General features: G+C 68.7%; 39 protein-coding genes and 1 riboswitch (1 of these 40 running past the window's edge). Of the genes, 17 read left to right on the top strand and 22 right to left on the bottom strand.

Going from position 1 to position 57,671, the window contains the following annotated elements; translation table 11 throughout:
• Nucleotides 1–86: 86 nt before the first annotated feature.
• Complete coding sequence (locus ACAG26_RS07280; protein WP_370480765.1) at nucleotides 87–1,283, bottom strand: cysteine desulfurase-like protein; 1,197 nt, start codon at nucleotides 1,281–1,283, stop codon at nucleotides 87–89.
• Nucleotides 1,284–1,393: 110 nt separating this feature from the next.
• On the opposite strand from ACAG26_RS07280, the gene ACAG26_RS07285 reads away from it, so the two are divergent.
• From ACAG26_RS07285 to ACAG26_RS07305, 5 genes are read left to right on the top strand one after another with little or no spacing between them, the layout of a single operon-like run.
• The gene (locus ACAG26_RS07285) at nucleotides 1,394–3,388 is read left to right on the top strand and encodes a DUF6541 family protein (protein ID WP_370480767.1); all 1,995 of its coding nucleotides are present in this window, start codon (nucleotides 1,394–1,396) and stop codon (nucleotides 3,386–3,388) included.
• Nucleotides 3,389–3,401: 13 nt separating this feature from the next.
• Nucleotides 3,402–3,917, top strand: a complete 516-nt coding sequence (locus ACAG26_RS07290; RefSeq protein ID WP_370480768.1) for a bacterial proteasome activator family protein — start codon at nucleotides 3,402–3,404, stop codon at nucleotides 3,915–3,917.
• Nucleotides 3,918–3,925: 8 nt separating this feature from the next.
• A complete protein-coding gene (locus tag ACAG26_RS07295) occupies nucleotides 3,926–4,735 on the top strand; it encodes an ABC transporter ATP-binding protein (protein ID WP_370480770.1) in 810 nt (269 codons plus the stop codon).
• Nucleotides 4,732–5,643, top strand: a complete 912-nt coding sequence (locus tag ACAG26_RS07300) for a glycosyltransferase (protein WP_370480771.1) — start codon at nucleotides 4,732–4,734, stop codon at nucleotides 5,641–5,643. Before ACAG26_RS07295 ends, ACAG26_RS07300 begins: the two co-directional genes overlap by 4 nt.
• Nucleotides 5,640–6,470, top strand: a complete 831-nt coding sequence (locus tag ACAG26_RS07305; RefSeq protein ID WP_370480772.1) for an ABC transporter permease — start codon at nucleotides 5,640–5,642, stop codon at nucleotides 6,468–6,470. Before ACAG26_RS07300 ends, ACAG26_RS07305 begins: the two co-directional genes overlap by 4 nt.
• A gap of 90 nt (nucleotides 6,471–6,560) precedes the next feature.
• On the opposite strand, the gene ACAG26_RS07310 is transcribed toward ACAG26_RS07305, so the two are convergent.
• Entirely contained in the window at nucleotides 6,561–7,970 is a 1,410-nt protein-coding gene (locus ACAG26_RS07310) for a neutral zinc metallopeptidase (protein WP_370480774.1), read from the bottom strand.
• A gap of 14 nt (nucleotides 7,971–7,984) precedes the next feature.
• The gene (locus ACAG26_RS07315) at nucleotides 7,985–9,403 is read right to left on the bottom strand and encodes a neutral zinc metallopeptidase (RefSeq protein WP_370480776.1); all 1,419 of its coding nucleotides are present in this window, start codon (nucleotides 9,401–9,403) and stop codon (nucleotides 7,985–7,987) included.
• 99 nt (nucleotides 9,404–9,502) lie between these two features.
• On the opposite strand from ACAG26_RS07315, the gene ACAG26_RS07320 reads away from it, so the two are divergent.
• Nucleotides 9,503–11,149, top strand: a complete 1,647-nt coding sequence (locus tag ACAG26_RS07320; RefSeq protein ID WP_370480778.1) for a DUF2207 domain-containing protein — start codon at nucleotides 9,503–9,505, stop codon at nucleotides 11,147–11,149.
• Between the two features lie 12 nt (nucleotides 11,150–11,161).
• On the opposite strand, the gene ACAG26_RS07325 is transcribed toward ACAG26_RS07320, so the two are convergent.
• The gene (locus tag ACAG26_RS07325; protein WP_370480780.1) at nucleotides 11,162–12,898 is read right to left on the bottom strand and encodes an NRAMP family divalent metal transporter; all 1,737 of its coding nucleotides are present in this window, start codon (nucleotides 12,896–12,898) and stop codon (nucleotides 11,162–11,164) included.
• Nucleotides 12,899–12,904: 6 nt separating this feature from the next.
• Nucleotides 12,905–13,096, bottom strand: a complete 192-nt coding sequence (locus ACAG26_RS07330) for a hypothetical protein (RefSeq protein ID WP_071029220.1) — start codon at nucleotides 13,094–13,096, stop codon at nucleotides 12,905–12,907.
• Between the two features lie 299 nt (nucleotides 13,097–13,395).
• Nucleotides 13,396–13,570, bottom strand: a riboswitch (M-box (ykoK) riboswitch).
• Between the two features lie 112 nt (nucleotides 13,571–13,682).
• On the opposite strand from ACAG26_RS07330, the gene ACAG26_RS07335 reads away from it, so the two are divergent.
• The 7 genes from ACAG26_RS07335 (at nucleotide 13,683) to ACAG26_RS07365 (ending at nucleotide 28,079) form a co-directional block, all read left to right on the top strand.
• The gene (locus ACAG26_RS07335; protein WP_370481193.1) at nucleotides 13,683–14,066 is read left to right on the top strand and encodes a GtrA family protein; all 384 of its coding nucleotides are present in this window, start codon (nucleotides 13,683–13,685) and stop codon (nucleotides 14,064–14,066) included.
• Between the two features lie 32 nt (nucleotides 14,067–14,098).
• Nucleotides 14,099–15,511: an FAD-binding protein gene (locus ACAG26_RS07340; RefSeq protein WP_370480781.1), complete on the top strand. Its 1,413-nt coding sequence runs from the start codon at nucleotides 14,099–14,101 to the stop codon at nucleotides 15,509–15,511.
• Between the two features lie 16 nt (nucleotides 15,512–15,527).
• On the top strand, nucleotides 15,528–16,289 hold the full coding sequence (locus tag ACAG26_RS07345) for a decaprenylphospho-beta-D-erythro-pentofuranosid-2-ulose 2-reductase (protein ID WP_370480782.1): 762 nt from the start codon (nucleotides 15,528–15,530) through the stop codon (nucleotides 16,287–16,289).
• 2 nt (nucleotides 16,290–16,291) lie between these two features.
• On the top strand, nucleotides 16,292–18,247 hold the full coding sequence (locus tag ACAG26_RS07350) for an arabinofuranosyltransferase (RefSeq protein ID WP_370480783.1): 1,956 nt from the start codon (nucleotides 16,292–16,294) through the stop codon (nucleotides 18,245–18,247).
• On the top strand, nucleotides 18,247–21,480 hold the full coding sequence (locus ACAG26_RS07355) for an arabinosyltransferase domain-containing protein (RefSeq protein ID WP_370480785.1): 3,234 nt from the start codon (nucleotides 18,247–18,249) through the stop codon (nucleotides 21,478–21,480). The genes ACAG26_RS07350 and ACAG26_RS07355 overlap by 1 nt, the downstream gene beginning before the upstream one ends.
• 46 nt (nucleotides 21,481–21,526) lie before the next feature.
• Entirely contained in the window at nucleotides 21,527–24,814 is a 3,288-nt protein-coding gene (locus tag ACAG26_RS07360; RefSeq protein ID WP_370480786.1) for an arabinosyltransferase domain-containing protein, read from the top strand.
• A 61-nt stretch (nucleotides 24,815–24,875) separates the two neighbouring features.
• On the top strand, nucleotides 24,876–28,079 hold the full coding sequence (locus ACAG26_RS07365; RefSeq protein ID WP_370480789.1) for an arabinosyltransferase domain-containing protein: 3,204 nt from the start codon (nucleotides 24,876–24,878) through the stop codon (nucleotides 28,077–28,079).
• 76 nt (nucleotides 28,080–28,155) lie between these two features.
• Here ACAG26_RS07365 and ACAG26_RS07370 read toward each other — a convergent pair whose 3' ends face one another.
• From ACAG26_RS07370 to glf, 12 genes are all read right to left on the bottom strand, one after another.
• Nucleotides 28,156–29,565 carry an MFS transporter gene (locus ACAG26_RS07370; RefSeq protein ID WP_370480790.1) on the bottom strand — a complete coding sequence of 470 codons (1,410 nt, stop codon included), beginning with the start codon at nucleotides 29,563–29,565 and terminating at the stop codon, nucleotides 28,156–28,158.
• A gap of 325 nt (nucleotides 29,566–29,890) precedes the next feature.
• Nucleotides 29,891–31,444, bottom strand: a complete 1,554-nt coding sequence (locus ACAG26_RS07375) for an acyl-CoA carboxylase subunit beta (RefSeq protein ID WP_370480792.1) — start codon at nucleotides 31,442–31,444, stop codon at nucleotides 29,891–29,893.
• Nucleotides 31,441–36,780 carry a polyketide synthase Pks13 gene (gene pks13 / locus ACAG26_RS07380; RefSeq protein ID WP_370480794.1) on the bottom strand — a complete coding sequence of 1,780 codons (5,340 nt, stop codon included), beginning with the start codon at nucleotides 36,778–36,780 and terminating at the stop codon, nucleotides 31,441–31,443. The genes ACAG26_RS07375 and pks13 overlap by 4 nt, the downstream gene beginning before the upstream one ends.
• A 26-nt stretch (nucleotides 36,781–36,806) precedes the next feature.
• Nucleotides 36,807–38,714 (bottom strand): long-chain-fatty-acid--AMP ligase FadD32, encoded by a 1,908-nt coding sequence (fadD32, locus tag ACAG26_RS07385; RefSeq protein ID WP_370481194.1) that lies wholly within the window; start codon nucleotides 38,712–38,714, stop codon nucleotides 36,807–36,809.
• A gap of 250 nt (nucleotides 38,715–38,964) precedes the next feature.
• A complete protein-coding gene (locus ACAG26_RS07390) occupies nucleotides 38,965–39,972 on the bottom strand; it encodes a cutinase family protein (RefSeq protein WP_370480796.1) in 1,008 nt (335 codons plus the stop codon).
• A 154-nt stretch (nucleotides 39,973–40,126) separates the two neighbouring features.
• Nucleotides 40,127–41,008 carry an alpha/beta hydrolase-fold protein gene (locus tag ACAG26_RS07395; protein ID WP_370480798.1) on the bottom strand — a complete coding sequence of 294 codons (882 nt, stop codon included), beginning with the start codon at nucleotides 41,006–41,008 and terminating at the stop codon, nucleotides 40,127–40,129.
• Between the two features lie 156 nt (nucleotides 41,009–41,164).
• Nucleotides 41,165–42,154 (bottom strand): esterase family protein, encoded by a 990-nt coding sequence (locus tag ACAG26_RS07400; protein WP_370481195.1) that lies wholly within the window; start codon nucleotides 42,152–42,154, stop codon nucleotides 41,165–41,167.
• 405 nt (nucleotides 42,155–42,559) lie between these two features.
• Nucleotides 42,560–44,614 carry a flagellar motor control protein ZomB gene (gene zomB / locus ACAG26_RS07405; protein ID WP_370480799.1) on the bottom strand — a complete coding sequence of 685 codons (2,055 nt, stop codon included), beginning with the start codon at nucleotides 44,612–44,614 and terminating at the stop codon, nucleotides 42,560–42,562.
• A complete protein-coding gene (locus ACAG26_RS07410) occupies nucleotides 44,544–45,458 on the bottom strand; it encodes a decaprenyl-phosphate phosphoribosyltransferase (protein ID WP_370480801.1) in 915 nt (304 codons plus the stop codon). The genes zomB and ACAG26_RS07410 overlap by 71 nt, the downstream gene beginning before the upstream one ends.
• Nucleotides 45,451–45,981, bottom strand: a complete 531-nt coding sequence (locus tag ACAG26_RS07415) for a phosphatase PAP2 family protein (RefSeq protein ID WP_370480804.1) — start codon at nucleotides 45,979–45,981, stop codon at nucleotides 45,451–45,453. Before ACAG26_RS07415 ends, ACAG26_RS07410 begins: the two co-directional genes overlap by 8 nt.
• Nucleotides 45,974–47,872 (bottom strand): glycosyltransferase, encoded by a 1,899-nt coding sequence (locus tag ACAG26_RS07420; RefSeq protein WP_370481197.1) that lies wholly within the window; start codon nucleotides 47,870–47,872, stop codon nucleotides 45,974–45,976. Before ACAG26_RS07420 ends, ACAG26_RS07415 begins: the two co-directional genes overlap by 8 nt.
• Nucleotides 47,873–47,919: 47 nt before the next feature.
• Complete coding sequence (glf, locus tag ACAG26_RS07425; RefSeq protein WP_370480806.1) at nucleotides 47,920–49,128, bottom strand: UDP-galactopyranose mutase; 1,209 nt, start codon at nucleotides 49,126–49,128, stop codon at nucleotides 47,920–47,922.
• A 207-nt stretch (nucleotides 49,129–49,335) separates the two neighbouring features.
• Here glf and ACAG26_RS07430 point away from each other — a divergent pair, with 207 nt between their 5' ends.
• Together ACAG26_RS07430 and ACAG26_RS07435 are read left to right on the top strand one after the other, a co-directional pair.
• On the top strand, nucleotides 49,336–50,304 hold the full coding sequence (locus ACAG26_RS07430) for a hypothetical protein (RefSeq protein WP_370480808.1): 969 nt from the start codon (nucleotides 49,336–49,338) through the stop codon (nucleotides 50,302–50,304).
• A 162-nt stretch (nucleotides 50,305–50,466) separates the two neighbouring features.
• A complete protein-coding gene (locus ACAG26_RS07435; protein WP_370480810.1) occupies nucleotides 50,467–52,077 on the top strand; it encodes an N-acetylmuramoyl-L-alanine amidase in 1,611 nt (536 codons plus the stop codon).
• Between the two features lie 88 nt (nucleotides 52,078–52,165).
• Here the strand turns inward: ACAG26_RS07435 and ACAG26_RS07440 are convergent, their stop codons facing one another.
• The 4 genes from ACAG26_RS07440 to ACAG26_RS07455 are packed head-to-tail and all read right to left on the bottom strand — an operon-like array spanning nucleotide 52,166 to nucleotide 55,312.
• Nucleotides 52,166–52,981 (bottom strand): HAD family hydrolase, encoded by an 816-nt coding sequence (locus ACAG26_RS07440; RefSeq protein ID WP_370480812.1) that lies wholly within the window; start codon nucleotides 52,979–52,981, stop codon nucleotides 52,166–52,168.
• The gene (locus tag ACAG26_RS07445) at nucleotides 52,978–53,775 is read right to left on the bottom strand and encodes a lysophospholipid acyltransferase family protein (protein WP_370480814.1); all 798 of its coding nucleotides are present in this window, start codon (nucleotides 53,773–53,775) and stop codon (nucleotides 52,978–52,980) included. The genes ACAG26_RS07440 and ACAG26_RS07445 overlap by 4 nt, the downstream gene beginning before the upstream one ends.
• Nucleotides 53,776–53,779: 4 nt before the next feature.
• Nucleotides 53,780–54,529, bottom strand: coding sequence for a lysophospholipid acyltransferase family protein (locus ACAG26_RS07450; RefSeq protein WP_370480816.1), 750 nt, complete (start codon nucleotides 54,527–54,529; stop codon nucleotides 53,780–53,782).
• Between the two features lie 6 nt (nucleotides 54,530–54,535).
• Nucleotides 54,536–55,312, bottom strand: coding sequence for a lysophospholipid acyltransferase family protein (locus tag ACAG26_RS07455; protein ID WP_370480819.1), 777 nt, complete (start codon nucleotides 55,310–55,312; stop codon nucleotides 54,536–54,538).
• Between the two features lie 205 nt (nucleotides 55,313–55,517).
• On the opposite strand from ACAG26_RS07455, the gene ACAG26_RS07460 reads away from it, so the two are divergent.
• Entirely contained in the window at nucleotides 55,518–57,068 is a 1,551-nt protein-coding gene (locus ACAG26_RS07460; protein WP_370480822.1) for a Rieske 2Fe-2S domain-containing protein, read from the top strand.
• Nucleotides 57,065–57,394 (top strand): hypothetical protein, encoded by a 330-nt coding sequence (locus ACAG26_RS07465; protein WP_370480823.1) that lies wholly within the window; start codon nucleotides 57,065–57,067, stop codon nucleotides 57,392–57,394. Before ACAG26_RS07460 ends, ACAG26_RS07465 begins: the two co-directional genes overlap by 4 nt.
• Before the next feature lie 73 nt (nucleotides 57,395–57,467).
• On the opposite strand, the gene ACAG26_RS07470 is transcribed toward ACAG26_RS07465, so the two are convergent.
• Nucleotides 57,468–57,671: the 3' end of a phytoene desaturase family protein gene (locus ACAG26_RS07470; protein WP_370480827.1), read on the bottom strand. The gene runs 1,353 nt beyond the window's last position; the window shows 204 of its 1,557 coding nt (coding positions 1,354–1,557); the start codon falls outside the window, past its right edge — the gene reads right to left on this strand; it ends in the stop codon at nucleotides 57,468–57,470.

Consider the following 57,671-nt stretch of genomic DNA (forward strand, 5'->3'; position numbering starts at 1 on the left):
GAGGACGTCGCCATCTCCTAGAAAAACGCCACTTTCTTCGCCAACACGCGTCATAACTCTCTTACTACGCACGCTCGCGTGAGGGGTTACCCCAGCGAGGCGAGGGCGCGCACCAGCTGGTCGACCTCGGCCGTCGTCGAATAGTGACCCAGCCCGACGGTGACCGCGCCGCCGACGTCGTTGACCCCGATCACGTCGAGCACCCGGGAGGTGGCGTTGGAAATCGCCAGGATGCCGTTGTCCGCCAGCCGCTGCACCACCCGCTCGGCGGGCACCTCGTGCACGGCGAAACTCACCACCGGAATCCGCACCTCCGGCCGACCGATCACCATCACCAGCGGCAGGGACCGCAGCGAGGTCATCAGGTAGTCGAACACCCGGCTCATGTGCGAGGCGGCCGACTGCATCGACACGGACAGCCGTTCCCGGCGGGTGCCGCGGGCGGACTCGTCGAGGGCGGCCAGGTACTCGATGCTGGCCACCACCCCGGCGAGCAGCCCGAACTGGTGCAGCCCCACCTCCAGCCGCGCCGGCCCGACGGCCTGCGGATCGGTCGACACCGACGTGAACGAGTCGATCAACGCCGGATCGCGGAACACCAGGGCCCCGATCGGCGGACCACCCCAGCTGACGGCGTTCACGGCGACCACGTCGGCGTCGACTTCCTCGATGTCGATCAGCCGGTACGGCGCCGCCGCGGAATGGTCGACGATCGCCAACCCGCCGACCTCGTGGATCAACTTGGTCACCGCCCGCAGATCGGTGACCGTCCCCAACGTTCCCGACGCGGAGGTGATTGCCACCAGGCGGCTGGGTTTGGTGATCAGGGTCTCCCACTGCCAGGTGGGCAGCTCGCCGGTCTCGATGTCGACCTCGGCCCACTTGATCTTGGCGCCGTAGCGGTTCGCCGCGCGCAGCCACGGGGCGATATTCGCCTCGTCGTCGAGCCGGGTGACGACGATCTCGTAGCCCAGTCCCGCCCGCGACGACGACGCGTCGGCCAGTGAGGACAGCAAAACCGCCCGGTCGGCGCCCAGCACCACGCCGCGCGGGTCGGCGTTGACCAGGTCGGCCACCGCGTGCCGGGCCGCGTCCAACACCGCGGCGCTGCGCCGCGCCGACGGGTGTGGACCGACGCTGGTCGGGGTCGACCGCCGGAACGCAGTCGACACCGTGGTCGCGACAGAGTCGGGAATCAGCATCCCGGAGGGCGCATCGAAATGCACCCACCCGTCGCCAAGCGTCGGGTGCAGACCACGCACCCGGGCGACGTCGTAGACCATGGCAGCCACCTTAGAGCTTCCGCATGTTACGCAAACCGTGACGGTAGCGGGGCGCCCGGATACGTCCCCGCCACCGGAAGCCAGGTCACCCGGGCAGACATACTAGACCAGTGGGACTGGGCTTCGGAGTGGTAATCGCTTTGCTGTTGCAGATCGCGCCAGGGGCGGTCGTGGCGCGGATCGCGCGGCTAACGTGGCCGGTGGCGATCGCTGTTGGCCCGGCGCTTACCTACGGGGTCGTGGCGGTGACCATCGTTCCGCTCGGCGCGATCGGAATCCCTTGGAACGCTTGGACAGCGCTGGCCGCGCTGGTGGTGATCGCCGCCCTGGCGGCGGGGTTGCGGGCGTTGCTGGCCCGCTACCGGGACACCCAGGCCGAGGTGCTGGGGCCCGGCCGGGGCCCGGCGGTCGTGGTGGCGGCGGGTGTGCTGCTCGGTGCGGTGTTGATCGGCTACGCCGCGCTGGGCGGCATGCCGCACTGGCAAACGATCCCCAGCACCTGGGACGCGGTGTGGCACGCCAACACCGTGCAGTTCATCCTGGACACCGGACAAGCGTCGCCGACCCACATGGGTGAGCTACGTAACGTCGAAACCCACGCCCTGCTGTACTACCCGTCCACCTTCCACGCGCTGACCGCCGTGTTCTGCCAACTGACCGGCGCGGCGTCGACCACCGGCTACACCCTGAACTCGCTGGCCGCCGCGACCTGGCTGTTTCCGCTCAGCGCCGCGATCCTGACCTGGCGACTGCTGCGCGGCCGGGCCGCGTCTACCGAGGCCACCTGGCGGGTCGCCGGCGCGGCGGCCACCGCGGCGGTGCTGGCGGCGTCGTTCACCGCGGTGCCCTACGTCGAGTTCGGCACCGCCGCGATGCCCAACTTGGTCGCCTACGGGCTCGCGGTGCCGGTGTTCGCGCTGATTACCTCCACGCCCGGCCACCGGGACCGCATCCCGGTCGCGGTGTTGGCGCTGGTCGGGGTGTTCTCGGTGCACATCAGCGGCGGGGTCATCGTGGTCTTGTTGGTGCTGGCCTGGTGGCTGCTCGACGCGCTGTGGCATCCGGTGCGCGGCCGGTTCGGCGACCTGGTGGCGCTGGCCAGCGTCGCGGTGGTCACCGGGCTGGTGCTGTTGCCGCAGTTCCTCCGCGTCAAACAGCAGGAGGACATCATCGCCGGGCATTCCTTCCTGACCTATCTCAGCAAGAAGCGCGGGTTGTTCGATGCGGTGTTCCAGCACTCCCGCCACCTCAACGACTTCCCGGTGCAGTACGCCCTGACCGGGCTGGCGGCTGTCGGCGGGTTCGCCTTGCTGGTCAAGAAAATCTGGTGGCCGCTGGCCGTGTGGGCGGCGTTGATCGTGGTCAATGTGAATGCCGGAACGCCGTTAGGCGGTCCGGTCGGCGCGGCGGCCGGCGGCGTGGGCGAACTCTTCTACAACGATCCGCGCCGGATCGCGGCGGTGACCACGTTGCTGTTGGCGCCGATGGCCGGGATCGGATTGTTCACCCTGGTCGGGTTGGCGGTGATGGCCGCCCGGCGGCTGACCGACCGGTGGGCGACGCCGCCGGCGCCGGCCTGGGCGGCGGCCACCGGGGTGCTGCTGGTCGTGGCCACCGTCGGCCTGGCCTGGCATTACCTGCCGCGGCATCGGTTCCTGCTGGGCGACAAGTACGACTCGGTGATGATCGACCAGAAGGACCTGGACGCGTTCGCCTACCTGGCCACCCTGCCCGGCGCCAAGGACACCCTGATCGGCAACGCCAACACCGACGGCACCGCCTGGATGTACGCGGTGGCCGACCTGCACCCGTTGTGGACGCATTACGACTACCCGATGCAGCAGGGACCGGGGTATTACCGCTTCATCTTTTGGGTACACGCCGATGACGCGGATACGGACCCGCAAGTGGCCGAGGCGGTGCGCGCGCTGAATATCCGCTACGTCTTGGTCAGCAGCCCGGTGGTCCGGGGGTTCGCGCTGCCCGACGGGCTAGTGTCACTAGACACGTCCAAGTCGTGGGCCAAGATCTACGACAATGGCGGGGCCCGCATCTACGAATGGCGCGGGCACGACACCGCCGCGAACAGCGGGAACACGCGATAGAGAGGGTGAGTCCATGAGCACCGACGACGATGGCATCGAGATCATCGGCGGCGCTGACCCGCGGATGCTGGCGGCGGCCCAAGCGGACGACGACTCCGAGGACCGGTCGCTGACCGACCTGGTGGAACAGCCCGCCAAGGTGATGCGGATCGGCACCATGATCAAGCAACTGCTCGAGGAGGTGCGCGCGGCACCGCTCGACGAGGCCAGCCGCAACCGGCTGCGTGAGGTGCACGCCACCAGCATCCGGGAACTCGAGGATGGGCTGGCGCCCGAGCTGCGCGAAGAACTGGACCGGCTCACGCTGCCGTTCAGCGAGGACACCGCGCCCTCGGACGCCGAGCTGCGGATCGCCCAGGCGCAGCTGGTCGGCTGGCTGGAGGGGCTGTTCCACGGCATCCAGACCGCGCTGTTCGCCCAGCAGATGGCGGCCCGCGCCCAGCTGGAGCAGATGCGCCAGGGCGCGCTGCCGCCCGGGGTGAAAGTGCCCGGACAGCCCGGCCACTCCGGCACCGGCCAATACCTGTAAGAGGAACGGTGGCTACGCCCCACAGACCCCACATCGAGACGCGCAACGCCTGGGTGGAGTTCCCCATCTTCGACGCCAAGTCGCGATCGCTGAAGAAGGCCTTCCTCGGCAAGGCCGGCGGCCAGATCGGCCGCAACACCTCCAACGTCGTGGTGATCGAGGCGCTGCGCGACATCACCCTGTCGCTCAAGCACGGCGACCGGGTCGGCCTGGTCGGGCACAACGGCGCCGGCAAGTCGACGCTGCTGCGGCTGCTGTCGGGGATCTACGAGCCGACGCGCGGTTCGGCGAGCATCACCGGCCGGGTCGCGCCGGTATTCGACCTCGGGGTGGGGATGGACCCGGAGATCTCCGGCTACGAGAACATCATCATCCGGGGCCTGTTCCTCGGGCAGACCCGTAAACAGATGCAGGCCAAGGTCGATGAGATCGCCGAGTTCACCGAGCTCGGCGACTACCTGTCGATGCCGCTGCGCACCTACTCCACCGGGATGCGGGTCCGCCTGGCGATGGGCGTGGTCACCAGCATCGACCCGGAGATCCTGCTGCTCGACGAGGGCATCGGCGCGGTGGACGCCGACTTTTTGAAGAAGGCCCAAACCCGGCTGCAGGGCCTGGTGGAGCGGTCCGGGATCCTGGTGTTCGCCAGCCATTCCAACGAGTTCCTGGCCCGGCTGTGCAAGACCGCGATGTGGATCGACCACGGCACCGTGAAGATGACCGGCGGCATCGAAGAGGTGGTGGGCGCCTACGAGGGGGAGGACGCCGCCCGGCATGTGCGCGAAGTCCTCGCCGAAACCGTCGGTGACACACCGTGAGTGAGCTGGTGTATGCCGTCGTGGTCACCCACCGGCGGCCCGATCAGCTGGCCAAGTCGCTGGGCGTCTTGACCACGCAAAGCCGGTTGCCGGACCATCTCATCGTCGTCGACAACGACGCCGATGAGCGGGTCCGCGATCTGGTGGCCGGCCAGCCGATCCCCACCACCTATCTGGGGTCACGCCGAAACCTCGGCGGTGCAGGGGGTTTTGCGCTCGGGATGTTGCACGCCCTGGCGGCCGGTGCGGACTGGGTGTGGCTGGCCGACGACGACGGGCAGCCCGCCGATTCGGGTGTGCTGGCGCGGCTGCTGGCCTGCGCCGAAAAACATCGGCTGGTCGAGGTATCCCCGATGGTGTGCAACCTGGACGATCCGGCGCGGCTGGCGTTTCCGTTGCGGCGCGGCCTGGTCTGGCGCCGGTACGCCAGCGAGTTGCGGACGGACGGACCGGATCAGGATCTGCTGCCCGGCATCGCGTCGCTGTTCAACGGGGCGCTGTTCGCGGCCGGGGCGCTGGAGGCGGTGGGGGTGCCCGACCTGCGGCTGTTCGTCCGCGGCGACGAGGTGGAGTTGCACCGCCGCCTGGCGCGGTCGGGTCTGCCGTTCGGCACCTGCCTGGACGCGGTGTATCTGCATCCGTGCGGATCGGCCGAGTTCAAACCGATCCTGGCCGGCAAGATGCACGCCCAATATCCCGACGATTACACCAAGCGGTTCTTCACCTACCGCAACCGCGGCTACCTGATGGCCCAGCCCGGGTTGCGCAAGCTGCTGGTGCAGGAATGGCTGCGGTTCGGCTGGTATTTCCTGGTGTCACGCCGCGACCCGGCAGGGCTCATCGAGTGGTTTCGGTTGCGGCGGTTGGGGCGTCGCGAGAGGTTCGGCCGGCCCAAGGAGAGTTCATGACCGTCGTCGAGGCCGCCGCCCAGTCCCGGACGCTCAGCCGGGCCACCCGCGATCTGCTTGAGGGCTTCCAGCGCCGCGAACTGTGGCTGCATCTGGGGTGGCAGGACATCAAGCAGCGGTACCGCCGCAGCGTGCTGGGGCCGTTTTGGATCACCATCGCCACCGGCACCACCGCGGTCGCCATGGGCGGGCTGTACTCCAAGCTGTTTCATCTGCAGCTGGCCGAGCACCTCCCCTACGTCACGCTCGGGCTGATCATCTGGAACCTGATCAACGCCGCCATCCTGGAGGGCGCCGACGTGTTCGTCGCCAACGAGGGGCTGATCAAACAGCTGCCCACACCGCTGTCGGTGCATGTCTATCGGCTGGTGTGGCGCCAGATCATCTTGTTCGCCCACAACATCGTCATCTACCTGGTGATCGCGGCGATTTATCCCAAGCCGTGGTCGTGGGCGGATCTGTTGGTGGTTCCGGCGCTGGCGTTGATTGTGCTCAACTGTGTCTGGGTGGCCCTGTGTTTCGGCATCCTGGCCACCCGCTACCGCGACATCGGCCCGCTGCTGGGCAGTGTGGTGCAGTTGCTGTTCTTCATGACGCCGATCATCTGGAACGACGCGACGCTGCACCAGCAGAATGCGCAACGTTGGGCGAAGATCGTCGAACTCAATCCGCTGCTGCATTACCTGGACATTGTGCGGGCGCCGCTGTTGGGCGCCCACCAGGAGTTGCGGCACTGGCTGGTGGTGTTGGCGCTGACCGTGATCGGCTGGGTGTTCGCCGCGTTCGCGATGCGCCAGTACCGCGCCCGCGTCCCGTATTGGGTGTAGGGGCCGTGCAGCGGCCAGGCGGCGTTGAGATTGCGTGTAAGGTCGTGCTTTTCGGAAAAGCACGACCACAGGCGCAATCTCAACCCGCGGCTAGGAGACGTCCGAGGATGACGCCGACCAGGTGTTGCACATGGCTACCTTGTCGTTATCGGCGCCTTGTTGCCACCAAGACCCGTTGTGTTGAAGCGAGCCGTGGTCCCGAGGCTGGCCGGCCTGCCAGTCGCCGCGATGCTGCTGGTCGTTTAGGACGATCTGGTAGTCGTCCGCGGTAAACATGCCGCCGGTGTCAATGATTGAGCTATCAAACATACCGGAGAAGCAAGTGGCCTGGAGTTCAAGTCGCCGCGAGACCTCAAGGCCAGCATCGGAATTCTCACCAACCGCCAAGCCCTGTTCATGACCAGCACGCAGTGTCCCGGTGAGGTGCTGAACATGGTGGCCGAATTCGTGCGCGAACATGGTGATGTAGAGGATCGCGTGGTTCCCGATGCGCTCGGGTGGCATCCCCGCTATTGGCATGTAGAGCGTCTCATTGCTGGAGCAGTAGAAGGCCGGATTGCGCCCAGGCCCGACGTTGACGGTGCCACATGGGCTGGTGACGACGGTGCCAGCGGGCACGAGCATCTGCGGGCTACGGTAGGGCAGACCAGTGGTCGCAGTGATCAGCGGTCGCCAGGACTGCTCGAGGCACGGTAAGACGCCGGCGAAGAAGGCCTGCCCGGTTTCGGCGTTGGTCGGCAGACCGTCAGCGTTGCAGGCTTGGCGGGCCAGGCCGGCCGTCGGGTCTGAGTACAGCGGGTTGTTTTGCAGGGCGGCGGTGCCGGTCGGAGTGGGTTTGGTCGTGGGGGTGCTGGTGGTGGTTCGCCGGGTTGTCGAGGCCGGGTAGCTGGTGCTGGTCGCAGTCGTGGTGACCGTGGTCGAAGCGCTGGCGGTGGTCATCGGCCCGCTGGCGGTCGAGGTCATGCCTTTCTTGGCAACCACCACGACCGCGCCGGCGACGACGATGAGTGCGACGACGATGGCGGCCGCGCCCAGCACGATCGGGGTGGCTGAGCGTTTCTGATGCACGGTGGCCGGCGCAGCGGTCGCCGCGGGACTCAGCGGGGAGCCGAACGGGTCGACGGATTGGTAGACCCCCCACTGTGTTTGGGGCACCGCGCGGGGCGGTGCGGCCGGTGCGACCGGGGCTGCGGGGGCGGCATAGCCCGAAACCGCTGCGCCGTAGCCGGGCGCTTGCGGATAACCCTGTTGGTATCCGGTGCCGTAGACCGGTCCGGTGGCTGGACGCCGCAACCCGGAAAGCACCTTGTAGCGGCCGGTATCGCCGCGGGCTGGGGCGGGGGCCGCGTGTGCGGCGGCCGGGACCTGGTAGGGCTGCGGGGCCGCACCCCACGGGTCCGGGACCTTGCTCGCACCGTACGGGCTGCGGCCGCCGCCGAACGCGTCACCGTCCCACGGTTTTTGCGACCCACCACCGAACGGATCCCACGGTCGGCTCACCAAACCTCCACCTGCTACTCCACATCCGATGCCGGAGCCAGCCAGGTGTTGCACTGACCAATCTGGTCGGTGTCGCCGCCCAGTTTCCACCAGCCCTGCTCGTGTGCGCTGGTGCCGTGGTCGCGAGGCTCACCCGCACGGTCGCCGCGCCGTTGGTCGTCGTAGTTGGTCTGGTAGTCGGCCTGGGTGAACATGCCGCCGGTGTCGGTGATGGAACCGACAAACATCCCCGAGAAGCATTGCGCCTCCAGCTCGGTCCGCCGCGACGCCTCAAGTCCCGCATCGGATCTTGGCCCGGCGTTGTGTTCCAGGTCCAATTCGGCGGCAAGGATCCCGGTGACATTTTGAATGTGGTGGCCAAACTCGTGCGCGAACACGCTGATGTAGATGATCGGTTGATCGCCATAGCGGCCGGGCTGGAGCCCGGGTATAGGCATGTACAGCGTTTGATTGCTGCCGCAGTAGAACGCAGCAACGTTATTGGAATTCAGATCCTCCGTGCCGCACGGACTGCTGATGACGGTGCCGGTCGGGACGAGTACCGCCGGCGCACGGTAGGCGAGCCCCGTCGAGGCAACAAGCGGCTTCCACGCTGTGTCGAGGCACGGGGCGAGGCTGTCGAAGAACGCCTTTCCCGCCGCCGCGTCGCTGGGCCAGCCGACAGGATTGCAGACCTGGCGCTGCAGCCCCGCACCGAAGTTCGCGAACAGCGGGTTGTCTTGCAACGCGGCGGTGCCGGTCGGGGTGGTTTTGGTGGTGGAGGTGCTGGTGGTTCGCCGGGTTGTCGAGGTCGGGTAGCTGGTGGTGGTCACAGGCGTGGTGACCGTGGCCGAAGCGCTGGCGGTCGTGATCGGCCCGCTGGCGGTCGAGGTTGTCCCTTTCTTGGCGACCACCACCACCGCGCCCGCGACCACGATGAGCGCGACGACGATGGCGGCCGCGCCCAGCACGATCGGGGTGACGGGGCGGGTCTTTGGCGGGGCGGCCGGCGCGGCGGCCGCGGGGCTGAGTGGTGACCCGAACGGGTCGACCGCTTGGTACACCCCCCACCGTGTTTGGGGTACGGCCCGGGGTGGGGCGGCCGGGGTGACCGGGGCCGCGGGGGCGGCATAACCCGAAAACGGGGCGGAATATCCGCTCGCCTGCGGATAACCCTGCTGGTAGCCGGCGCTGTACACCGGCGCGGCGGTCGGGCGGCGCAACCCGGAGAGCACCCGGTAGCGGCCGGTGTCACCGCGGGCCGGGGCCGGGGCGGCGCTGGCGGCGGCGGGGACCTGGTAGGGCTGCGGTGCTGCGCCCCAGGGATCCGGCGCCGCGGCCCACGGGTCCTGCGTCGGCCGGGCCGCGCCGTAGGGGCTGCGGCCGCCGCCGAACGCGTCACCGTTCCAGGGTTTTTGCGACCCACCACCAAACGGGTCCCACGGTCGGCTCACGAAACCTCCCCCCACAGAACCGGTGCGTCACGACATCGAGCCGCGCGTTCACGAATCCGTGGACCGGCGGGCACGTCAACGTAGGTTACTCTGCGGATCATGTGGCGAGGGACACTTGTTGGCCGCCTGCCGGCGCGCCTCGGTCGCGTCAGCGTGGTCATCGGCCTGATCGCTGTGCTGGGGTTTGCTATCGGGGCTCCGCCCGCTAGCGCCGACGAGCCGGGCGTGAAACTCGACGTGCAGATGAACCTCAAAACCGACGGATCGCTGGCGGTCACCTCCACGATCACCGTCCCGCCGCGCGCATCGGTCACCGATCGTCTGCCGCTGCAGGTTCCCGTCGAAGCCAACCGGATCCAGCACTTCGAGGTCTCCGACCTGACGACGACGGGCGGGGCGTCGGCTCAGGTGGACAGCGGCCACCTCGTCATGTCCGTCCCCGCCGGTTCCTCCACGGTGACCTACACCGTGCGCGGCACCGTCGCGGACAGCCCCGACCTACAACAGTTCACCTGGCTGCTGGCCGCGGGATGGTCCGCGCCGATCGAGGCGCTCACCGGCACCTTCATTTCCCCTACCGCGTCCCCCGATTCCCCGATCTGCGCCTACGGGCAACTCGGTGAACGGCGGCTGTGCTCGCTGACCCAGACCGAAGTCGCGGGTACGGTCACCTTCCAGCAGAACGGCCTCAAGTCGGGCAGCGTCGCGGTGTTTTCGGTGCTGCTGCCGTCGGGGACCGTCACCTCCACCGCCCAGTTCACCCCACTCGCCGGGGCCGGCACTGCCCAGGTGCACGACCCGGCCGGCATCATCGCGGTCGCGGTGGCCACCCTGCTGGCGCTGCTGCTCGCCGGGTTCGGGTGGCTGCGCCGCCGCGCCGACGAGGCCGTCGCCCACACCGCGGGCGCGACCGCGCAACTGCTGGTCCCCCAGGACGGCGGGTTGGCGTTCGCATCCCCGGACGGGGTGCTGCCGGGCCAGGTCGGGACGCTGACCACCGGCCGGGCCCGCCCCGCCGACATCGGTGCGACGATCCTCGACCTGGCCGTGCGTAACTACCTGTGGATCGCCGAACTGCCCGGGCAGGGTGGTGCGCTGGACTTCCAGATCTCGCGGCGCGCGCCGCTCGACGGGGCGGTCACCGACTTCGAGCGCGCCGTCGTCGACGCCATCCTTCCGGGCGGGCGGGAAAACGTGGCGGCCTCCGAACTCACCCACCGCCCGGTCAACCTGGTGGCGACGCGCACGAAGGTCGCCGCGAGCGTGGCCGACAGCGGCTGGCTGCGCCGGAACGCACGCCGGCTGGAGTTAGCGGGGTTCGCGTTGCTCGGTATCGGGGCCGTGGCAGCGGCCGGCCTCGCGGTGCTCGGAACCGGGGCGCTCTGGGGCGTCGCGGTGGCGGTGCTGGGCGGCGGCGTGGCGGCGGCGGGCCGCTTACTGCCGCCGCGGACCCAGAACGGCAGCCGGTTGGCCGCCGCGATCTCGGGCATGCGGCAATACCTGACCGAGGTGAACCTGGCCGACGTCGAGGAGGCGGCCCGCCCGGTGTTGTTCCAGCGCGCCATCCCGTACGCGCATTCGCTCGGCGAGTTGCGCGGCTGGCTGGCCCGGTGGGGTCCCAGCCAGCCGGCGCGGGCCGAGTGGTACCGACCGGCCGGGGACCGCTCGGTGCTCGCCGGGTTGCCGACGCTGGCCGCGGTGCTCGACGGTGTCGCCGCGCAAAGCGAAGCCATCGAGGAACGGTAACGGCCAGGCGGCTCAGGCGATCCCGAGTTCGACGAGTTTGACCACCACCAACGCCACCGCGACCACCAGGTAGACCCGCAGCACCACCAACCCGGCCCGCCGTGCCGGGGACAGCACCGGCCGATCCAGCGTCGCGAGGGCCGGGGTGTGCCAGGTGGCGCGGTAGTCAGCGCGGACCTGCTTGCGTTCGGCACGGCTCAACGTCGGCATCGCCTCGAGTTCCTCGCGGGTGGGGTCGACCCTGTCGCGCCGCGCGGTGGCCCGCCGACCGGCGACGGTCGCCCCGACCCCCAGCACCGCGCCGACCCCGGTGCCGACCCCGAGACCGGTCAGGACCGCGGTGGTCGACAACCCCGGGAACAACGTCACCGTCGTCAACGCCAGCGACAGCAGCACCAGCGACCACACGATGATCCAGGCGACGACGTTTTGCCGCACGGTGTTGACCCACGGCCCCAGCACCGCGCGGTCGTTGCATAACAGCACCAAAAACACCGTCGCCGAGGGCAGCAGCACCCCGGCGAGGGCCTGCACCCCCTGGGTGATCAGACCCAGCACGTGGTCGGGGCTGAACGCGACCGCCGCCGACACCGCCAGCAGCACGGCATAGGCGCCGTAGAACAGCGGTGCCTCGGTGGGCTTCCAGTGCAGCGAGTGGCGTTGGCCCATCGCGTCGCCCAACGCGTACGTGGTGGCCAGGCCCACCGCGTTGGCGCCGATCAGCGAGGCGTCCAACAGCACGACCGCAAACAGCACCCCCACTGCGCGCCCGGTGTGCTGCGACAGGCTGGCCGCCACCGCACCCGCGTCGGTGAACTGGCCGGCGTCGGTGGAACCCCCCAGGCCGAACGCGGTGACCGCGATCAGCGCGGTAGCGCCGACCATTACCACCACAATGCCCAGCACCAGATCGGCCCGCGCGTAGGGGATCCAGCGCGGGGTGATCCGCTTGTCGACCACGTTGGACTGTTGGAAGAACAGTTGCCAGGGCGCGACCGTGGTCCCGACGATGGCGATCAGCAACAGCAGCAGCGTGGAGTCCAGCCCGCCCGGAAGCTGCGGGACCAGGCCGGCCACCGTGCCGGCCACGGTGGGATGCACCAGCAGCGTCATGGGGATGACGACCACGTTGACCGCGATGAGCAGAAACATCAGCGCTTCCCAGCGCCGGAAGGAGCCGCCGGCGACCACCGCGAACAACAGCACCGCCGCGGCCGGGATCGCGATTGCCTTGGGGCAACCCAGAAATCCGAGTGCCAAGGACACCCCGATGAACTCGGTGACGATCGTCAACCCGTTGAGGATCAACAGGTCACCCACGCTGAACGCGCCCCAGAATTTGCCGAACCGCGCGAAGATCAGCCGCGCGTGACCCACCCCGGTCACCGCGCCCAACCGCAGCACCATCTCCTGGTTGACGTAGAGCACCGGGATCAGCAGCACCAGTGTCCACAGCAGCTTCATGCCGTAGTTCTGGCCGGCCTGGGCGTAGGTCGCGACACCGCCGGCGTCGTTGTCGCCAACCATGACAATCAGCCCGGGACCACTGATGACCAGCAGAGTGCGCAGCCGCTGCCAGCGGTTACGGCGTGCCCCCACATCGGCGTGCTGGATTCGCCCGAACGCGCCGACGATATCCCCGACGTGCGCCGAATCGGCCGCCGCGGGGCGGGCCGATCCGGCGACCGTGTCGGGCTCGTGGATGAGCACGTCGAGCGTTGTCGACCGCTCACTTTCCTGCATGGTCATCGGTGCTTAGCCCCGCCGGTGCGTCGGGTGGCCGCCCAGTGAAGCGGTGATCACCGCGACCGGCATCCGTGACACGTAGGCGGCGGCCCGCTGCTGCGGGGTGCGCCGCGCCCACAACCGGCTCGCCGCAGTGCGGCCGGCGTGCAGCAGCGTGGACCGCCGGGCGGTCGGGATCGGGTGTGCGAGAACAAAAGCCATGATGGTCTCCTGTCGGGAGGCCCGACCGGTGACCGCGGTTCGTTGGCCGCTACCAGCACGGATTCGGCCACACCGTCGACCCGCGGTGAGCGGGCAGGGCGAAACAGCGGCCGAAAGCGTCGGGTTCAGGCAGCGGAAGAAGCGCCGGGACCGGATCGGGACGAAACAAAGGTCGAATACGCATACGGACTATCGCTGGGACTCATCTCGCCCTCACCTCCTCACGGCCAGGACACACGGGGGTGTCACCAAAAACGCACGCACAGAAGGGGAAACAGTGCCCGCCCGAAATCGGCGGACACGCACCCCTCTCGTCAGAGCTTCGGCACTACCCGGCGTATCCGGAAAAACCATCCGGAAGCCACTTGGGCTCAACCCTTAATCCGGGAAGAGCTGTCCTGACCCGGGGCGTCTCTCGACGTTCAGGGTCAGTGGCCTATATCCGTGCAGACGCCTCACCTAGCGAGGTGCTCGCGACGTCCATGGTCGCACGGCGGTCCGGAGGCGTCAAACGGATTCGAGGTGGCCGAGCCGTAAACTTCCCGCGATGGCCGAAATCGCCCCACCGCGCGCGCCCCTGAGTCTGATGACGCAGGTGTGGCGGTTTGTCGTCACCGGTGGCCTGTCGGCGATCGTCGACTATGGCCTCTACCAGTTACTGGATGTGGTGGCGCACGTGCAGATCGATGCGGCCAAAGCCACCAGTTTTGTCGCGGGCACCATCACCGCCTACCTGATCAACCGGCGGTGGACCTTCCAGGCTGCGCCCAGCACCGCCCGTTTTGTCGCGGTCATGGTGCTCTACGCGATCACCTTCACCGCCCAGGTTGGCATCAACCACGTGTGCCTGGATCTGTTCCACTACCACGAGCGGCCGTGGGCCAAGCCGGTGGCTTTCGTCATCGCCCAGGGCACCGCCACGGTGATCAATTTCATCGTGCAGCGGGCGGTGATCTTCCGGATGCGCTGAGCCCCGGGCCCGTCGCGGTACCCTTGCCAGCGATGTCTACCCAGCCAGCGGCTGTTCCGGCCCTCACACCGCGTGCCCTCACCGGGTTCGGCCACACCGCGCCGACGGTCGCCCAAGTCCTGTCCACCCCGGACGTCGAGCGGATCGCCACCGTCGTCAAGCAGGTCGCCGACGCCAACTCCGACAGCCCGTCACATCTGCGCCGGGGCGTCCTGGCGCGGGGCCTGGGACGATCCTACGGGGATCAGGCGCAAAACGGCGGCGGCGTCGTCGTCGACATGACCCCGATCAACAAGATCCACTCGCTCAGCGCCGACACCGCGATCGCCGACGTCGACGCCGGGGTGAGCCTGGATCAGCTGATGAAGGCGGCGCTGCCGTTCGGCCTGTGGGTACCGGTGCTGCCCGGCACCCGGCAGGTCACCGTCGGCGGGGCGATCGCCTCGGACATCCACGGCAAGAACCACCACAGCGCCGGCAGTTTCGGTAATCATGTGCTGTCGATCGATTTGCTGATGGCCGACGGTGAGGTGCGCACCATCACCCCGGACGGCCCGGACTCCGAGCTGTTTTGGATCACCATCGGCGGCAACGGTCTCACCGGCATCGTGTTGCGGGCCCGCATCGCGATGACCCGCACCGAGACCGCCTACTTCATCGCCGACGGCATCGCCACCAAGGACCTCGACGAAACCGTCGCCGTGCACCTCGACGGCAGCGAAGACAAATACACCTACTCCGCCGCCTGGTTCGACCTGATCAGCCCGCCGCCCAAGCTGGGCCGGGCGACGGTGAGCCGCGGCAGCCTGGCCACACTCGATCAGCTGCCGAAGAAGCTGGCCAAAAACCCGCTGCAATTCACTGCGCCACAGTTGCCCGCGGTGCCCAACGTTTTCCCGATCAGCGCGGTGAACAAGCTGTCGGGTATGGCGATCGGCGAGGTCTACTACCGGATGGGCGGCACCTACACCGGCAAGATCCTGAACTTGACACAGTTCTATCACATGCTCGACCTGACAACCGGATGGCAATACGCTTATGGCCCTGCGGGTTTCGCCCAGCATCAGTTCCTGGTGCCGCCAAATGCGATGGCGGAGTTCAAGGGCATCATTCGCTGGATTCAAACCCAGGGCCACTACTCGTTCCTCAACGTGTTCAAGCTGTTCGGTCCCGGCAACCAAGCGCCGCTGAGCTTCCCGATGGCCGGCTGGAACGTCGCGATGGATTTCCCGAACAAGCCCGGGGCCAACGCGTTCCTCAACGAACTCGACGACCGGGTGATGGAGTTCGGCGGTCGGGTCTACACGGCCAAGGATTCCCGGGTCAGTGCAGAGCGCTTCCACAAGATGTATCCCCGGATCGACGAATGGATCGCGGCGCGGCGCAAGGCCGATCCCCACGGCGTATTCGCCTCCGACATGGCCCGACGCCTGGAACTGCTGTAAGGAAGGCCCACCGAACATGATCGACGCCACCGGAAACCCCCAGACGATGCTGCTGCTCGGCGGCACCTCCGAGATCGGGCTGGCGATCTGCGAACGCTATCTGCAGAACGCGCACGCGCGGGTGATCTTGGCCTGCCTGCCCGACGACCCCGGCCGCGACGCCGCCGTCAAGCAGCTGGAGACCGCCGGCGCCAAGTCGGTGGAGCTCATCGACTTCGACGCGTTGGACACCGACAGCCACCCGAAGGTGATCGAGCAGGCCTTCTCTTCGGGCGACGTCGACGTGGCGATCGTCGCGTTCGGCCTGGACGCCGATGCCGAGGAACTGTGGCAAAACCAGCGCAAAGCCGTGCAGGTCGCGGAGATCAACTACACCGCAGCGGTTTCGGTGGGGGTGCTGCTCGCCGAAAAATTGCGCACCCAGGGCTTCGGCCAGATCATCGCGATGAGCTCGGTCGCCGGGGAGCGGGTGCGCCGATCCAACTTCGTCTACGGCTCCACCAAAGCCGGCCTGGACGGCTTCTACCTGGGTCTCGGTGAGGCGCTGCGCCCGCACGGGGTCCGGGTGCTGGTGATTCGGCCCGGTCAGGTACGCACCCGCTTTAGCGCGCACGTCAAGGAAGCGCCGCTGACCGTCGACAAGGACTACGTCGCCAACCTCGCGGTCACCGCCGCGGCGAAGGGCAAGGACTTGGTCTGGGCGCCCGGAGCATTCCGCTACGTGATGATGGTGTTGCGGCACGTCCCGCGGGCGATCTTCCGTAAGCTGCCCATCTGATCATGCGGAACGCACTGGCCAGCGTGGGCCAGATGATCCTCGCGGCCGCGATTGCCCTTGTGGTCGCGGTGATGTCGCTGATCGCCATCGCCCGGGTCGAATGGCCCGCCTATCCGTCGTCGAACCAACTGCACGCGCTGACCACCGTCGGCCAGGTCGGCTGCCTCGCGGGGCTGATCGCCGCCGGTTGGCTGTGGCGGCGGGGCAGGCGGCGGTTGGCGCAGTTGGGCGCGGTGGTGTTCGTGTCGGCGTTCTCGGTGGTCACCCTGGCGATGCCGTTGGGCGCGACCAAGCTGTACCTGTTCGGCATCTCCGTCGACCAGCAGTTCCGCACCGAGTACCTGACGCGGCTCACCGACAGCCCCGCGCTGCGCGATATGACCTACCTCGGCCTGCCGCCGTTCTACCCGCCGGGCTGGTTTTGGTTGGGTGGGCGCGCTGCCGCATGGACCGGCACCCCGGGCTGGGAGATGTACAAGCCGTGGGCGATCACCTCGATCACCATCGCGGTGGCGCTGGCGTTGGTGCTGTGGACCCGGCTGATCCGCTTCGAGCTCGCGGTGACCGTCACGGCCGCCACCGCGGCGGTGACGCTGGCCTACAGCTCGCCGGAGCCGTACGCCGCGATGATCACCGTGCTGCTGCCGCCGGTGCTGGTGCTGACCTGGTCGGGCCTGCGCGCCGCCGGACGCTCCCCCGCTTCCGCCGAGTGGGAATCTGACGACCGACACGCCGACGAGCCCGTCGCCGGATTCCCACTCGCGGCCGGCGGCGGCGCCAATGGCTGGGGCGCAATCGTCGGCGCCGGCGTCTTCCTGGGCTTCACGGCCACCTTTTACAACCTGCTGGCCGGCTTCAGCGCGTTCACCGTGACCCTCATGGGCCTCGGCCTGGCCGCAACGCGGGCCCGCAGCAACGGACTCAAGGCCGCGCTGGACCCGCTGATCAGGCTCGCCGTCGCCGGGGTCATCGCGGTCGCAGTGGCCGCCACCACCTGGTCGCCGTTCGTGCTGCGCGCCGCTAAGGAAGGGATTCCGCACACCGGCAGCGCCTTCCACTATCTGCCGCCCGCTGGCGCCGAGCTGACCTTCCCGATGCTGCAGTTCACCCTGCTGGGCGCGCTGTGTCTGCTGGGCACGCTGTGGCTGGTGGTCCGGGCCCGCGGCTCGGTGCGCGCGGGCGCCTTGGCGCTCGGCGTCAGCGCCGTCTACGCGTGGTCGCTGCTGTCCATGCTGACCACCCTGGCCCGCACCACGTTGCTGAGCTTTCGGCTGCAACCCACCCTGACCGTGCTGTTGACCGCCGCCGGGGTATTCGGCTTCATCGAGGTCACCCAGGCGCTGAAGTCCAGAGGCCGCGGCGTGGTCCCGGTGGCCGCCGCGATCGGGCTGGCCGGCGCGCTGGCGTTCAGCCAGGACATCCCCGATGTGCTGCGACCCGACCTGACCGTCGCCTACACCGACACCGACGGCTACGGGCAACGCGGCGACCGCCGGCCGCCCAGCGCCGAGAAGTACTACCGCGAGATCGACGCCGCCATCACCGCGGCCACCGGGCAACCCCGGGACGAGACCGTCGTGCTCACCGCCGACTACAGCTTCCTGTCCTACTACCCCTACTGGGGCTTTCAAGGGCTGACATCGCACTACGCCAACCCGCTGGCCCAGTTCGACCAGCGGGCCGCCGCCATCAAGAGCTGGTCGAAGCTGAAGACCGCCGGTGCGTTCCGCCACGCGCTGGACACCCTGCCCTGGCAGCCGCCGACGGTGTTCCTGATGCGTCGCGGCGCCAACGACAGCTACACGCTGCGGCTGGCCGAGGACGTCTACCCCAACCACCCCAACGTGCGCCGTTACACCGTGGACTTCGATGCCGCCCTCTTCAAAGACCCGCACTTCACCGTCACCGGCATCGGTCCGTTCGTGCTCGCGGTCCGCACGCCTGAGCCGAGGCACTGATGGCCACCAAGGACGAAGTTGTCGGCCAATTACCATCTACGTCCGTGACTGACGAACGGGCAAACCACCGGGTTGTCCGCATCGTTGCTGTCGTCGCGGGTCTGCTCGGCGTCCTGCTGGCGGTGCTCACCCCGCTGTTGCCGGTCAAGCAGACCACCGCCGAACTGAACTGGCCCGAAAACGGGGTGCTGAGCAGCGTCGAGGCGCCGCTGATCGGCTACGTGGCCACCGACCTGGAGATCAGCGTCCCGTGCCAGACCGCCGCCGGGCTGACCAAAACCAAATCGGTGCTGTTGTCCACCGTGCCCAAGCAGGCGCCGAAAGCCGTGGACCGCGGGTTGTTGATCGAGCGCGTCAACGACGACCTGCTGGTCATCGTCCGTAACACACCCGTGGTGGTCGCCCCGCTGAGCCAGGTGCTGAGCCCGGCCTGCCAGAAGCTGGTGTTCACCGCGCACGCCGACAAGGTCACCGGCCAATTCGTCGGGCTCACCAAGGGCCCCAACAGCGACCACGCGGGCGATCCGCTGCGCGGCGAGCGGGGCGGCTACGACTTCCGGCCGCAGATCGTCGGCGTCTTCACCGACCTGGACGGCCCGGCGCCGACCGGGCTGGCGTTCTCGGCGACCGTCGACACCCGCTACAGCAGTTCCCCGACGCCGCTGAAGCTGGCCGCGATGATCCTCGGGGTGGCGGCGACCGTGATCGCGTTGGTCGCGCTGCATCTCCTCGACACCGCCGACGGCACCCGGCATCGCCGCTTCCTGCCGTCGCGCTGGTGGTCGATGTCGCCGCTGGACGCGCTGGTCACCGCGGTGCTGGTGTGGTGGCATTTCGTCGGCGCCAACACCGCCGACGACGGCTACATCCTGACCATGGCCCGGGTGTCCGAGCACGCCGGCTATATGGCGAACTACTACCGCTGGTTCGGCACCCCCGAGGCGCCGTTCGGTTGGTACTACGACCTGTTGGCGCTGTGGGCGCACGTCACCACCGCCAGCATCTGGATGCGGCTGCCCACCCTGCTGATGGCGCTGGCCTGTTGGTGGGTGATCAGCCGGGAAGTCATCCCCCGGCTGGGTCACGCCGTCAAGAGCAGCCGAGCCGCGGCATGGACGGCGGCCGGGATGTTCCTGGCGTTCTGGCTGCCGCTGAACAACGGGCTGCGCCCGGAGCCGATCATCGCGCTGGGCATCCTGCTGACTTGGTGTTCGGTGGAGCGGGCAGTGGCCACCAGCCGGCTGCTGCCGGTGGCGGTCGCCTGCATCCTCGGCGCGCTCACCCTGTTTTCCGGACCGACCGGGATCGCGTCCATCGGTGCGCTGATGGTGGCGGTCGGGCCGCTGCGCACCATCTTGCACCGCCGCTCCAAGCGGTTCGGCCTGCTGCCGCTGGCCGCGCCGGTGGCCGCCGCGGTGACCGTCACCATCATCCTGATCTTCCGGGACCAGACCCTGGCCGGGGAGGTGCAGGCCAGCGCGTTCAAGTCCGCGGTCGGGCCCAGCCTGGCCTGGTTCGACGAGTACATGCGCTACGAGCGGCTGCTGATGCACACCCCGGACGGGTCGGTGGCGCGGCGCTTCGCGGTGCTGGCGCTGGTCGTGGCGTTGGCGGTGTCGGTGGCGATGACGTTGCGCAAGGGCCGGATTCCGGGAACCGCCGCCGGGCCCAGCCGCCGGATCATCGGCATCACCATCATCTCGTTCATCGCGATGATGTTCACGCCAACCAAATGGACGCACCACTTCGGGGTGTTCGCCGGGCTGGCCGGTTCGCTGGGGGCGTTGGCCGCGGTGGCGGTGAGCGCGGCGGCGATGCGGTCCCGGCGCAACCGCAGCCTGTTCGCTGCGCTGGTGCTGTTCATCGTGGCGCTGTCGTTCGCCAGCGTGAACGGCTGGTGGTACGTGTCGAATTTCGGGGTGCCGTGGTCGAATGCGTTCCCGGAGTGGCGGTTCGCCTTCGCCACCATGCTGATCGGGTTGACCGTGCTGATCCTGCTGGTCGCGGCGTGGTTCCACTTCGCCGGCGACGACGCCACCGGACCCGCCTGGCTTTCGCGTCTGCGGTCGCGGCTGGCCGGGGTGATGCGGTCGCCGTTGGCGGCCGCGGCCTGGCTGCTGATCTTATTCGAGGTGCTGTCGCTGACCCTGGCGATGACCGACCAATATCCGGCGTGGTCGGTCGGCCGATCCAATTTGCAAGCGCTGACCGGCAAGACCTGCGGGTTGGCCACCGATGTACTCGTCGAACAGCATCCCAACGAGGGCATGCTGACGCCGGTCGGCGCGCCCGCCGGGCAGGCGCTGGGGGCGGTGCGCGGTGACGGCTTCACCCCCAACGGCATCCCCACCGACGTGTCCGCCGACCCGGTGATGGCGCCACCCAGCGGCGGCTTCGACGACGACGGGCTGGTCACCAGCAGTGAAGCCGGCACCGAGGGGGGCACCACGGCCCCGGGCGTGAACGGCTCCCGCGCCCGGCTGCCCTACGACCTCGACGCGGCGCGCACACCGGTGCTGGGCAGCTGGCGTTCCGGCGTGCAGATCCCCGCCGTGCTGCGGTCGGCGTGGTACCGGCTGCCGCCGGCGGGCGAGTCCGGGCCGCTGCTGGTGGTGACGGCCGCCGGCCGGTTCGACCCGGGCGAGGTGACCGTGCAGTGGGCCGGCGAGGATGGAAAACCGGGCGGAACCATCGAATTCGGTGACGTCGGGGCGGCACCGGCCTGGCGCAACCTGCGCGCGCCGCTCTCCGCCATCCCGCGTGGGGCCACCCAGATCCGGCTGGTCGCCACCGACGACGACCTGGCACCGCAGCACTGGATTGCGGTCACCCCGCCGCGGATCCCCAAGCTGCACACCCTGCAGGAGGTGGTCGGCTCGTCGGATCCGGTGCTGCTGGACTGGCTGGTCGGGCTGGCATTCCCCTGTCAGCGCCCGTTCGGTCACCAAAACGGTGTCATCGAGGCCCCGAAGTGGCGCATCCTGCCGGACCGATTCGGCGCCGAAGCCAACTCCCCGGTGATGGACAACATCGGCGGTGGCCCGTTGGGCATCACCGAGCTGCTGGTCAAGGCGAGCACCGTGCCGACGTACCTCAAAGACGACTGGTTCCGGGACTGGGGCGCATTGCAGCGGTTGACGCCCTACTACCCGGACGCGGTGCCAGCCCGGCTGGATCTGGGGTCGGCGACCCGCAGCGGCCTGTGGAGCCCCGCGCCGATGCGCAAGACGTAGCGCCGGGTCCCATCGTCGCGCACGCCGTCGCATAACATCGAGCCTCGTGCCCACCGATGACAACCAGCGATCCCGCTATCGGATCGCCCGGCTGATCGCCGTCGTCGCGGGCATCGCCGGTGCGCTGCTGTGCGGCGTGGTCCCGCTGCTGCCGGTCAAGCAGACCACCGCCACCATCCTGTGGCCGCAAGGCACCAAGGACGGTCACGTCACCGATGTCACCGCCCCGCTGGTGGCGGGCGCGCCGCAGGCCCTGGACGTGTCCATCCCCTGCTCGGCGATCGCCACCCTGCCCGCGGACGGCGGACTGGTGTTCTCCACGGTGCCGCTCGGCGGGGTGGACGCCACCAAGAGCGGACTGTTCGTGCGGGCCAATAAGGACACCGTCGTGGTCGCGTTCCGCGACTCGGTGGCCACCGTGGCGAAGCGCGAAGCGGTGGCGGCCGGCGGCTGCAGTGTGCTGCACATCTGGGCGGGCGTCGGCGGGGTGGGCGCCGACTTCGTTGGGATCCCGGGCGCCACCGGCACCCTGCCGGTGGAAAAGAAACCGCAGGTTGGCGGCGTGTTCACCGAGATGAAGGTGGACGCCCAGCCCGGCCTGAGCGCCCGCATCGACATCGACACCCGGTTCATCACCGTGCCGACCACGCTCAAGCGGGCGGCCATGGTCCTGGGTGTGCTGTGCGTGCTGGCCGCGATCGGCGCGTTGGCGGCGCTGGACCGTCGGTCGGGACGACGGGTGCCGCGCAACTGGGGCCGGTGGTGGAAGGTCGGGGCCGCGACCTGGCTGGCCGACCTCGGTGTCATCGGCACCCTGCTGCTCTGGCACGTCATCGGCGCCACCTCCTCGGACGACGGCTACAACCTGACCATCGCCCGGGTCGCCGGCAAAGCCGGCTACGTGGCCAACTACTACCGGTTCTTCGGCACCACCGACGCGCCGTTCGACTGGTATCCGGCCGTGCTGGCCCAGCTGGCCTCGATCAGCACCGCCGGGGTGTGGATGCGGCTGCCGGCCACCGCGGCCGGCATCGTGTGCTGGCTGGTGATCAGCCGGTACGTGCTGCGCCGGCTGGGTCCCGCGAAAGGCGGCCTGGCGGGCAACCGGGTTGCGGTGTGGACGGCGGCGGCGGTGTACGTGGCGGCCTGGTTGCCGTTCAACAACGGCCTGCGCCCCGAACCGCTGATCGCGCTGGGTGCGCTGCTCACCTGGCTGCTGGTGGAAAACGCGATCGCCACCCGCCGGCTGACTCCGGCCGCGGCCGCGATCGTCGTCGCGGGATTGAGCGCGACGTTGGCCCCGCAGGGGCTGATCGCCATCGCCGCGCTGCTGGCCGGGGCGCGGGCGATCGCGGCGATCATCGCGCGCCGCCGCGGCGTCGACGGTGTGCTGGCACCGCTGGCGGTGTTGGCGTCGGCGGCGACGCTGATCCTGGTGGTGGTGTTTCGGTCCCAGACGTTGGCGACGGTGGCCGAGTCGGCGCGCATCAAATATGTGGTGGGCCCGACGATCGCCTGGTATCAGGATTTCCTGCGCTACTACTTCCTGACCCTGGAGACCGTCGACGGGTCGATGTCGCGGCGCTTCGCGGTGCTGGTGCTGCTGCTGAGCGTGTTCGGGGTGTTGGTGGTGCTGCTGCGACGCGGCAAGGTGGCCGGTCTGGCCAGCGGACCGGCGTGGCGGCTGATCGGCACGGTGGCCATCGGCCTGTTCCTGCTGTGGTTCACCCCGACCAAATGGGTGGTGCAGTTCGGCGCGTTCGCCGGGCTGGCCGGCGCGCTGGGCGCGGTCACCGCGTTCGCGTTCGCCCGCATCGGTCTGCACAGCCGCCGCAACCTGTCGCTGTACGTCACCGCGCTGCTGTTCCTGCTGGCCTGGGCCACCTCCGGCTACAACAGCTGGTTCTACGTCGGGGCCTACGGGGTGCCGTGGTTCGACATCCAACCCGTCATCGCCAGCCACCCGGTCACGACGATGTTCCTCGCGTTGTCGATCGCCAGCGGGCTGCTGGCCGCCTGGCAGCACTTCCGGTTGGACTACGCCGGGCACACCGAGGTGGCCAATACCCGGCGCAACCGGGTGCTGGCGTCGACTCCGCTGCTGGTGGTGGCCACCATCATGGTGGTGCTCGAAGTCGGTTCGATGGCCAAGGGTTTCGTCGGGCGCTACCCGACGTACACCACCGCCGGCGCCAACCTGGCCGCGCTGAAATCCGGGTTGTCGACCACCAGCTGTGCGATGGCCGACGAGGTGCTGGCCGAACCGGACACCACCGCCGGACTGCTGTCGCCGCTGCCGAACCAAGAGTCCGGGCCCCAGGGCCCGCTCGGCGGGCTGAACCCGGTCGGGTTCACCCCGAACGGCGTCGCCGATGACCTGAAGTCGGATCCGCTGAGCGTCAAACCCGGGTTGGTCAACTCTGACGCCTCCCCCGATAAACCCAACGCCGCCATCACCGACGCCGCCGGCACCGCCGGGGGGCGGATCCCGCCGGACGCGCCGCCCGGGATCAACGGATCGCGGGTGGTACTGCCGTTCGGGCTGGACCCGGCGAAAACTCCGGTGCTGGGCAGCTACAAACAAGACCAGGCCGCCGCGCACGCTACCTCGGTGTGGTACCAGCTGGGCCCGCGCGCCCCGGAGCGGCCGCTGGTGGTGGTCGCCGCCGCGGGCGCCATCTGGTCGCATGAAGAGGACGGGACGCTGAGCTACGGGCAGCCGCTGAAACTGGAGTGGGGTGCCGCGCGGCCCGACGGCAGCGTCCAGGGGCTGGGGTTGGTCGAGCCGATCGACCTGGGACCGCAGCGGTCCTGGCGTAACCTGCGATTCCCGCTGTCCTGGGCGCCGCCGCAGGCCGACGTCGTCCGCATCGTGGCCGACGATCCCAACCTGTCCACCGACCAGTGGTTCGCCTTCACCCCGCCGCGGGTGCCGGTGACCCAGACGCTGCAGCAGCTGATCGGATCGCAAACCCCGGTGCTGCTCGACATCGCGACCGCCGCGAACTTCCCCTGCCAGCGCCCGTTCTCCGAACACCTTGGCGTGGCGGAACTTCCGACTTACCGCATCCTGGCGGACCGCAAACAGACCGCGGGCTCGTCGAACAACTGGCAGTCCGCCGAGGACGGCGGACCGTTCCTGTTCACCGTCGAGATGCTCTACACCAGCACCATCCCCACCTACCTGCGCGACGACTGGTACCGCGACTGGGGGTCGGTCGAGCAGTATCACCGCCTGGTACCCGCCGAGCAGTCGCCCGACGCGGTGATCGAGCAGGGCGTGATCACGGTGCCGGGCTGGAGCCGGCGCGGACCGATTCGAGCCCTGCCATGAGCCGCACCGAATTCGCGCCGACGACGATGCAGGGCGCAGCCGGGATCGAGGAGTGGCGCCCATGAGCGTTGTCATGAACCGTGAGGTGGCCCGCGACGCCGGTCGCGACGTGCGGATCGCGCGGTGGGTGGCCATCATCGCCGGGCTGATCGGGTTCGTGCTGTCGGCGGCCACCCCGCTGCTGCCGGTGGTGCAGACCACCGCGACGCTGACCTGGCCGCAGCACGGGCAGGTCCACAGCGTGACCGCGCCGCTGATCGCGCTGACCCCGATCGAGATGACCGCCAAAGTTCCGTGCTCGGCGGTGCGGTCGATGCCGGCGGCCGGCGGGTTGCTGCTGGGCACCGGGCCGGCCAAGGGCAAGGAGGCCGCGCTTCAGGGATTGTTCGTCACCGTCACCAAGGACCGGGTCGACATCACCGACCGCAACGTGGTGGTGGCCAGCGTGCCGCGGGCGGCGGTGGAATCGCCGGAGTGCCAGCGCATTGAGATCGGCTCCTCACACGCCGGCACCTTCGCCCGGTTCGTCGGGCTCAAGGGCCGCGACGGCGGCTGGAACGATGCGAATCTGCGCCCCCAGATCGTCGGGGTGTTCACCGACCTGACCGGGCCGGCCCCGGAAGGCCTGGAGTTCTCGGCCACCATTGACACCCGATTCTCCTCCAAGCCAACGACGTTGAAGTTGGCCGCGATCATCGCGGCGATCGCCGCGACCGTCATCGCGTTGGTGGCGTTGTGGCGGCTGGACCGGATGGACGGCCGCCGCATGCAGCGGATCATCCCGGCCCGCTGGCGATTTTTCACCCTCGCTGACGCCGCGGTGATCTTCGGCTTTTTGCTGTGGTACGTGATCGGCGCCAACTCCTCGGATGACGGCTACATCCTGGGTATGGCACGGGTCGCCGGGCACGCCGGCTACATGTCCAACTACTTCCGCTGGTTCGGCAGCCCGGAGGACCCGTTCGGCTGGTACTACAACCTGCTGGCACTGATGACCCATGTCAGCGACCAGAGCATCTGGATCCGGTTGCCCGACTTGGTCGCTGGGCTGGTGTGTTGGCTGCTGCTGTCGCGGGAGGTGTTGCCCCGGTTGGGTCCGGCGGTGGCCGGGAGCAAACCCGCGGTGTGGGCGGCCGGGACGGTGCTGCTGGCGGCATGGATGCCGTTCAACAACGGGCTGCGGCCGGAGCCGATCATCGCGGTGGGCTCGCTGATCACCTACGTGCTGATCGAACGCGCGATGAACACCGGCCGGCTGATCCCGGCCGCGTTGGCGATCATCACCGCCGCTTTCACCCTGGGCATCCAGCCCACCGGGCTGATCGCGGTGGCGGCGTTGGTGGCCGGTGGCCGACCGATCCTGCGGATCTTGGTGCGCCGCCGTCAGCAGGTCGGCACCTGGCCGCTGGTGGCGCCGATGCTGGCGGCCGGATTCGTCGTGCTGACGGTGGTGTTCGCCGACCAGACGCTGCGCGCCGTGTTGGAAGCCACCCGGGTGCGCAGCGCGATCGGTCCCAGCCAGGCCTGGTACACCGAGAACCTGCGCTACTACTACCTGATCCTGCCCACCGTGGACGGGTCACTGTCGCGCCGGTTTGGGTTCTTCATCGCTGCGCTGTGCCTGTTCACCGCGGTGTTTGTCATGTTGCGGCGCAAGCGGGTTCCCGGTGTGGCCCGTGGCCCGGCGTGGCGGCTGATGGGCGTCATCTTCGCCACCATGTTCTTCCTGATGTTCACCCCCACCAAGTGGGTGCACCACTTCGGGCTGTTCGCCGCCGTGGCCGCCGCCATGGCCGCGTTGGCCACCGTGCTGGTGTCGCCGGCGGTGCTGCGCTGGTCGCGAAACCGGATGGCGTTCGTGGCCGCCGTATTCTTCTTGCTGGCGTTGTGTTTCGCCACCACCAACGGCTGGTGGTACGTCTCCAGTTACGGGGTGCCGTTCAACAGCGCGATGCCCCGCATTGGTGGAATGACCGTCAGCACCATATTTTTCGCGCTGTTCGCGGTCACCGCGCTGTACGCGATGTGGCTGCACTTCGCGCCGCGCGACCGCGGCGAGGGACGGGTGGCGCGGGCGTTGACCGCGGCACCGGTGCCGGTGGCGGCCGGCTTCATGGTGTGCGTGTTCGTCGCGTCGATGGTGGCCGGGATCGTGCGCCAATACCCGACCTACTCCAACGGCTGGGCCAACGTACGCGCGTTCGTTGGCGGCTGTGGTCTGGCCGACGACGTGCTGGTCGAACCGGACGCCAACGACGGGTTCATGCCCCCACTACCCGGGGAATACGGGGCGCTGGGGCCGCTGGGCGGCACCGGCGCGGTGGGATTCAGCCCCGACGGGGTGCCGGAACACACCGTCGCCGAGGCGATCCGGATGACGCAGACCAAACCGGGCACCGACTACGACTGGGACGCGCCGACCACCCTGAAGACCCCGGGCATCAACGGGTCCACGGTGCCGCTGCCCTACGGCCTTGACCCGAAACGGGTTCCGTTGGCCGGCACCTACACCACCAGCCCGCAACAGGTCAGCAAGCTGGCGTCGGCCTGGTACCGGCTGCCGGGGCAGGACGCCGCGCATCCGCTGGTCGTGGTGACCGCGGCGGGCGTCATCGCCGGCAACAGCGTGCTGCACGGACACACCGGGGGCCAGACCGTGGTGCTGGAGTACGGCACACCGGGTCCCGACGGCACCGTGGTGCCCGGCGGGCGGCTGGTGCCGTTCGACCTGTACGCCGAACAGCCCGATGCCTGGCGCAACCTGCGTTTCGACCGGTCGCTGATCCCGGGCGACGCGACCGTGGTGCGGGTGATCGCCGAGGATGTGTCGCTGACCCCCCGCGACTGGATCGCGGTGACGCCGCCCCGGGTGCCCGAGTTACGGTCGCTGCAGGAATACATCGGCTCGTCGCAGCCGGTGCTGATGGACTGGGCGGTCGGCCTGGCGTTCCCGTGCCAGCAGCCGATGCTGCACACCAACGGCGTCACCGAGATCCCGAAGTTCCGGATCACCCCGGATTACACCGCCAAAAAGCAGGACACCGACACCTGGGAGGACGGCGTCAACGGCGGCCTGCTGGGCATCACGGATCTGCTGATGCGGGCGCATGTGATGGCGACCTACCTGTCGCGGGACTGGGGCCGCGACTGGGGGTCGCTGCGGAAGTTCGACACGATCGTGGAGGCGGTGCCGGCCGATATCGAGTTGGGCAGCGCCACCCGCAGCGGCTGGTGGTCCCCCGGCGAAATCCGCATCAAGGCGTAACTTTCCGGGCGTGAGCGTGCGTGTTTCCGTCCGACACGCCGGGGAAAATCCCGGGTTTACGCACGCTCGCCGCGGATTACGTCAGCTCAGCCAGGGCGAGGCGGCGTGTGGTCACGGCACTCAACTCGCATTCGAGTGCGGTTGCGAAGCCGGGAATCTCGGTGCCACGTATGGAGCACCCGGCGGTCTCGCGCATGAACGGCATGGCCGCCAGGCCGATGGCGCACCCCAGCATCAGGTAGACGGCCGGAAACAGCCGCCACCCGGTGCTGTCGATGACGGTGTCGGCGACCAGCGGGGCGGTGCCGCCGAACAGGGTGGTGGCGACGTTGTAGGAGATCGCGAAGCCCGCGTAGCGCACTTGGGTGGGGAACATGGCCGGGAAGGTCGCCGATACGGTCGCCAGCTGCGGGATGAACAGCAACCCGAGCACCGCAAACCCGACGATGGCCCACCCGAATCCCTGTCCCATCAGCCAGTACATGGGCAGCGCCAACACGCAGAGCCCAACCAGCGAACGGCGCCACATGGGTTTGCGGCCGACGCGGTCCGATAAGGCGCCGGCGAAGGGGATGCACGCCATCATCACCAGCTCCCCCACCAAAATGACCGCGGTGCGGCTGCGTTCACCCAGACCGAGGGTGGCGTGCAGATAGGTCGGCTGGTAGGTCAACAGGGTGTAGCTGGTGACGTTGAGCGCGACCACCATCGCGAACATCACCACGATGGGCCGCGCATAGGCCGACAGCATGTCCGCGAGGCTCGGCTTGACGCGCCCGTGCAGCGCGTTGCCGGCCGAAAACTCCTTGAACACCGGTGTGTCGTCGATTTTGGTGCGCAGCACCAGGCCGATCAGGCCCAACGGCAGCGCGACAAAGAACGGGACGCGCCATCCCCAGCCCACCATCTGGTCGTGGGTGAGCATGGCCTCCAAGCTCAGCACGGCCGCGCTGCCGAATACGAAGCCACCTAGCGTGCCGAACTCGAGGAAGCAGCCGTAGCGCCCGCGCTTGGCGTCCGGGGCGTACTCGGCGATAAACGTTGCCGCTCCACCGTATTCGCCGCCCGCGGAGAATCCCTGTACCACCCGTAAGATGATCAGGAAGAACGGTGCCCACGCCCCGACGGACGCGTAGGTGGGGAGTACACCCATCAGCATGGTGGCACTAGCGATCAGCAGGATCGTCGTGACTAGCACCGATTTTCTGCCGATGCGATCTCCGATCGCGCCCCAGACCATGCCGCCGAGGGGGCGCAGCACAAACGACACCGCGAAACCCAGCATGGTGCCGATGCTGCCCAACGGCTCCGGAAAGAACGCCTCGGTCAGATAGGTCGCGACCGCCGCATAGACGCCGTAGTCGTACCACTCGGCGGCATTGCCCATCGCGGAAGCGGCAATAGCCCGGCGGATCAGCCGATTTGCATCGTCCGGCCGCGGATCGGGCAGGCGTGACGGCGGCGCCTGCGGCAATAGCAGGCTCATCGGGCCTCGGCATGATGACGCAATTCAACCCCTCGGCGCACCGCCGGTGTCTCAGCAGGCGATCGTCGGCAGGGGAGTTGAGATCAGTCCCTGACCAATTCGAGACTCGGCGGTTTAGAGCTACACGGAATCGCCTGGGAGACACGATAATGCGTCTGATGCAGATGTTACTGGAGTGATCAAAGTGTTACGAAACACTTACTCACTCGAGACCACTGTTTTGGCGCGCCGACCCGCGAGCGTGCGCAGATGTACGGTCACAGCGCTGGGAAACCGTACAACTGCGCACGCTCGCGGGAGCGAAGAGGGGAGCAGACGGTGAGCCTTAGATCGGCAGCAGGCCGTGCTTGCGCTGCACTTTGCGCAGGTTCTGCTTGTCGACCAGCAGCCGCAGCGACTTGCGCAGTAGCAGACGGGTTTCGTGTGGCTGGATCACGCCGTCGATGTAGCCGCGCTCGGCAGCGACCCAGGGGATCGCCATGTTCTCGTTGTAGCCGGCGATGAACTGCCGCTTCACTTCCTGCGCCTCCGGCGCGCTCGGGTCGGGGAAACGCTTCATCAGCAATTGGGCGGCACCCTCGGCGCCGATCACCGTGATGCGCGCGGTCGGCCAGGCGAAGTTCAGATCGGCGGACAGCTGCTTGGAGCCCATCACCGCGTACGCCCCGCCGTAGGATTTGCGGATGGTGATCGTCACCTTCGGTACGTCGGCCTCGACGACGGCGTTCAAAAACCGACCGCCACGTTTGATGATGCCGCCTTTCTCCTGCTCCACGCCCGGCAGGAAGCCGGGGGTGTCGACAACGAAAACCAGCGGCAGGTTGTAGGAGTCGCAGAACCGGATAAAACCAGCAGCCTTGTCGGACGCCTCGTTGTCGATCGCGCCGGACATGTACATCGGCTGGTTGGCGATGACGCCCACCGGGAAACCGTCGACCCGCGCGAAGGCGGTGATGATCGCTTGGCCACGTTGCTGGCCGATGTCGAAAACGTCGCCGTCGTCGAAGATCCGCAGCAGGATTTCGTGCATGTCGTAGGCGGTGTTGTCGGCATCCGGCACGATCGAGTCCAGCTCCAGGTCGTGCGCGCTGATCTCCGGCTCCAGGCCCGGATTGACGATCGGCGGATCGTCGAACGTGTTGGCGGGCAGGAAGGACAGGTAGTCACGGACGTACTGGAACGCTGCGGCCTCATCCTCGACCACCTGGTGCACGTTGCCGTAGCGGGCCTGCGCTTCGGCGCCGCCCAGCTCGTCCAAGGTTACGTCCTCACCGGTGACGTCTTTGATCACGTCCGGACCGGTGACGAACATGTATCCCTGGTCCCGCACCGCCACCACCAGGTCGGTTTGGATCGGCGAATACACCGCTCCCCCAGCACATTTGCCAAGGATGATCGAGATCTCCGGAACCAACCCGCGCAGCAGTTCGTGGCGCCGGCCGAGTTCGGCGTACCAGGCCAGCGACGTCACCGCATCCTGGATGCGGGCGCCCGCCGAGTCGTTGATGCCGATCATCGGGCAGCCCGTCTTGGCGGCCCACTCCATCAACGCGGCCACCTTCCGGCCGAACATCTCCCCGACCGATCCCTGGAACACGGTCTGGTCGTGGCTGAAGACGCAGACCGGCCGACCGTTGATCAGCCCGTGCCCGGTCACCACCCCATCGCCGTAGAGCGCGTTCGGGTCACCCGGCGTCTTGCACAGGGCACCGATCTCCAGGAACGTGCCTGGGTCTAGGAGTGCGTGGATCCGGGCGCGGGCGCTGGGAATTCCTTTCTTCGCCCGCTTGGCGACGGCCTTCTCACCACCGGGCTCCTGGGCGAGCGCGAGTTTCTCGCGGAGGTCGGTCAGCAGTTCGGCGGTGGTCTTGGTGGTCACTTGTCCTCGCTTTCGGCTTGGATGCGGGTGATCGCCTGGCTCATGTGCGCCCCGATCTTGGCGACGATCGGCTCGTCGATGACCTGGATGTGTTCGCCGCCGACCGGCACCACCTCCAGGTCGGCCACGTACTCGCCCCAGCCCCCGTCGGGTTTGCGGGTGGCGTAGGCCGGCTCGAACACGATGGCGTCATCGTGGTAGCGGTCGGCCAGGTACAGCGTCACATGGCCGTCGTAGGACTGGTATTCGGCAGTGTCCAGGGCTCGGTTGTCCAGGTACGACGTGCGCTGGTGCTCGATGATCCCGCCCGGGATTTGCACCCCGCTCTGCGCGACGACGTCCATCACGAAGCGGACCTGGCCCTCATCGTCGAGCTTCTCCAGCTCCTCGTACGGGATTTCGGGAACCTCGACATTGAAGGTGCGCTCGGCGAACCGCGCGTAGCGGTCCCAGCGCGCGCGCATCCCCGCCTTGCTCTGGTCGATCGGCTCCCCGGGCATCACCGCGTCGATCAGCCCGACGTAGCGCACATCGGCGCCGGCCCGCTTGAGCCCGATCGCGCACGCGTAGGCCAGCGCGCCGCCCAGCGACCAGCCGGCCAGCAGGAACGGACCGGAGTGCAGCTCCAGCAGTTTGGGCACGTACTCGGCGGCGCGCTCCTCGATGGAGCCCTCCACCCGCTCGATGCCGTACACCGGGGTGTCCGCCGGCAGCCGCTTCATCAGCGGTTCGTAGACCACCGTCGACCCGCCGGCCGGGTGGAACACGAACAGCGGCACCCGACTGGACCCTTCCTGGGGTGCCCGCAGGGTGCGGACGAAACCGTCCACCACCCCTTCTTCGAGCTGCTCGCGAACGATGGACGCCAGGCCCTCGATGGTTTGCGCCGACTTCACGTCGTCGACGGTGATGTTGCCCTCGGCCCGCTCGGACAGCCGCGCGGCCATCTTCTCCGCCGATGCATCGTCGAGCGCGGGCAGCTCGTTGAAGATGCCGCCCGGCGATTTGCCGGTGACGATCGCCCACGTCGCGAAGGTGACCCGCTCGGCCGCGTCGCGCGGCGGCACGTCGGCACCCAACGCCTCGGTCACCGCTTCCTGGGTGAGCACCTTGGCGGCCGCCGCGGCCGCCGTCGCCTTGCTGACGCCGGTGACCGCCGGGCCCGACGGATCGCTGGGCGGGGGCGGAATCGGCGCACCGCCCGGGCCCGACGGATCCGTCGGCGGCGCAGGCACATCCGGCGTCGACTGCGTCTCGGGCTCGGCCTGCGGGTCCGGCGCCGGCGCGTTGAGCACCGTGTTCGGGTTGGCGCCCGAGAGCAGGGCGGCCTGTTCGGCGGCGATCTGCTCAGGCGTCTGCGTCTTCTGGTGTTCGTGCAGCGCCTCAACCTCGTCGCGGTGCTCGACCGCGTAGCGGAGCATCTCCTCGACGTTGTACAGGTTGGCGTCGCGGACCGCAGTCAGCTGGATCGGCGGTATGTCGAAGTCGTACTCGACGCGGTTCTTGATCCGCACCGCCATCAGCGAATCCAGGCCCAGCTCGATCAGCGGCACCTCCCACGGCAGGTCCTCGGGCTCGTAGCCCATCGCCGCACCGACGATGGTGCCCAGCCGCTGCGCAATGGTCTCCCCGGAGTCCGGCGACCACTTGGCGAACCCGGCGGCCATCCCGGCGCCGGCAGTCAGGTTGTCGTGCAGGATCTCCGCGTCCGGTGTTTCCTCCACCGGTGCCGGCGCGGCGCCGTCGACAGCGGTCGCGATGGCGGTCCCGGCGCCGACCGCTGCGGGCAGCACCGCCGCCGCCCCGCCCCGGCTCACCAGCGCGTCGTAGACCAGGGTGAACGACTCCTCGATGCGGGCGTGCACCTGCACCGCGGCGCCACCGGGGTGCCGGGTCAGCGTGGTCACCAGCCGCGCCCCCTCGCCGGGCACCGCCCGCTGCTCGGAGGCCGTCAGCGTGGCATCCGGAAGCACTTGGGCGGCCGCGGCGTTCACCAACGCGGCCAGGTCGGTCTCGCCGCGCGGGGCGAACTCCCAGACGTGCCGGCCGTCGGGCAGCGCCACGTGCGAGCCGGGAATCACGCCGGACGCGTCGCCGGTGAAACGCGCATCCAGCCAGTGCTCTTTGCGCTTGAACCGGGTCGGCGGGATGTTCGCGTAATCCGCCGGCCCCTGCGCCCGGGTGAACAGGGTGCGAATGTCCAGGTCGTGGCCGTGCACGAACAGCTGGGCCATCGCCGTGGTCATCGACTCGACCTCGTCTTGTTTGCGGGCCAGCGTCGCGATCAGTTGTGCGTCGTGCAGCCCGGCGGCCGCGGTGGTCAACCCGACCTGCATCAGGGCCACCGGGTTGGGTGCCAGCTCCAAGAACGTGGTGTGCCCGTTGTCGACGGCGTTGCGCACGCCGTGGGTGAAGTAGACCGAGTGCCGCAGCCCCTTCTTCCAGTAGTCCACGTCGTGGATCGGCTCACCGCCCGGGCGGATGTAGCTGCCCTCGTGCACGGTGGAGAAGTAGCCGCAGGTCAGCGGCATCGGGTGGATGCCCTGCAGGTCGGCGGTGAACTCGCCGAGCAGCGGGTCCATCTGCGCCGTGTGGCTGGCGCCCTTGGTCTGGAACTTGCGGGCGAACCGGCCCTCGGCTTCGCAGCGGGCGATGATCGCGTCGACCTGCTCGGGCGGCCCGCCGATCACGGTCTGGGTCGGCGCGGCGTAGACGCAGACTTCCAGATCGGGGAAGTCGGCGAACACGGTCTTGATCTCGTCGGCGGAGTACTCCACCAGCGCCATCAGCCGGATGTACTCGCCGAACAGCATCGCCTCGCCCTCGCCCATCAGCCGGGCGCGCGGGACGATGATCCGCACGGTGTCGCGCAGCGACAGCCCGCCCGCGAAGTAGGCGGCTCCCGGCTCACCCAGCGACTGGCCGACCACCGCGGCCGGCTTGGCGCCGTGCGCTTTGAGCAGCTCGCCGAGCGCGATCTGGATCGCGAAGATCACCAGCTGAACGGCTTCGATGGGGTATTCGACTGTGTCGCCGGTGTAGTCCACCGCGTCGTCGAGGATCATCTCCAGGATCGAAATGCCGCGCTCGTCCTGGATCAGCGCGTCGATCTTGTCGATCCACTCGGCGAAGATCGGGTCACGCAGGTACAGGCTCTTGCCCATCTTGCGGTGCTGGGCACCGAATCCGGCCAGCACCCACACCGGACCGTTGGTGACCGGCCCGTCGGCGGCGAACACGTTCGGTCGTTGCTTGCCCTCGGCGATCGCGCGCAGCCCCTGGACCGCTTCGTCGTGGTCGCGGGCCAGCACCACCGCGCGGGACCGGCCGTGGTTGCGCCGGGACAGCGCCCGCCCGATCGATTCCAGCGACGACGTGCGGCCCTCGGGACTGTCGATCCAGTCGGCCAGTTCGGCCGCCGCGGCCTTCTTGCGGGAGGTCAAAAACGCCGACACCGCCAGCGGGATCAGCGGAGCCGGCGCCTCGGCGGCCTCCAGCTCGGCCTGCGCAACTTCCTTGAGCCGCAGGGCTTCATCGGTCAGGCCAGGAAGCTCGTACTCGTCCTCCGCGGCGGCCGGCGCCTGTGCATCGTCGATGAATTCGCCGTACTCGTCGAACCGCACCCCGCCGACGAGCTCGGCCGGGGCGGCCTCGGTGGCCGGCTTCTCCTCAACGGGTGCCGGCTCGGGTTCCTTTTCGATCACGTCGCGGGGCAAGACCTCCCGCAGCACCAGGTGCGCGTTGGCGCCGCCGAATCCGAACCCGGATACCCCGGCGATCGCATACCCGCTGTAGCGCGGCCAGTCGGTGACGGTGTCGGCCACCTTCAGCCGCTGGCCCTCGAAGTCGATGTAGGGGTTGGGGCCGGCGTAGTTGATCGACGGCGGGATCTTGTCGTGCTGCAACGCCAGCACTATCTTGGCCAGGCTGGCCGCGCCGGCCGCCGACTCCAGGTGCCCGACATTGGATTTCACCGCGCCCAGCAACGCCGGTTTGTCGGCGGGCCGACCGCGGCCGACCACCTTGCCCAGCCCCTCGGCCTCGATCGGGTCACCCAGGATGGTGCCGGTGCCGTGCGCCTCGATGTAGTCCACGGTGCGCGGGTCGATCCCGGCGTTCTTGTAGGCCTTGCGCAGCACCGCGGCCTGCGCGTCGGGGTTGGGTGCCAACAGCCCGTTGGAGCGGCCGTCGTGGTTGACCGCGCTGCCGGCGATGACGGCCAGGATCTGGTCGCCGTCGCGGCGGGCGTCGTCGACCCGTTTCAGCACCAGCATGCCGCCGCCCTCGGAGCGGGCGTAGCCGTCGGCGTCGGCGGAGAAGGATTTGATCCGGCCGTCGGCGGCCAGCACCCCACCGACCTCGTCGAAGCCGACCGTCACCAGCGGGGTGATCAGCGCGTTGACCCCGCCGGCCACCACCACTTCGGCCTCGCCGCTGCGCAGCGCCTGCACGCCTTGGTGCACCGCGACCATCGAACTCGAGCAAGCGGTGTCGACCGTCACCGACGGCCCGTGGAAGTCATAGAAATACGACACCCGGTTCGCGATGATCGAGCTCGAGTTCCCGGTGATGGCGTACGGATGGGTGACGCTCGGGTCGGCCAGCGACAAGTTGAGGTAGTCGTTGTTGGACGCGCCAACGTACACCCCGACCGATTCGCCGCGCAGGCTCGACGCCGGGATGCGGGCGTGCTCGAGTGCCTCCCAGGTCAGCTCGAGGGCCATCCGCTGCTGCGGGTCGATGTTGTCGGCCTCCATCTTCGACAGCGCGAAGAACTCGGAGTCAAAACCCTTGATGTCGGACAGGTAGCCGCCGCGGGTGCGGGCCTTCCCGACCCGTTCGGCGATCCGCGGGTCGCCGAGAAACTCCGACCAGCGGCCCTCGGGCACGTCGGTGATCGCGTCGCGGCCCTCCAGCAGCGCCTGCCAGGTCTGCTCGGGGGTGTTCATGTCGCCGGGGAACCGGGTGGCCAGGCCCACCACGGCGATGTCGGCCACCTCACGGTCCCGCGACCAGTCTTCGTCGTCGGCGTCGTCGGCCAGCACCGGTTCACCCTCGACGATCACCGTCGCCAGCGCCTCGATGGTCGGATGCTGGAACGCCACCGTCGCCGACAAGGTCACCCCGGTGAGGTCCTCGATGTCGGAGGCCATCGCCACCGCGTCACGCGACGACAGACCCAGCTCCACCATCGGCGCGGTTTCGTTGATGGAGTCGGGTGACTGCCCGGTGGCGTTGGCCACCCAGTTCCGCAGCCAGGCCCGCATCTCGGCGACCGTCATGTCGGTGCGCCGCGACTCGCTGCTAGCTGCCGAATCCGGTTGCGTGTCAGTCATGGAGAGCCTCCCGGCTACGTCTTGATCTATTCCGCCTGGTCGGGGAAGGCGTTCGGGGCGGCGGTGCCGCCGCGCAGGCTGCCGTCGATGTAGGCGGTGCGGCAGGCGCGACGCCCGATCTTGCCGCTGGAGGTCCGCGGAATCGACCCGGCCGACACCAGCAACACGTCGCGCACGGTCACCCCGTGCCGGACCGCGATCGCGGCCCGAATGTCGTCGGCGATCGGCTGGTAGTCGAGCTTGTGCGCCCCCGGCGCCCGCTCGCCGACGATCACCAGCTGCTCGGAAGAGTCCTCCGGGTCGAACTTGAGGCCGGAGTGCGGGTTGTCGAACACCTCAGCCGGCAACTGGTTGGCCGGCACCGAGAACGCGGCCACATAGCCAACGCGCAGCGCCCGGCTGGATTCCTGCGCCGAGTACTCCAGGTCTTGCGGGTAGTGGTTACGACCGTCGACGATGACCAGATCTTTCACCCGGCCGGTGATGTACAGGTCGTCGCCGTAGAAGGTGCCGTAGTCGCCGGTGCGCACCCACAGCGCGTCGTCGGCGGCGCCCTCGGCGTGCGACGGGCTGGTGCGCGACTTGAGGATGTTTTTGAAGGTCTCGATGGTCTCTTTTTCCCGGTTCCAGTACCCGGTGCCCATGTTGTTGCCGGCGATCCAGATCTCACCGACCTGGCCGTCGGGCAGTTCGCTGGCCGATTCGGCGTCGACGATGACCGCCCACTCGTCCACGCCGACCCGGCCCGCCGACGCCTGGGAGACGGCGTTCGGCGCGTCGGGGTCCACCTCGACGAACCGGTTCTCGTTGTTCAACGCATCCCGGTCCACGTGGATGATCTTGGGTTTCTCATTCATCGGGGTGGTCGAGACGAACAGGGTGGCCTCGGCCAGCCCGTACGACGGCTTGATCGCCCGCTCCTGGAAGCCGTACGGGGCGAACGCCTCGTTGAACTTCCGCAGCGACGCCGCCGACACCGGCTCGCTGCCATTGAGGATGGCGTGGACGTTGGAAAGGTCCAGCGGCGGGTCCCCCTCTTTGGGCAGACCACGGGCCGCGGCGTGCTCGAACGCGAAGTTGGGGGCCGCGGAGATGGTGCCGCCGGTCTCCCCCTCCTTACGCGCCAACTCCCGGATCCAGCGGTAGGGCCGGCGCACGAACGCCGCCGGCGTCATGAACGTGCACTGATAGCCGATCACCGACGACAGCACGATGGTGATCAGGCCCATGTCGTGGAAGAACGGCAGCCAGGTGACACCACGGTCACCTTCTTTACCCTCCAGCGCGTGGATCACCTGCACCACGTTGGTGGGCAAGTTCAGCTGGGTGATCTGCACACCGGTGGGGGTGCGGGTCGAACCGGACGTGTACTGCAGGTAGGCGACGGTCTCGGTGTCCGCCGGCACCAACTCCCAGGTGGCGCCGACCTCGGCGGGCACCGCGTCGACGGCGATGATGCGGGGCCGCTCCTTGGCCGGGCGGCTGCGGAAGAATTTGCGGACGCCTTCGGCGGAGTCGCTGGTGGTCAGGATCGCCGACGGGGTGCAGTCGTCGAGCACCGCGTGCAGCCGCCCGACGTGGCCGGGCTCGGCCGGGTCGAACAGCGGCACGGCAATGCGGCCGGAGTACAAGGTGCCGAAGAATGACACCAGGTAGTCCAGGTTTTGTGCGCACAGGATGGCGACGCGGTCACCGGGCTGGGTGACCTGCTGCAGCCGGGCCCCGATGGCCCGGTTCCGGGCGCCGAACTCGGCCCACGAGATGTCGCGGGCGATGCCGTCGCGCTCGGTGGAGAAATCCAGGAAGCGGTACGCCAGCTTGTCGCCGCGCACCTTCGCCCACCGTTCGACGGTGTTCACCAGGCTGCCGTTGTCGGGGAACCTGATCTTGCCGTCCTTGATGAACGGGTTGTGGTACCCGGACCGGGACCCCATGGCCATGCCAACTCTCCTGTCACCAAAAATTTTGTGTCGCGGGTCAGCCGCCGGTCGTCATACGCCGCCTGCGTCGCTCGTCGCGAACCCTAAACCTCACAGATCGTACAGAGGTGTCCGTGTTCGTCGACGGCCATCGACCCGATCGGGGGCGACCACACGTCCTCTTAAATTTCTCTTAATGTTAAGGGTCGGTGCGGCGCGCACCAAATCAAAAGGTACGGCCAGTCTGGTGACGTTCTGGTAACGCTCAGCCGTGCTTGGGAGTGGGGGCATTGTCGATCAGGCCGTGCGCCCAATCCAAGGTCCACTGGGTGGCGGGTTGCCCGTTCAAGCTCCAGAACTGGGTGGTGGCATACAGGGCGTGCACCGGTTGGCCGGCGCCGCCGGCCAGGATGTCCAGCGTCCTGGGCAAGTTGGCGATGCTGAACGCCTCCGGCGGGGCGGCGCAGATCAGGTCACCGGCCCCGCAGATCTCGTTCGTGCGGTTGTTCAGGTCGCCGAACCCGCCCGGCCGCGGCCCGGTCATGGTCAGGCCCAGGTTGGACAGGATCGGCAGGTCGTGCAGCGTGATCTCGGCGCCCTGCCCCGGCGGGTTGGGGCCGATGTCCTGCCCCACCCCCTCCTGGCGGCGGCCGTCGGCGATCAGCGTCACACCGAGCACCAGATCTTCGTCGACCGGCCCGCGGCCGTTGCCGATATCGCTGGCGATGTCACCGCCGATCACCGCGCCCTGGGAGAACCCGATCAGCACATAGCTGGTCAACGGGCACTTGTCGTTCATCGCGGTCATCGCGTCGATCGCCGCCCGGGTGCCCTCTTTGCGGCTGTCGTTGTAGGACATCTGGTTGTCGGCGGCGAACGGATTGTGGAACTGCGCGGTGTAGGGCACCGTGTACTCCGCGAGCCGGCTCTGGTTGAACTGGTCGGCGATCGGCCGGGTCACGTTGAGCAACAACGCGTTGGGGAATTCGCCCGGGTCCAGCGGGTTGTCGGCGCGCGACGACTCCCAGGTGCCGGGAATGGAGATCAGCTGCACATCCGGGCAGCTGGCGTCCTGGAACTCCGGCCGCGGCTTCTTGGGCCGGGGCACCGAGCTGCTCGGCGGGGTGATGCTGGGCGGGACCGCGGCGGGCGGTTCGGGGCGGCGGATCATGATCACCACCACCACCACGACCAGCGCCACCACGACGGCCATGGCGATCGCCGCAGCCCAGCCGAGGATGCGGCGCCGTTTGCGCCGAGATTTCTTCGCCATGGTCTCCTGCTACGGGTCTGGGTTGCGCGGCCGCGCCGCGACAGCCCCTCCACGGTACCGACCGGCCTTGGGGCGCATCGACTCTGCGTCCACGGCGTGCGGTACTCGCACTTCTGCGCCGTAGGCGCAGAGTCGATGGCGAACCGGCCGCGGCCTAGCGGATGGCTCCGACGATGTCGCCGGACATCGCGCCCAGCTGCGAGCTCCACGACCCCCAGCCGTTGTCGCCGCCGGGGAAGTCGAAGTGCCCGTTGTGCCCGCCGACGTTGCGATATTGCTGGTAGAAGAACCGGCCGCTGCCGGTCGCGATGGCTTCCTGACCGATCATGGCTGCCGGGTCGCTGGCGCCGCCGGTGGCGTTGAACACCCACACCCGGGTGTTGTTCGCCGCCAGCAGGCTCGCGTGCTCGTACGGGTCGTGCCACTTCCACCGACCCAGCTGTGGTGCACCCCACATGCCGTTAGCGTCCACCCCGCCGAATTGCTCCATGCCGGCCAGGATCGGGCCGTTGGTGGTGGTCCGGGAAACGTCCAGAAAACCCGACAACGATCCGGCGAATCCGAAGCGGTCGGGGTGGAAGGCCGCCAGCGCCATGGCGCCGTAGCCGCCCTGGGCGGCGCCGACGGCGGCGTGGCCGCCCGGGGCCAGGCCCTTGTTGGCGGCCAGCCAGTCCGGCAGCTCGCTGGACAGGAAGGTGTCCCACTGCTTGCTGCCGTCCTGCTCCCAGTTGGTGTACATGCTGAACGCCCCACCCGCCGGGGCGGCGACCGAGATGCCCTTGCCGGCCAGGGTGTTCATCGCGTTCCCGACGGTGACCCAGTTGCTGACGTCCTCGCCGGCGTTGAACGGGTCCAGCAGGTACACGGCGTGCGGTCCGCCGGCCAGGAAGGCCACCGGGATATCGCGGCCCATCGACGGTGAGGGCACCATCAGCGTCTCGTAGGCGGCCTTGGCGGTGCCGGTGGTCACGGCGCACAGCCCCAGCGTCAGCGCCGCGGCGCCGAGCACCCGTAGCAGGATCGACTGGCCTCTCATACCCACCTCACTCGTCTGGATTGCCTCACCCCCGCGGCCCCCGCCCCCGCGCAAGGTAGTGAACCACACGCCGCGGGATGCGAGGGGAGAAAACGGTCAACGGCGGCGACCCGAGAAGGTCGCCGCCGTTGACGGTGGTACTGCTGCAGGGGGGCGTTAGTTGCCCTGCGCCTCCGAGGTGGCGGCAGCGCCGCCACCCGGGGTGGCACCCAGCACCCGCTGCATGTCGGGCTTCATGGCCTGCAGCTGCTGGCCCCAGTAGCCCCAGTCGTGGGTACCGGCGTCCGGGAAGTTGAACACCCCGTTGGTGCCGCCGGCGGCGATGTAGTTGTCCTGGAAGGTCTTGTTGGTGCGGATCGTCATCTTCTCCAGGAACTCGGCCGGCAGGTTGCCACCACCGATTTCATTCGGGGTGCCGTTACCGCAGTAGATCCAGATGCGGGTGTTGTTGGCAACCAGCTTGCTGATGTTGACCATCGGGTCGTTGCGCTGCCAGGCCGGGTCCTCCTTGGGACCCCACATGTCGGCGGCCTTGTAGCCACCGGCGTCACCCATGGAGATGTTGACCAGCGACGGCCACCAGCCCTCGGACAGGTTCAAGAACCCGGACATCGAGCTGGCGTACGGGAACTGCTCGGGGTGGTAGATCGCCAGCGTCAGCGCGGCCGAACCGGCCATCGACAGACCGACCGCGGCGCTGCCGGTGGGCTTCACGTTCTGGTTGGCCTGCAGGTACTGCGGCAGCTCGCTGGTGAGGAAGGTCTCCCACTTGTAGGTGGAGCAACCGGCCTTACCGCACGCCGGCTTGTACCAGTCGCTGTAGAAGCTGGACTGACCGCCGACCGGCATCACCATCGAGATGCCCGAGCCGTAGTACCACTCGAACGCCGGGGTGTTGATGTCCCAGCCGTTGAAGTCGTCCTGGGCGCGCAGACCGTCCAGCATGTAGACCGCCGGGGAGTTGGCGCCACCGCTTTGGAACTGCACTTTGATGTCGCGGCCCATCCCGGCCGACGGCACCTGCAGGTACTCGACGGGCAGGCCCGGCCGGGAGAATGCGCCGGCCGTCGCCGTACCACCGACGACGCCGATCACGCCCGACAGCAGGGCCGCGCCCATGGCGGCGACTGCAAACCGCCGCGGCATGCCTTTCGCCGCGGCGGAAAACCTGTCAACCAGCTTCATCCTTGCTTTCCTCATCCTTTGTTAGGCCCATCTTGTTGGTCCAGGCTGCATGCGCGAGGCGCAGCAGTGCCCGTGTAGTCAACCACATCTGCGCCCAAACGCTCTCCTCCAGAGCTGCATAACGCCCGGCCGCACGCCGTTTTGGTGCCGATTGCGGTCATTTTGTGGGCCGGCCGATCAAGGCGTCAAAATATGCCCACACGTGCATTCCCGCCGGTGAGATGTCGGACATCGTGTTGCTGCCGAGGCGGGGGCCGCGCCACTTCCACAATTTTCTTAGTGATTTCTGAAATTCATAGGTTCCAGTGCCCGGACCCGGTTAACTTGCGGCGCTGCCGTCCCGTTTGTCACAGTCCGCGGTGGTGTCTAGGGGCCCGTAGCCGGCAGTCCGGTGTAGGGCGGGCGGCCGTTTTCCGGCACATCCGGGATGTCCAGCCCGCAGTGGATCAGTTCGTAGCGCGGCACCCGGTCGATCCGGTACTTGGTGAACGAATAGGAGTGCAGCAGGTTCGAGAAGAACCGGTGCGGCCCCATCGGCGCCCGCACCGAGTTGAGCACCGATGCGGTGGTCGGGCATTGCAGGGCGGCCTCGGCTTGGGCGACCCACGCCTGGTCGAGGTAGCCGGGAACCCCCGGATACCACTTCACCCACGGTCCGTCGGCGATCACCCAGTCCGGGAACAGGTTCTTGTCGTGGCCGATCCGGCCGTGCTGCAGCCGCTCGGTGTGCGCGGCCAGCGGGTTCGCCAGACCGATCTGGTCGAGCACCCGGACGTCGAGTCCGACGTTCATCCCCAACATGCCCAGGTTGGTGAAGAACACCGTGTGCGGGCCCGTCCCCGGCGCCGGGATCGGCAGCGTGCCCGACGGCACCGGCAGGATGACCGGTACCACATCCCACTGGTCGTAGTTGCCCGACGGCAGCAGCAGCGCCCCGGCCGGGGTGCTGTTGAGGGTGGTCAATACCGCCCGCATCCGCGGGTAGTCCAGGTAATCCGCGGCGGTCAGCGGGTGGGCGTGGCCAGTGGCCTGCGAATAGAACCGGCGCTCGTCGACGATCCCGGAATCGGTGACCCGGGTGGCGTCGTCCCCCAACCCGGACGAATTCGCCGCCCACAGCGACCATCCCGCCACCCCGAGCCACAGCACGCTGACCGCGCCGGCGAACAGGTAGCCCTGCTGGCGGGAGTAGCGCACCCCGTCGGGCAGCACCACCGGAATGACCGCCACCGGGGCCAGCAGGCACAGCACCGGGAACAGCAGCACGCGGCCGTGCATGAAGTCGCCGCCTTGGCGGATCCAGTAGGCCGCCTGCAGTAATCCGCTGACGACGACGAACGCCACCACCGCGGGTGGGCTTTGAACGATCCGGGCCAGCAGGCCGTAGCTGGGGGGCACCCGCCGGCGAATCCACCACGGCCGGCTGCGGGTGGCCGCCAACGACAGGCCCAACACGACCAGCAGGATCGCCGGCGCCCACAGCGCGTAGGGCCGGTTGAAGTTCACCAGGTAGGTCACGCCCTGGGCCCATTTGTCGCCGGCGGCGTCCTTGGCCAGGGCGGTGCCGGGCACCAGCAGCCCGTAGTAGCCCATCCGGAAGATCTGGTAGGCCACCGGCAGCAGCCCGCCGACCACCACGATCAGCGCCCGGCGCCGCCAGCCGCGGGCCGCGATCAGCATCATGATCAGCGCGCCGCCGCCGATCAGCGCCAGCTCGGGACGCACCAGCACCGACAACCCGGCCACGAACGCCAGCGCCGCGGTGAACGCCTTCCCCCCTGGGCGGGCGCGTAGCGCCTGCGACCAGCACACCAGCATCCACCACAGCAGCCCGAACCAGGCCAGCACCAGCCCGCTTTCCAGGCCGGAGGTGGCGAAGTCGCGCGCGGGCGGGATCGCGATGTAGACCAGCGCCCCGGCGGGCAGCAGCACGGCGCGCCGGCCCTGCAGGCTCGGCGCGTACAGCCGGGCGGTGCCCAGCATCAGCAACGCCACGCCGGCCAGCGACAGCACCAGCGCGAACGTCAACACCACGTACTCCAGGCGCATCGGCCCGGCCAGCCAGCTGCCCGCATACACCAGGTAGGTCCACACCGTCGAGGTGTTCGCCTCGACCCGCTCCCCCATGTTGAACACCGGACCGTTGCCGGCCAACAGATTGCGCACCGTGCGCAGCACGATCAGGCCGTCGTCGGAGATCCAGCGCCGTTGCCAGGCGCCCCAGCCGAACAGCACCACGATCAGCGACACGCTCACCCACAGGCTGAGCCGCACCATGGCGTCGTACGGGAAGACCGGCCAGCCGACCGGCGGTGCGGGTGTCGGGCGGCGCGTCGCTACCGGGGGGGCGCTAGCCGAACGCAACTGCGGCACCGATGGTTCCGAGCCAGGCCAGCACCAGCAGTTGCAGCATCCGGTCATGCCGCAGGATGTCCTCGGCTTCGCCGGCCAGCCCGCCGTCGACGTCGACCGCGTAACGCAGGACCGCGATGGTGATCGGGATGATCGACACCGCGAACCAGGAGCCGGAGCCGTGGTCACGCTCGAACGCGAACAGCGAGTAGCACACCACCATGGCGGTGGCCGCCAGCGTCCAGACGAACCGCAGGTAGGTACCGGTGTAGCTCTCCAGCGATTTGCGGATCTTGGCACCGGTCTGCTCGGCCAGTTGCAGTTCGGCGTAGCGCTTTCCGGCCACCATGAACAGCGATCCGAACGCCATCACCAACAAAAACCACTGCGACAGCGGGATCGCGGCAGCAGCGCCGCCGGCGATGGCCCGGATCAGATACGCCGAGGAGACGATGCAGATATCCAGCACCGCTTGATGTTTGAGGCCGAAGCAGTACGCCAGCTGCATGGTGATGTAGATCGCCATCACCAGGGCCAGGTTCGGGGTCAGCCACCAGGAGATACCCAGCGACGCCGCGGCGAGCACCACCGCCAGGGTGTAGGCCAGCCATTCGGGCACCACCCCGGCGGCAATAGGCCGGAACCGCTTGGTGGGGTGCTCCCGGTCGGCTTCGACATCGCGGACGTCGTTGACCAGATACACCGCCGAGGCCGCCAGGCTGAACACCACGAACGCGATCAACACCTTGGTCAGCAGGTCGAGGTAGTCATAGTGCACGCCGCGGCCCAGGGCGGCCAGCGGCGCCGCCACCACCAGCACGTTCTTGACCCACTGCTTGGGGCGTATCGCTTTGATGACCCCGGTGACGAGGTTCGCCGGCGGACCGACCGCCACTGCTGTCTTTTCAGCCATCTGACTCTCCCGAGTTGTCCAGCCGGATCGCGGCGGCTGCGACGGCGGCGCCGACGAGGACGCCGGTGGCGACGTCACTGGGATAGTGCACGCCGAGCACCATCCGAGATAGTGCCATGGGCGGCACCAGCACAGCGGGCAGCCGCAGGCCGGTGACCCGACCCAGCAGGATGGCCGCCGCGGTGGTGGAGGTGGCGTGCGCCGACGGAAAACTCAGCCGGCTGGGGGTGCCGACATTGACCGCGACCGCCGGGTGGTGCGGCCGCTCCCGGCGGACGATGCGCTTGATCAACACCGCGGTAGCGTGCGCGGCCAACGCCCCGGCCCCGGCCAGCAGCCAACTGCGGCGTCGCCGTGGCTGGGCCAGCGCCCCGGCCGCCGAGACCGCCAGCCAACCGAGGCTGTGCTCACCGAAGTGCGACAGGCCGCGGGCGGTGGCCAACACCCCGGGCCGGCCGGCCAGTGCCGACTGCACCGCCACCAACGCGGCCACTTCCCCGCGTGCCGGTGTCGGCTCAGCCATGGTCGGGCGCATCTTGCGGCAGCAGCACCGTCTCCCACTGGTGGGTGCTGGACAGCACCGGCAGCGCCTCCCGGTAGCGCCGGCGCATCGCGTCCCACCGGCGCGCCAACCGGCGCTGGCGACGCAGCGACTGGAACAGCAGCGCGAACATCTTGGCGCGGTCACGCTGCCGGTACACCACGCCGCGGCCGTCGGCGGTGGTGACCGTGACACCGTCCTGCGTGCACAGCAAAAACCAGCGCGCATCCTGGGTCGGCACGTTGAGCTGCGGGCGCTGGTGGTGCACCGGGTCCTGCCGGCGCACCTGGTGGGCGATCCCGCGGGCCAGCCGATAGCCGATGGCGACCGGGTTCACCGGCGGCTTCATCGCGCGGTGCATCCGCGACGGCGCGGGCAGTTCGCTGGCCGCCGGCAGCGCCACCGCGTCCGGGTAGGCCTTGCGCATCGCGTGCACGTCCGGCAGCGCCGACTCCAGAATGGAGAAAATGTGCTCGGGCCCGGCGAAAAAGTCGTCGATCGCCTTGTTCTGGATCGCTACCGTCGAGTACTCCAGGCAGGCAAGGTGTTTCAGCGTTGCCTTGAGATGGCTGCGCAGCAGGCCGGTGATGTTGCCGTCCCAGTGCAGCGCCGCCACCACCAACCGATTACGCAGATGGAAGTAGGCCTGCCAGTCGATCGCGTCGTCTTTGTCGCTCCAGGCCATATGCCAGATCGCCGCGCCGGGCAGGGTGACGGTGCGGTAGCCGTGTTCGGCGGCCCGCAGCCCGTATTCGGCGTCGTCCCATTTGATGAACGACGGCACCGGCTGGCCGAGCTCTTCGGCGACCGCGCGCGGGATCATGCACATCCACCAGCCGTTGAAGTCCACGTCGATGCGCCGGTGCAACTCCTCGGTGTCGGCCAGCGAGTACTCGGCGAAATTGTGGTCGTATTCGGTGTGCGGCGCGTTGGTCCACATGAACACGCCCTGGTCGACGACCTCCCCCATCACGTGCAGGTGCGACGGCTCCTGCAGGTTGAGCATCTGGCCGCCGACCAGGATGGGTTCCTTGGCGAACCGGTTGAGTGCCAGCGCCCGCAGAATCGAGTCCGGCTCGATGCGGATGTCGTCGTCCATGAACAGAATCTGTTCGCAGTCGGTGTTTTTCAGCGCTTCATACATCACCCGGCTGTAGCCGCCGGAGCCGCCGAGGTTGGGCTGATCATGGATGGCCAGCCGGGTACCCAGCGCCGCCGCCGCGGCCGCGAAGTCGGGATGGTCGCGGACCTTCTTGGTGCCCTGATCGGGCACGATCACCGCGCCGATCACCTCGTCCACCAACGGATCCGAGGTGAGCGCGGCCAACGCGTTGACGCAGTCGTCGGGCCGGTTGAACGTCGGGATGCCGACGGTGACGTTGGCCTTTCCGGGCGCCGGGCACGGCGCGTACCAGCCGGCGCTGTGCAGGGTAACCGCGGTGTCGGTGGTGATGTCGAACCAGATCCAGCCGCCGTCCTCGAAGGGCTGCAGCCCGATCTCGAATTCGGCCACCGCGGGCTTGTTGTCCACGCCGCTGCACACCGGCCGGCCGTCGACGGCGATGCGCGCACCGGTGGCCTTGGAGCGGTAGATGTCAACCCGGGCCGAGCCGGTCAGTTCCACCCGCAACACCACGGACTGCAGCGTCGACCAGCGCCGCCAGTAGGACGCCGGAAACGCGTTGAAGTAGGTCGCGAACGACACCTCCGACTCGCCGCCGACCTCCAGGCTGGTGCGGGTCAGCGGATGCGCGCGACGGCTGTTGGTCGTCGACTCCACGATGTAGAGCTTGCGCACGTCCAGCGGTTCACCATGGCGGGGCAGGATGACCCGCGCCAGCCGGCTGACGGCCTTACTGGGGGTGTCGTTCATCGGCAGCCGCTCCTTCTCATCGCTGCGCTGTGCCGCGTCGCTGGCGCTCATCCCTTGCCGCTTTCCCTGTCGTTGTCATGCAGCGGCGCACCGTCACGCAGGTGCGGCGCGAGGATGTTGTCGTACATGCTCAGCGCGCTGGCGATGGCCATGTGCATATCCAGATATTGATAGGTGCCCAACCGGCCGCCGAACAGCACCCGCGCCGAGGCCATCTCGGTTTTCGCCAACTCCCGGTAGGCCTCGACCATCGCCCGGTCGTCGGGGGTGTTGATCGGGTAGTACGGCTCGTCGTCGTCCTTGGCGAACCGCCCGTACTCGCGCATGATCACCGTCTTGTCCGTCGGGTAGGCCCGCTCGGGATGGAAGTGCCGGAACTCGTGGATGCGGGTGTACGGCACGTCGGCGTCGTTGTAGTTCATTACCGGGGTGCCTTGAAAGTCACCGCAATCCCCGAGCACCTCGAGCTCGAAGTCCAGGGTGCGCCAGCCGAGTCGGCCCACCGCGTAGTCGAAGTAGCGGTCCAGCGGTCCGGTGTACACCACCGGGGCGTCCGGGCTGGCGGCCCGCAACTCGTCGCGCACGTCGAACCAGTCGGTGTCCAGCCGGACCTCGATGCGCTCGTCGGCGGCCATCTTCTGTAGCCAGGCGGTGTAGCCGTCGACGGGCAGACCCTCGTAGGTGTCGTTGAAGTAGCGGTTGTCGAACGTGTAGCGCACCGGCAGCCGGGTGATGTTGCTGGCCGGCAACTCGGTGGGGTCGGTCTCCCACTGTTTGGCCGTGTAGTGCTTGATGAAGGCCTCGTAGAGCGGGCGGCCGACCAGGCTGATCGCCTTCTCCTCGAAGTTCTTCGCGTCTTTGGTGTCGACCTCGGCGGCCTGTTCGGCGATCAGCGCCCGCGCTTGGTCGGGGGTGAAATAGCGGCCGAAGAACTGGCACACCAGGCCCAACCCCAGCGGGAACTGGTAGGCCTGCCCGTTGTGCATCGCGAACACCCGGTGTTGGTAGCCGGTGAACTCGGTGAACTGGCGCACGTAGTCCCACACCCGCTTGTTGGAGGTGTGGAACAGGTGCGCGCCGTACTTGTGGACCTCGATCCCGGTCTGCGGTTCCGGCTCCGAGTAGGCGTTGCCGCCGATGTGCGGACGCTTCTCGACGACGAGGACGCGCTTGCCGAGCTGGGTGGCGACCCGCTCGGCAATCGTCAGGCCGAAGAATCCGGAGCCAACGACAAAGAGGTCATAACGTGCGGTCATCGGCGCCTAGGGTATCCGACCACTCGGCGGCAGCCCGATTCGCAACGGCGCCGGGGCCCGGTGCAGTAGAGGTCGCGATTGCCTCACGATTCGATATCGCCACTCTAGTCTCACTAGTCACGGCCGTACCATCGATCGTGTCGGCTTCAAGCCGCGTCGTAGTGCAAGACGACGACGAACCGTAGCCCAGATATTGAGGAGACTTCCGTGCCGAACCGACGTCGACGCAGGCTCTCGACAGCTATGAGCGCAGTCGCCGCCCTGGCCGTCTCGAGTCCTTTTGCAGTGGTCGCTGTGTCCGATCTGACCGACGCGCCCCAGCACGATCAGTTCGTGCAGGCAGCGGTGGTGACCGACCTGCCCAACGAGCTGATGTCGGCGCTCTCGCAGGGGTTGTCGCAGTTCGGCATCAACCTGCCGCCGGTGCCGACCGGCTTGGGGGGCTCCTCCGCCGGCGCGTATCCGGGCATGTCGCCGGGCCTGACCTCGCCGGGGCTCACGTCGCCGGGGCTGACCTCGCCCGGTGCCACGCCGGGGCTGACGTCACCGGGGTTGACCTCGCCAGCGGCGACGCCGGGCCTGACCGACCCGAGCCTGGCCACCCCAGGGGCGACGCCGGGGTTGACGTCACCGGGGTTGACCGACCCCGGCCTGACCGACCCAGGGCTGACCAACCCGGCCGGCACCCTGCCGGGGGCCACCACGCCGGGGTTGACCAGCCCGGCCGGTATGCCGGGGGCCACCACGCCCGGGCTGACCAGCCCGGCCGGTATGCCGGGGGCCACCACGCCCGGGCTGACCAGCCCCACCGGCCTGCCCGGGGCGACCACGCCGGGGCTGACCGACCCGTCGCTGGGCGGTGCGGGCATGGGAATGATGGGCCCCAACGAGGTGCCGATCACCACCCCGGTGGGATTGGACCCCGGCATGGGCGGCACCTACCCGATCCTCGGCGATCCCTCGATGGGCGGCATGCCGGCCACCGGTGGGGCTAGCGGCGGGCTGGTGAGCGATGTGATGAGCGCCGCGAACCAGCTGGGCGCCGGGCAAGCCATTGACCTGCTCAAGGGCATGGTGATGCCGGCCATTTCGCAGGCCGCCCAGGGCGCGGGCGGGGCGGCGGCCGCACCGGCCGCGGCCGTCGGGGACGCTGCCGCGGCGGCGCCGACGCCGTAACCGCACGACGAGAACCTGTCACCCGAACGGCACCGCAGAGTCGGCCCGGATCCTCATCCTCCGGTGGCCCAGAGACTCTGCGGTGCCGTTACCAATCACTTTGTTCACATAAACACCGTGTCATAGCAGCTGTAACAGCTGCCTCATACGTAACATCGGGCCGTGCCGTCTCGACGTCCCGCGCCCACGATCGTGTTCACCGCCATCGCGGCGACCGTCGTGCTGCTGCCCTGGGCCGTGCACGGCGACCGGGACCGCGCGCAATCGGCCGACACCGCGCACGCCCAACTCGCCCAGCAGCCGCTGGCCGATCTCGGGGCCGGTGAGACGATCCGCGAACTGCACCAGGACACCCCGTTTTCCATGGTCGCGCTGACCGGCGCGGACCTGACCGGCACGTCGGCTCGGGTGCGCGCCCAGCGCGCCGACGGCAGCTGGGGCCCCTGGTATGCCACCGAAGCGCTGGAGGCCGACGCCGCGGCCACGCCCGGACCGCGCGGCACCGAGCCGGTCTATGTGGGCCGCACCACCACCGTGCAGATCGCGGTCCGCCGACCCGCCGACGCGCCGGTCACCACGGCGCCACCGAGTGGCGACGCCGCCAAACCCGGCCTGGGATATCGCCCGGCCACCATCGAACAGCCCTTCGCGCAGAACATCTCCGCGGTGCTGATCTCCCCGCCGCGGGCGCCGGTCGACACCCAATGGTCTCCGCCGACCGCGATCGTCCCGCCGGGCCAGCCGCCCAACATCATCAGCCGCGCGCAATGGGGCGCCGATGAGGCGATGCGCTGCGGCAACACCGAATACGACGCCGGGGTGCGCGCCGCAGTGGTGCACCACACCGCCGAAAGCAACGATTACGCGCCGCAGGACTCCGCCGGGATCGTGCAATCCATCTACGCGTATCACACCCGCACCCTGGGCTGGTGCGACATTGCCTATAACGCCCTGGTCGACAAGTACGGGCAGGTGTTTGAGGGCCGCGCCGGGGGGATGAACAAACCGGTGGTGGGCTCGCATACCGGCGGCTTCAACCGGGACACCTGGGGCGTGGCGATGATCGGCAACTTTGAAAATGAGCCGCCGACACCGATTCAACTCCGCACCGTCGGCCGGCTGCTGGGCTGGCGGCTGGGCCTGGCCGGAGTCGATCCGCTGGGCACCGCGACGCTGGTCTCGGCGGGCGGCGCCAACACCCACTTCCCGCGCGGCGCCACCCCGACGCTGCCCGCGATCTTCACCCACCGCGACGTCGGCAACACCGAATGCCCGGGCAATGCCGGGTACGCCGCGATGGACGAAATCCGGGCCACCGCGGCGCGGTTCAACATTCCGCCGGGACCCGAAGAGCTGGCCGAGGCGCTGCAGGGCGGCGCGATCGGCGGCCGGTGGCAGGAGATGGGCGGTATGAACAGCGCGCTGGGCGCGCCCACCTCGCCCGAGGGCGCGGGGGAGGGGGTGGCGCGCTACGCCACCTTCGAGCGCGGCGCGATGTACTGGTCACCGGATACCGGCGCCCAGCCGCTGACCGGGGCGATCTACGACGCCTGGGCGTCGCTGGGCTACGAGCGCGGCGCGCTGGGGTTGCCGACCAGCGGCGAAATCCAGGAGCCGCTGTGGATCGGGCAGAACTTCCAGCACGGCACGCTGAACTTCGACCGGCTCAACGGCACCGTCACCCGGGTCATCGACGGTGTCGCCGAACAGCTGCCGCCGCCGGACCCGGACGGCCCGCCGGTCCAGGTGGAACGCTTCTCCCCGGTCGCCTAGGGCTGGTCGCCAGCTCGCCGAGTGTGCGTCCTCATACGCGTCCACTCGGGCGATGCGGATCAATCCGCACAATCGCGGGGCTGGGCGGCTACAGCCACCAGCGTTCCAGCACCCGGGCCAGGCCGTCGTCGGTGTTGGCGGCGGTGACCTCGTTGGCGGCGGCCAGCACGTCGGGATGCGCATTGCCCATCGCCACCCCGTGACCGGCCCACCGCAGCATCGGCAGGTCGTTGGGCATATCCCCGAACGCCACCACCTCCTCGTCGGCGATGCCGCGCGGCCCGGTGATCTCCTGCACGCCGGTGGCCTTGCTGATGCCGGCCGGCACGATCTCGATCAACCCGTTGTTGGTGGAGTAGGTGATATCGCCGGCCCGACCGACGTGCCCGGCCAGCGCGGCCGCCATCTCCGCGCTGGTGGCACCGGCTTTGCGGATCAGCAGCTTGATCGCCGGCGCGGACAGCAGGTCGTCGACCGACACCTCGGTGTTGTCCGGGTTGAGCCAGGCGTGTTCGTAGCCCGGTGAACTGACGAACTGCGGGGTGGCCGCGTCGTGGGCGCTCTCGCCGATCCGCTCGACGGCCAGCCCGGCGCCCGGGATGACCCGACCGGCGATCTCGGCCAACTCGCCCAACACGTCGGCGGACAGGGTGCGCGCCGAAATCACCCGGTCGGTCTCCGGGTCGTAGAGGACGGCGCCGTTGGCGCACACCGCCATCGGCGCGAACCCCAGCGCGTCGACGACCGGGCGGATCCAGCGTGGCGGGCGCCCGGTGGCCAACAGGAACTGTGCGCCGCCGGCGACGGCGGCGTGTACGGCGGCGCGGGTGCGGGGGCTGATCGCCTCGTCGTCGTCGAGCAGGGTGCCGTCCACGTCGCTGGCGATCAGCGTCGGCAACGTCATCGAGACGCTGTTCGTCTGCGCCACCGACCGCGCGCCGGCTCGGGGGCGCGGCCCTCGGCGCGCCGGCGGGCGCGTTCGGCGAGTTCGGCCTCCCGCATCGTCAACGCCTCGGCCATGGTGGGGGCGCCGCCGCCCAGCCGCCGCGGCACCCAAAACGCCCCGGCCGGATGCGGATACTCCTCCTGGGTTTGGTGCAGCATGGTGGCCATCGTTTCGTGCAGCGCCGCGGTGGTCGCCTCGACGGTGTCGTCGGCGCGCATCGGTTCACCGAACTTCGCCAGGATCGGGATTTTGTTCCGCCACAACGATTTCGGGTGGTCCTTGGTCCAGATGCGGTGCGCCCCCCACACGATGCACGGGATGATCGGCACGTCGGCCGCCCGCGCCATCCGGGCGGCGCCGGTCTTGAACTCCTTGAGTTCGAAACTGCGGCTGATGGTGGCCTCGGGATGCACCCCGACCAGCTCGCCTTCCTTGAGGCGTTGCACCGCAACGGCATAGGAGTCGGCGCCGGCGCGGCGATCCACCGGGATCAGCCCGATGTGTTTGATCACGAAGTTGACCGGGGCGACCTCCTGCATCTCGGCCTTGATCATGAACCGCAGCCGCCGTCGCCGTTGCAGCGCGGCCAGCGATGCCGGCAGCCAGTCCACATACCCGGTGTGGTTGACCGCGATCAGCGCGCCACCGCGGTCGGGAATGTTGTCCAGGCCGTGGTAGGTGATCGTGGTGCCGTTCGCCGCGACGATCGGAGGAACCACGATCTCCAGCGCACGCATTACCGGTTCTGCCATACCTTTACCTTTGCTGTCCGGCCCGCGCGGCCCGCTCGGCCAGTTCGGCCTCATCGAGCCGTTTGGCCTCGGCCAGGGTGGGGGCGGTGCCGCCCAACCGCCGCGGCACCCAGTGCGCCCCGGCGGGGTGCGGATAGTCCTGCTGGACCCGGTCGAGCACCGAGCTCATCTCGTCGCGCAGCGCGGCACCCAACTCCTCGACGTCGCCGACCGGGGCCACCGCCGGACCCACCGCCACGCTGATCGGGATCCTGTTGCGGAACAAGCTGGTGCGGGGGTGGTCCTTGGTCCAGATCCGCTGGGCACCCCACACGATCAGCGGGACGATCGGGACCTGGGCGTCCAGCGCCATCCGGGCCGCGCCGGTCTTGAAGTCCTTGAGCTCGAAGCTGCGGCTGATCGTCGACTCCGGGTACACCCCGATCACCTCGCCGGCGCGCAGTTGCTCGACGGCCGCCGCGTAGGCGCCGGCGCCGGCTCGGCGGTCCACCGGAATGGTTTTGGTGTGCTTGATCAAGAAGTTGACCGAGCGCACCTGCTGCATCTCGGCTTTGATCATGAAGCGCATCCGGCGCCCGCGGTAATGCACGGCCAACGCGGCCGGCAAAAAGTCGATGTAACTGGTGTGGTTGATGGCGATCACCGCGCCACCGGCCGGCGGGATGTGCTCGAGTCCCTGGTAGGTGATCGTGGTGCCGGAAGTTTTGACCAGCGTCTTAGCCGCGATTTCCAGGGCGCGAAAGACCGGTTCCATGGGCCATTACTCCGCGGCACCCGCCGGGTTGGGCCGGTGCACGGCGCGTGCCGCGCGGGCCGCGGCCTCCTCGGCGTCCATCCGGGCCGCCTCCGCCAGGGTCGGGGCGCCGCCGCCCAGCCGGTGCGGCACCCAGAAGGCGCCCGCCGGATGCGGGCCGTAGTCGTCTTGGACCCGCTCCAGCAGGTGCTGCATGCGCGCGTGCAGCAGCGAACTGAGCTCCGCGCGGGGCAGCGTGGGTTCGATCGGTTCGCCGACCGCGATCGAGATCGGCACCTTGGGGCGATACAGCTTCTTGGGGTGATCCTTGGTCCAGATCCGCTGCGCACCCCAGACGATGTGCGGCACGATCGGCACCCCGGTCGCGATCGCCATCCGGGCCGCGCCGCCCTTGAACTCCTTGAGCTCAAAGCTGCGGCTGATCGTGGCCTCGGGGTAGACACCGACCAACTCCCCGGCCTTGAGGTACTCGCAGGCCTTCTCGAACGAGGCGGCGCCGTTGTCGCGGTCCACCGGGATGTGGCGGCAGCCGCGCATGATCGGTCCGGCGATGCCGTGATTGAACACCTCTTGTTTGGCCATGAACCGCACCTTGCGGCCCAGGCCCTGCTTGTAGGCCGGCAGGCCGGCGAAGGTGAAGTCGAAGTAACTGGTGTGGTTGATCGCGATGACCGCACCACCGGTCTTGGGCAGGTTCTCCACGCCGGTGACCGTGAATTTCAACCCCTGCAAACGCCACGCCAGACGCGCGCATTGGATGATCGTCCCGTATACCGGTTCCACAATCGTCCACACTAATGCGCCCGCGCGGGCGCCGGAAACTGCTGGACAGAAGAGGTGCGTGTGACCGCCCCCGCCGCCGGGCCGCCGGTGCCCGACGTGGTGGTGCGCATCGCCCGCATCGCCTACTACCGGCGGCTGTGGAACGCCGAGGACCTGCCCTCCCGCTAAGCTCGGGGCGATACACCAACGTCCCTGAGAGGCATTAGTGCAGGTCACCAGCGTCGGCCACGCCGGCTTCCGGATCGACACCCGCGCCGGCAGCATCCTGTGCGACCCGTGGGTCAACCCGGCCTACTTCGCGTCGTGGTTCCCGTTCCCGGACAACAGCACGCTGGACTGGGACGACCTCGGCGACTGCGACTACCTGTACGTCTCGCATCTGCACCACGACCACTTCGACCCGCGGCACCTGGCCGCGCACATCAACAAGGACGCGGTGGTGCTGCTGCCGGACTATCCGGTGCCCGACCTGCGCGGTGAGCTGGAGAAGCTGGGCTTTCACCGGTTCATCGAGACCACCGACTCGGTCAAGCACCGGCTGTCCGGGCCCAAGGGCGAGCTGGACGTGATGATCATCGCGCTGCGCGCCCCGGCCGACGGCCCGATCGGCGACTCCGGGCTGGTGGTGTCCGACGGGGCGACGGTCGCGTTCAACATGAACGACGCCCGACCGGTGGACCTGGATGTGGTGGCCGCCGAGTTCGGCCGGGTCGACGTGCACATGCTGCAGTACTCCGGCGCCATCTGGTACCCGATGGTCTACGACATGCCGGCGCGCGCCAAGGAGTCGTTCGGCACCCAAAAGCGGCAGCGCCAGATGGACCGCGCCCGCCAATACATCGCGCAGGTCGACGCGACCTGGGTGATCCCGTCGGCTGGCCCGCCGTGCTTTTTGGACCCCGAACTGCGCCACCTCAACGACGACCACGACGACCCGGCCAACATCTTCCCCGACCAGATGGTGTTCCTGGATCAGCTACGCGCGCACGGGCACGACCGCGGGTTGCTGATGATGCCCGGCTCGGTGGCCGAGTTCACCGGTTCCCAACTGGATTCGCTGACTCACCCGCTGCCCACCGAGCAGGTGGAGGCCATCTTCACCACCGGCAAAGCCGACTACATCGCGGCGTATGCCGAGCGGATGGCGCCGGTACTGGCCGCCGAAAAGGCGTCCTGGGCGCCGGCGGCGGGGGAGCCGCTGCTGGAGCCGCTGCGGGCCCGCTTCGAACCGATCATGGCCCAGTCCGACGAGATCTGCGACGGGGTGGGCTATCCGGTGGAGCTGCGCCTGGGCGCCGAGACGGTGGTACTGGACTTCCCGAAACGCACCGTGCGCGAACCCATTCCCGACGAGAAGTTCCGCTACGGGTTTGCGATCGCCCCGGAGCTGGTGCGCACCGTGCTGCGCGATGCGGAACCGGACTGGGTCAACACCATCTTCTTGTCCACCCGGTTCACCGCCTGGCGGGTCGGCGGCTACAACGAATACCTGTACACGTTCTTCAAATGCCTCACCGATGAGCGGATCGTGTACGCCGACGGGTGGTTTGCCGAAACCCACGACGACACCAGCTCGGTCACGTTGGACGGCTGGGAAATCCAGCGCCGCTGCCCGCACATGAAGGCAGACCTGTCGAAATTCGGTGTGGTGGAAGGAACCACGCTGACCTGCAATCAGCACGGCTGGCAGTGGGATTTGAAGACCGGGCGGTGCTTGACCGCGCGGGGCCACGAGCTGCGGTGCTCACGGCTGTGAGTGCGCAGTACGACGACGGCCTGGTCCAGCTGGACCAGCAGGCGATCACGCTGCGGCGCTACCACTTTCCGTCCGGGACCTCGAAGGTCATCCCGCTCAGCGCCATCCGCGGGTACAAGACCGAATCGCTGGGGCTGTTCGCCCAGCGGTTCCGGATCTGGGGCAGCTCGGATCTGCGGCGCTGGCTGCCGCTGGACATCCGCCGCCCGCTCAAAGACACCCTGGTGACCTTGAAGGTGCCGGGCACCTGGCCGAGCCCGGCGTTCACCCCGGAGCGTCCCGCGGAGTTTGTCGCGCTGCTCGAAGAGCTTCTGGACCGGGATTGATCTCCCCGCGCGCCCGGCGTGACATAGCTGGCATCCTCGGCGCGTTTCGTCGCACAACGTTCACGCTCGGGTGCTAGGCCAGGTCGGCCAGCACCTGGTGGGCGGCGTTGTAGCCCGGGATGAATGTGATCCCCGGCCCGCCGTGGCAGCCCGCGCTGCCCAGATACAGCCCGCGCACCGGTAACGGCTGGCCGACAAACCCCTTCGGTCCGGGCCGGTTGGGCCCGATCTGGTCGGGGTGCAGCAAGCCGTGGCAGTAGTCCCCGCCGGGGGCGCT

Source organism: Mycobacterium sp. pUA109, assembly GCF_041287095.1.
Classification (GTDB): domain Bacteria; phylum Actinomycetota; class Actinomycetes; order Mycobacteriales; family Mycobacteriaceae; genus Mycobacterium.

Excerpts from the sequence above, each read along its gene's own strand:
- ACAG26_RS07280 (WP_370480765.1), bottom strand. The coding sequence starts at position 1,283 with ATGGTCTACGACGTCGCCCGGGTGCGTGGTCTGCACCCGACGCTTGGC.
- ACAG26_RS07290 (WP_370480768.1), top strand. The coding sequence starts at position 3,402 with ATGAGCACCGACGACGATGGCATCGAGATCATCGGCGGCGCTGACCCG.
- ACAG26_RS07305 (WP_370480772.1), top strand. The coding sequence starts at position 5,640 with ATGACCGTCGTCGAGGCCGCCGCCCAGTCCCGGACGCTCAGCCGGGCC.
- ACAG26_RS07320 (WP_370480778.1), top strand. The coding sequence starts at position 9,503 with ATGTGGCGAGGGACACTTGTTGGCCGCCTGCCGGCGCGCCTCGGTCGC.
- ACAG26_RS07325 (WP_370480780.1), bottom strand. The coding sequence starts at position 12,898 with ATGACCATGCAGGAAAGTGAGCGGTCGACAACGCTCGACGTGCTCATC.
- ACAG26_RS07330 (WP_071029220.1), bottom strand. The coding sequence starts at position 13,096 with ATGGCTTTTGTTCTCGCACACCCGATCCCGACCGCCCGGCGGTCCACG.
- ACAG26_RS07335 (WP_370481193.1), top strand. The coding sequence starts at position 13,683 with ATGACGCAGGTGTGGCGGTTTGTCGTCACCGGTGGCCTGTCGGCGATC.
- ACAG26_RS07340 (WP_370480781.1), top strand. The coding sequence starts at position 14,099 with ATGTCTACCCAGCCAGCGGCTGTTCCGGCCCTCACACCGCGTGCCCTC.
- ACAG26_RS07345 (WP_370480782.1), top strand. The coding sequence starts at position 15,528 with ATGATCGACGCCACCGGAAACCCCCAGACGATGCTGCTGCTCGGCGGC.
- ACAG26_RS07350 (WP_370480783.1), top strand. The coding sequence starts at position 16,292 with ATGCGGAACGCACTGGCCAGCGTGGGCCAGATGATCCTCGCGGCCGCG.
- ACAG26_RS07355 (WP_370480785.1), top strand. The coding sequence starts at position 18,247 with ATGGCCACCAAGGACGAAGTTGTCGGCCAATTACCATCTACGTCCGTG.
- ACAG26_RS07365 (WP_370480789.1), top strand. The coding sequence starts at position 24,876 with ATGAGCGTTGTCATGAACCGTGAGGTGGCCCGCGACGCCGGTCGCGAC.
- ACAG26_RS07370 (WP_370480790.1), bottom strand. The coding sequence starts at position 29,565 with ATGAGCCTGCTATTGCCGCAGGCGCCGCCGTCACGCCTGCCCGATCCG.
- pks13 (WP_370480794.1), bottom strand. The coding sequence starts at position 36,780 with ATGACTGACACGCAACCGGATTCGGCAGCTAGCAGCGAGTCGCGGCGC.
- fadD32 (WP_370481194.1), bottom strand. The coding sequence starts at position 38,714 with ATGGGGTCCCGGTCCGGGTACCACAACCCGTTCATCAAGGACGGCAAG.
- ACAG26_RS07390 (WP_370480796.1), bottom strand. The coding sequence starts at position 39,972 with ATGGCGAAGAAATCTCGGCGCAAACGGCGCCGCATCCTCGGCTGGGCT.
- ACAG26_RS07395 (WP_370480798.1), bottom strand. The coding sequence starts at position 41,008 with ATGAGAGGCCAGTCGATCCTGCTACGGGTGCTCGGCGCCGCGGCGCTG.
- ACAG26_RS07400 (WP_370481195.1), bottom strand. The coding sequence starts at position 42,154 with ATGCCGCGGCGGTTTGCAGTCGCCGCCATGGGCGCGGCCCTGCTGTCG.
- zomB (WP_370480799.1), bottom strand. The coding sequence starts at position 44,614 with ATGACCGGATGCTGCAACTGCTGGTGCTGGCCTGGCTCGGAACCATCG.
- ACAG26_RS07410 (WP_370480801.1), bottom strand. The coding sequence starts at position 45,458 with ATGGCTGAAAAGACAGCAGTGGCGGTCGGTCCGCCGGCGAACCTCGTC.
- ACAG26_RS07415 (WP_370480804.1), bottom strand. The coding sequence starts at position 45,981 with ATGGCTGAGCCGACACCGGCACGCGGGGAAGTGGCCGCGTTGGTGGCG.
- ACAG26_RS07420 (WP_370481197.1), bottom strand. The coding sequence starts at position 47,872 with ATGAACGACACCCCCAGTAAGGCCGTCAGCCGGCTGGCGCGGGTCATC.
- glf (WP_370480806.1), bottom strand. The coding sequence starts at position 49,128 with ATGACCGCACGTTATGACCTCTTTGTCGTTGGCTCCGGATTCTTCGGC.
- ACAG26_RS07440 (WP_370480812.1), bottom strand. The coding sequence starts at position 52,981 with ATGACGTTGCCGACGCTGATCGCCAGCGACGTGGACGGCACCCTGCTC.
- ACAG26_RS07445 (WP_370480814.1), bottom strand. The coding sequence starts at position 53,775 with ATGGCAGAACCGGTAATGCGTGCGCTGGAGATCGTGGTTCCTCCGATC.
- ACAG26_RS07450 (WP_370480816.1), bottom strand. The coding sequence starts at position 54,529 with ATGGAACCGGTCTTTCGCGCCCTGGAAATCGCGGCTAAGACGCTGGTC.